Annotated in this window: 61 protein-coding genes and 1 pseudogene (1 of these 62 only partly in view); 40 read left to right on the top strand and 22 right to left on the bottom strand. The window is 33.9% G+C overall.

The window, feature by feature from the left end; genetic code table 11:
* Positions 1-206: 206 nt before the first annotated feature.
* From flhA to flgA, 5 genes are all read right to left on the bottom strand, one after another.
* Positions 207-2,294 carry a flagellar biosynthesis protein FlhA gene (flhA, locus tag ACGH49_RS03710; protein WP_411588260.1) on the bottom strand — a complete coding sequence of 696 codons (2,088 nt, stop codon included), beginning with the start codon at positions 2,292-2,294 and terminating at the stop codon, positions 207-209.
* Positions 2,295-2,311: 17 nt separating this feature from the next.
* Positions 2,312-3,442: a flagellar biosynthesis protein FlhB gene (flhB, locus tag ACGH49_RS03705; RefSeq protein ID WP_065590606.1), complete on the bottom strand. Its 1,131-nt coding sequence runs from the start codon at positions 3,440-3,442 to the stop codon at positions 2,312-2,314.
* A gap of 141 nt (positions 3,443-3,583) precedes the next feature.
* Positions 3,584-4,018 (bottom strand): flagella synthesis protein FlgN, encoded by a 435-nt coding sequence (locus tag ACGH49_RS03700; protein WP_411588259.1) that lies wholly within the window; start codon positions 4,016-4,018, stop codon positions 3,584-3,586.
* A gap of 28 nt (positions 4,019-4,046) precedes the next feature.
* Complete coding sequence (flgM, locus tag ACGH49_RS03695) at positions 4,047-4,340, bottom strand: flagellar biosynthesis anti-sigma factor FlgM (RefSeq protein ID WP_296299956.1); 294 nt, start codon at positions 4,338-4,340, stop codon at positions 4,047-4,049.
* Positions 4,341-4,418: 78 nt separating this feature from the next.
* Entirely contained in the window at positions 4,419-5,078 is a 660-nt protein-coding gene (gene flgA, locus ACGH49_RS03690; protein ID WP_411588258.1) for a flagellar basal body P-ring formation chaperone FlgA, read from the bottom strand.
* Between the two features lie 152 nt (positions 5,079-5,230).
* On the opposite strand from flgA, the gene flgB reads away from it, so the two are divergent.
* Genes flgB through flgJ form a run of 9 tightly spaced genes read left to right on the top strand, consistent with a single transcriptional unit; the run spans position 5,231 to position 12,455 of the window.
* Positions 5,231-5,641 (top strand): flagellar basal body rod protein FlgB, encoded by a 411-nt coding sequence (gene flgB, locus ACGH49_RS03685; RefSeq protein WP_034909444.1) that lies wholly within the window; start codon positions 5,231-5,233, stop codon positions 5,639-5,641.
* Between the two features lie 2 nt (positions 5,642-5,643).
* The gene (flgC, locus tag ACGH49_RS03680; protein WP_411588257.1) at positions 5,644-6,051 is read left to right on the top strand and encodes a flagellar basal body rod protein FlgC; all 408 of its coding nucleotides are present in this window, start codon (positions 5,644-5,646) and stop codon (positions 6,049-6,051) included.
* A gap of 13 nt (positions 6,052-6,064) precedes the next feature.
* Positions 6,065-6,784, top strand: coding sequence for a flagellar hook assembly protein FlgD (locus tag ACGH49_RS03675; RefSeq protein WP_034909450.1), 720 nt, complete (start codon positions 6,065-6,067; stop codon positions 6,782-6,784).
* Between the two features lie 16 nt (positions 6,785-6,800).
* The gene (flgE, locus tag ACGH49_RS03670) at positions 6,801-8,012 is read left to right on the top strand and encodes a flagellar hook protein FlgE (protein ID WP_411588256.1); all 1,212 of its coding nucleotides are present in this window, start codon (positions 6,801-6,803) and stop codon (positions 8,010-8,012) included.
* A 14-nt stretch (positions 8,013-8,026) separates the two neighbouring features.
* A complete protein-coding gene (locus ACGH49_RS03665) occupies positions 8,027-8,782 on the top strand; it encodes a flagellar basal body rod protein FlgF (RefSeq protein WP_296207774.1) in 756 nt (251 codons plus the stop codon).
* 29 nt (positions 8,783-8,811) lie between these two features.
* The gene (gene flgG, locus ACGH49_RS03660; RefSeq protein ID WP_065605857.1) at positions 8,812-9,594 is read left to right on the top strand and encodes a flagellar basal-body rod protein FlgG; all 783 of its coding nucleotides are present in this window, start codon (positions 8,812-8,814) and stop codon (positions 9,592-9,594) included.
* Between the two features lie 22 nt (positions 9,595-9,616).
* Positions 9,617-10,294, top strand: coding sequence for a flagellar basal body L-ring protein FlgH (locus ACGH49_RS03655; protein WP_411588254.1), 678 nt, complete (start codon positions 9,617-9,619; stop codon positions 10,292-10,294).
* Between the two features lie 11 nt (positions 10,295-10,305).
* Positions 10,306-11,415: a flagellar basal body P-ring protein FlgI gene (locus tag ACGH49_RS03650; protein ID WP_065590614.1), complete on the top strand. Its 1,110-nt coding sequence runs from the start codon at positions 10,306-10,308 to the stop codon at positions 11,413-11,415.
* A gap of 11 nt (positions 11,416-11,426) precedes the next feature.
* On the top strand, positions 11,427-12,455 hold the full coding sequence (gene flgJ, locus ACGH49_RS03645; RefSeq protein WP_411588253.1) for a flagellar assembly peptidoglycan hydrolase FlgJ: 1,029 nt from the start codon (positions 11,427-11,429) through the stop codon (positions 12,453-12,455).
* A 330-nt stretch (positions 12,456-12,785) separates the two neighbouring features.
* Here flgJ and flgL read toward each other — a convergent pair whose 3' ends face one another.
* The 8 genes from flgL to ACGH49_RS03605 form a co-directional block, all read right to left on the bottom strand.
* Complete coding sequence (gene flgL, locus ACGH49_RS03640) at positions 12,786-13,742, bottom strand: flagellar hook-associated protein FlgL (protein ID WP_065609910.1); 957 nt, start codon at positions 13,740-13,742, stop codon at positions 12,786-12,788.
* A 14-nt stretch (positions 13,743-13,756) separates the two neighbouring features.
* Positions 13,757-15,400 (bottom strand): flagellar hook-associated protein FlgK, encoded by a 1,644-nt coding sequence (gene flgK, locus ACGH49_RS03635; protein ID WP_411588252.1) that lies wholly within the window; start codon positions 15,398-15,400, stop codon positions 13,757-13,759.
* A gap of 142 nt (positions 15,401-15,542) precedes the next feature.
* Positions 15,543-16,436, bottom strand: a complete 894-nt coding sequence (gene motB / locus ACGH49_RS03630; protein ID WP_065590618.1) for a flagellar motor protein MotB — start codon at positions 16,434-16,436, stop codon at positions 15,543-15,545.
* Positions 16,436-17,323, bottom strand: a complete 888-nt coding sequence (motA, locus tag ACGH49_RS03625; protein ID WP_065605867.1) for a flagellar motor stator protein MotA — start codon at positions 17,321-17,323, stop codon at positions 16,436-16,438. The genes motB and motA overlap by 1 nt, the downstream gene beginning before the upstream one ends.
* A 51-nt stretch (positions 17,324-17,374) precedes the next feature.
* Positions 17,375-17,983: a flagellar transcriptional regulator FlhC gene (gene flhC / locus ACGH49_RS03620; protein ID WP_065605870.1), complete on the bottom strand. Its 609-nt coding sequence runs from the start codon at positions 17,981-17,983 to the stop codon at positions 17,375-17,377.
* A 13-nt stretch (positions 17,984-17,996) separates the two neighbouring features.
* A complete protein-coding gene (gene flhD / locus ACGH49_RS03615; protein WP_065605872.1) occupies positions 17,997-18,326 on the bottom strand; it encodes a flagellar transcriptional regulator FlhD in 330 nt (109 codons plus the stop codon).
* Between the two features lie 181 nt (positions 18,327-18,507).
* The gene (locus ACGH49_RS03610) at positions 18,508-19,257 is read right to left on the bottom strand and encodes an RNA polymerase sigma factor FliA (RefSeq protein ID WP_411588251.1); all 750 of its coding nucleotides are present in this window, start codon (positions 19,255-19,257) and stop codon (positions 18,508-18,510) included.
* A 142-nt stretch (positions 19,258-19,399) separates the two neighbouring features.
* A complete protein-coding gene (locus tag ACGH49_RS03605) occupies positions 19,400-20,212 on the bottom strand; it encodes a flagellin (protein WP_065605875.1) in 813 nt (270 codons plus the stop codon).
* A 329-nt stretch (positions 20,213-20,541) separates the two neighbouring features.
* Between ACGH49_RS03605 and fliD the strand changes: the two genes are divergently transcribed.
* The 3 genes from fliD to ACGH49_RS03590 are packed head-to-tail and all read left to right on the top strand — an operon-like array spanning position 20,542 to position 22,725.
* Positions 20,542-21,975: a flagellar filament capping protein FliD gene (fliD, locus tag ACGH49_RS03600; protein WP_411588250.1), complete on the top strand. Its 1,434-nt coding sequence runs from the start codon at positions 20,542-20,544 to the stop codon at positions 21,973-21,975.
* A 9-nt stretch (positions 21,976-21,984) separates the two neighbouring features.
* Entirely contained in the window at positions 21,985-22,365 is a 381-nt protein-coding gene (gene fliS, locus ACGH49_RS03595; RefSeq protein WP_065561657.1) for a flagellar export chaperone FliS, read from the top strand.
* 12 nt (positions 22,366-22,377) lie between these two features.
* Positions 22,378-22,725, top strand: coding sequence for a hypothetical protein (locus ACGH49_RS03590; protein ID WP_411588249.1), 348 nt, complete (start codon positions 22,378-22,380; stop codon positions 22,723-22,725).
* Positions 22,726-22,889: 164 nt separating this feature from the next.
* Here the strand turns inward: ACGH49_RS03590 and fliE are convergent, their stop codons facing one another.
* Entirely contained in the window at positions 22,890-23,183 is a 294-nt protein-coding gene (gene fliE, locus ACGH49_RS03585; RefSeq protein WP_411588248.1) for a flagellar hook-basal body complex protein FliE, read from the bottom strand.
* A gap of 190 nt (positions 23,184-23,373) precedes the next feature.
* Between fliE and fliF the strand changes: the two genes are divergently transcribed.
* From fliF to fliR, 13 genes and pseudogenes are all read left to right on the top strand, one after another.
* A complete protein-coding gene (gene fliF, locus ACGH49_RS03580) occupies positions 23,374-25,122 on the top strand; it encodes a flagellar basal-body MS-ring/collar protein FliF (RefSeq protein WP_411588247.1) in 1,749 nt (582 codons plus the stop codon).
* Complete coding sequence (fliG, locus tag ACGH49_RS03575) at positions 25,119-26,117, top strand: flagellar motor switch protein FliG (protein ID WP_065605885.1); 999 nt, start codon at positions 25,119-25,121, stop codon at positions 26,115-26,117. Before fliF ends, fliG begins: the two co-directional genes overlap by 4 nt.
* Positions 26,110-26,880, top strand: a complete 771-nt coding sequence (locus tag ACGH49_RS03570) for a flagellar assembly protein FliH (protein ID WP_411588246.1) — start codon at positions 26,110-26,112, stop codon at positions 26,878-26,880. Before fliG ends, ACGH49_RS03570 begins: the two co-directional genes overlap by 8 nt.
* A complete protein-coding gene (gene fliI, locus ACGH49_RS03565) occupies positions 26,876-28,255 on the top strand; it encodes a flagellar protein export ATPase FliI (RefSeq protein WP_411588279.1) in 1,380 nt (459 codons plus the stop codon). Before ACGH49_RS03570 ends, fliI begins: the two co-directional genes overlap by 5 nt.
* A 12-nt stretch (positions 28,256-28,267) precedes the next feature.
* Complete coding sequence (gene fliJ, locus ACGH49_RS03560; RefSeq protein WP_051634102.1) at positions 28,268-28,729, top strand: flagellar export protein FliJ; 462 nt, start codon at positions 28,268-28,270, stop codon at positions 28,727-28,729.
* Positions 28,719-29,747 (top strand): flagellar hook-length control protein FliK, encoded by a 1,029-nt coding sequence (locus tag ACGH49_RS03555; protein ID WP_411588245.1) that lies wholly within the window; start codon positions 28,719-28,721, stop codon positions 29,745-29,747. Before fliJ ends, ACGH49_RS03555 begins: the two co-directional genes overlap by 11 nt.
* A gap of 179 nt (positions 29,748-29,926) precedes the next feature.
* A complete protein-coding gene (locus ACGH49_RS03550; protein WP_411588244.1) occupies positions 29,927-30,394 on the top strand; it encodes a flagellar basal body-associated FliL family protein in 468 nt (155 codons plus the stop codon).
* Between the two features lie 5 nt (positions 30,395-30,399).
* Positions 30,400-31,449: a flagellar motor switch protein FliM gene (gene fliM, locus ACGH49_RS03545; RefSeq protein ID WP_411588243.1), complete on the top strand. Its 1,050-nt coding sequence runs from the start codon at positions 30,400-30,402 to the stop codon at positions 31,447-31,449.
* 70 nt (positions 31,450-31,519) lie between these two features.
* A pseudogene (gene fliN / locus ACGH49_RS03540) lies at positions 31,520-31,822 on the top strand (flagellar motor switch protein FliN); the annotation flags it as partial.
* Positions 31,822-32,259 (top strand): flagellar biosynthetic protein FliO, encoded by a 438-nt coding sequence (gene fliO / locus ACGH49_RS03535; protein WP_065609284.1) that lies wholly within the window; start codon positions 31,822-31,824, stop codon positions 32,257-32,259. The pseudogene fliN and the gene fliO, both read left to right, overlap by 1 nt.
* A 6-nt stretch (positions 32,260-32,265) precedes the next feature.
* On the top strand, positions 32,266-33,003 hold the full coding sequence (gene fliP / locus ACGH49_RS03530; protein WP_411588242.1) for a flagellar type III secretion system pore protein FliP: 738 nt from the start codon (positions 32,266-32,268) through the stop codon (positions 33,001-33,003).
* A gap of 8 nt (positions 33,004-33,011) precedes the next feature.
* Positions 33,012-33,281 carry a flagellar biosynthesis protein FliQ gene (gene fliQ / locus ACGH49_RS03525; protein ID WP_034909516.1) on the top strand — a complete coding sequence of 90 codons (270 nt, stop codon included), beginning with the start codon at positions 33,012-33,014 and terminating at the stop codon, positions 33,279-33,281.
* Between the two features lie 5 nt (positions 33,282-33,286).
* Positions 33,287-34,081, top strand: coding sequence for a flagellar biosynthetic protein FliR (gene fliR / locus ACGH49_RS03520; protein ID WP_411588241.1), 795 nt, complete (start codon positions 33,287-33,289; stop codon positions 34,079-34,081).
* Between the two features lie 242 nt (positions 34,082-34,323).
* On the opposite strand, the gene ACGH49_RS03515 is transcribed toward fliR, so the two are convergent.
* Positions 34,324-34,659, bottom strand: a complete 336-nt coding sequence (locus ACGH49_RS03515) for a zinc ribbon domain-containing protein YjdM (RefSeq protein WP_065605905.1) — start codon at positions 34,657-34,659, stop codon at positions 34,324-34,326.
* Positions 34,660-34,908: 249 nt separating this feature from the next.
* Positions 34,909-35,625, bottom strand: coding sequence for a GntR family transcriptional regulator (locus tag ACGH49_RS03510; protein WP_411588240.1), 717 nt, complete (start codon positions 35,623-35,625; stop codon positions 34,909-34,911).
* Between the two features lie 255 nt (positions 35,626-35,880).
* On the opposite strand from ACGH49_RS03510, the gene ACGH49_RS03505 reads away from it, so the two are divergent.
* The 4 genes from ACGH49_RS03505 to ACGH49_RS03490 all read left to right on the top strand — a co-directional run bounded on the left by ACGH49_RS03505 (position 35,881) and on the right by ACGH49_RS03490 (position 42,313).
* The gene (locus ACGH49_RS03505; RefSeq protein WP_411588239.1) at positions 35,881-37,209 is read left to right on the top strand and encodes a 6-phospho-alpha-glucosidase; all 1,329 of its coding nucleotides are present in this window, start codon (positions 35,881-35,883) and stop codon (positions 37,207-37,209) included.
* A 124-nt stretch (positions 37,210-37,333) separates the two neighbouring features.
* Positions 37,334-38,911, top strand: a complete 1,578-nt coding sequence (locus ACGH49_RS03500) for an alpha-glucoside-specific PTS transporter subunit IIBC (RefSeq protein WP_411588238.1) — start codon at positions 37,334-37,336, stop codon at positions 38,909-38,911.
* A gap of 285 nt (positions 38,912-39,196) precedes the next feature.
* Positions 39,197-40,000 carry an inositol-1-monophosphatase gene (gene suhB, locus ACGH49_RS03495; RefSeq protein ID WP_297225763.1) on the top strand — a complete coding sequence of 268 codons (804 nt, stop codon included), beginning with the start codon at positions 39,197-39,199 and terminating at the stop codon, positions 39,998-40,000.
* Between the two features lie 132 nt (positions 40,001-40,132).
* Positions 40,133-42,313 carry a heavy metal translocating P-type ATPase gene (locus tag ACGH49_RS03490; protein ID WP_411588237.1) on the top strand — a complete coding sequence of 727 codons (2,181 nt, stop codon included), beginning with the start codon at positions 40,133-40,135 and terminating at the stop codon, positions 42,311-42,313.
* A gap of 67 nt (positions 42,314-42,380) precedes the next feature.
* Here the strand turns inward: ACGH49_RS03490 and tilS are convergent, their stop codons facing one another.
* Positions 42,381-43,691 carry a tRNA lysidine(34) synthetase TilS gene (tilS, locus tag ACGH49_RS03485; protein WP_065605916.1) on the bottom strand — a complete coding sequence of 437 codons (1,311 nt, stop codon included), beginning with the start codon at positions 43,689-43,691 and terminating at the stop codon, positions 42,381-42,383.
* A 62-nt stretch (positions 43,692-43,753) separates the two neighbouring features.
* Positions 43,754-44,935 carry a cystathionine beta-lyase gene (gene metC / locus ACGH49_RS03480; protein WP_411588236.1) on the bottom strand — a complete coding sequence of 394 codons (1,182 nt, stop codon included), beginning with the start codon at positions 44,933-44,935 and terminating at the stop codon, positions 43,754-43,756.
* Positions 44,936-45,055: 120 nt separating this feature from the next.
* Here metC and ACGH49_RS03475 point away from each other — a divergent pair, with 120 nt between their 5' ends.
* Complete coding sequence (locus tag ACGH49_RS03475; RefSeq protein ID WP_065605920.1) at positions 45,056-45,673, top strand: 4'-phosphopantetheinyl transferase family protein; 618 nt, start codon at positions 45,056-45,058, stop codon at positions 45,671-45,673.
* Positions 45,674-45,723: 50 nt separating this feature from the next.
* Here ACGH49_RS03475 and ACGH49_RS03470 read toward each other — a convergent pair whose 3' ends face one another.
* Positions 45,724-46,497 (bottom strand): tyrosine-protein phosphatase, encoded by a 774-nt coding sequence (locus ACGH49_RS03470; RefSeq protein WP_065605922.1) that lies wholly within the window; start codon positions 46,495-46,497, stop codon positions 45,724-45,726.
* Between the two features lie 103 nt (positions 46,498-46,600).
* On the opposite strand from ACGH49_RS03470, the gene pepB reads away from it, so the two are divergent.
* Positions 46,601-47,881: an aminopeptidase PepB gene (pepB, locus tag ACGH49_RS03465; protein ID WP_065561032.1), complete on the top strand. Its 1,281-nt coding sequence runs from the start codon at positions 46,601-46,603 to the stop codon at positions 47,879-47,881.
* A gap of 48 nt (positions 47,882-47,929) precedes the next feature.
* On the opposite strand, the gene ACGH49_RS03460 is transcribed toward pepB, so the two are convergent.
* Entirely contained in the window at positions 47,930-48,496 is a 567-nt protein-coding gene (locus tag ACGH49_RS03460; RefSeq protein ID WP_411588235.1) for a peptidylprolyl isomerase, read from the bottom strand.
* Between the two features lie 314 nt (positions 48,497-48,810).
* Between ACGH49_RS03460 and ACGH49_RS03455 the strand changes: the two genes are divergently transcribed.
* The 3 genes from ACGH49_RS03455 to robA all read left to right on the top strand — a co-directional run bounded on the left by ACGH49_RS03455 (position 48,811) and on the right by robA (position 51,168).
* A complete protein-coding gene (locus ACGH49_RS03455) occupies positions 48,811-49,461 on the top strand; it encodes a phosphoribosyltransferase family protein (RefSeq protein WP_411588234.1) in 651 nt (216 codons plus the stop codon).
* A gap of 117 nt (positions 49,462-49,578) precedes the next feature.
* Entirely contained in the window at positions 49,579-50,154 is a 576-nt protein-coding gene (gene nfuA / locus ACGH49_RS03450) for an NfuA family Fe-S biogenesis protein (protein ID WP_411588278.1), read from the top strand.
* Between the two features lie 96 nt (positions 50,155-50,250).
* Complete coding sequence (gene robA, locus ACGH49_RS03445) at positions 50,251-51,168, top strand: MDR efflux pump AcrAB transcriptional activator RobA (protein WP_411588233.1); 918 nt, start codon at positions 50,251-50,253, stop codon at positions 51,166-51,168.
* 56 nt (positions 51,169-51,224) lie between these two features.
* On the opposite strand, the gene trpR is transcribed toward robA, so the two are convergent.
* Complete coding sequence (gene trpR, locus ACGH49_RS03440; protein ID WP_411588232.1) at positions 51,225-51,515, bottom strand: trp operon repressor; 291 nt, start codon at positions 51,513-51,515, stop codon at positions 51,225-51,227.
* An 11-nt stretch (positions 51,516-51,526) separates the two neighbouring features.
* Positions 51,527-53,464 (bottom strand): murein transglycosylase, encoded by a 1,938-nt coding sequence (sltY, locus tag ACGH49_RS03435; protein ID WP_411588231.1) that lies wholly within the window; start codon positions 53,462-53,464, stop codon positions 51,527-51,529.
* 161 nt (positions 53,465-53,625) lie between these two features.
* Here sltY and iscR point away from each other — a divergent pair, with 161 nt between their 5' ends.
* The 6 genes in view from iscR to hscA are tightly spaced (at most 38 nt apart) and all read left to right on the top strand, a layout consistent with a single transcriptional unit that may run on beyond the window.
* A complete protein-coding gene (gene iscR, locus ACGH49_RS03430; protein WP_065561026.1) occupies positions 53,626-54,081 on the top strand; it encodes a Fe-S cluster assembly transcriptional regulator IscR in 456 nt (151 codons plus the stop codon).
* A 38-nt stretch (positions 54,082-54,119) separates the two neighbouring features.
* Positions 54,120-55,334 carry an IscS subfamily cysteine desulfurase gene (locus ACGH49_RS03425; RefSeq protein WP_065561025.1) on the top strand — a complete coding sequence of 405 codons (1,215 nt, stop codon included), beginning with the start codon at positions 54,120-54,122 and terminating at the stop codon, positions 55,332-55,334.
* 15 nt (positions 55,335-55,349) lie between these two features.
* Entirely contained in the window at positions 55,350-55,736 is a 387-nt protein-coding gene (gene iscU, locus ACGH49_RS03420; protein WP_034911174.1) for a Fe-S cluster assembly scaffold IscU, read from the top strand.
* Positions 55,736-56,059, top strand: a complete 324-nt coding sequence (iscA, locus tag ACGH49_RS03415; protein WP_065561024.1) for an iron-sulfur cluster assembly protein IscA — start codon at positions 55,736-55,738, stop codon at positions 56,057-56,059. Before iscU ends, iscA begins: the two co-directional genes overlap by 1 nt.
* 15 nt (positions 56,060-56,074) lie before the next feature.
* Complete coding sequence (gene hscB, locus ACGH49_RS03410) at positions 56,075-56,593, top strand: Fe-S protein assembly co-chaperone HscB (RefSeq protein WP_296207934.1); 519 nt, start codon at positions 56,075-56,077, stop codon at positions 56,591-56,593.
* A 36-nt stretch (positions 56,594-56,629) separates the two neighbouring features.
* A protein-coding gene (hscA, locus tag ACGH49_RS03405; protein ID WP_065605934.1) for a Fe-S protein assembly chaperone HscA crosses the window boundary here: on the top strand, positions 56,630-57,671 show its 5' portion. Its footprint extends 818 nt past the window's final position; 1,042 of the gene's 1,860 nt are visible here — the first part of the coding sequence; its start codon is at positions 56,630-56,632; the stop codon falls past the right edge of the window.

Here is a 57,671-nt window from a genome sequence, read left to right as displayed (position 1 = left end):
TTTGAGGATGATTTTAACATATTGATTATTATTGATATTGAAATAGACTCAAAAAAAGGGTAAAAATTGGGAAAAGCGCAGTATGCTCTTTTACAATAAGGCACTATTGAGATAAAATTCTACTTCAATGTCGTATAGGCAGTTTAGAAATGAGTGTTTCTAGTTTTTATTAACTGAAACACTTCATTATTAGTATTATAAAGTAACTATTCTGCCCCAATTTGTGTACTCATTTTTATCTCTCGATTATCGGTGATTTCTAAATTTGACAACACCACTAATTGAGGAAAGTTTGGTCTTAGAAATTGTGAAAGCATAGGTCTTAATGAATGGTTCACTAATAACACTGGTGGTGCACCGATAGCTTCTTGTTGATGAATGGCTTGTTTAATTTGCTCGACAATGTGTTCGGCTAGCCCTGGTTCAACATTGCTGGTATTTTGGAGTGCTTGTAATAACAAACGTTCTAAATTGATATTTAATCCTATTACATTGATTGGCTCAGATCCAGGAAACCATTGTTGTGTGATGACTCTTCCTAAAGCAATTCTTACCATACTTAGTAGCTGATAAGCATCATTTTGGGTTGGTGCGTACTCACAGATGGTTTCAATAATGGTACGCATATCACGGATTGACACTTTTTCAGCGATCAAGTTTTGCAATATTTTATGAAATGTGGTTAGTGTAACAACACCAGGAATAAAGTCCTCCACTAATTTCGGCATATCTTGTTTTATTCTGTCGAGCAGTTCTTGAGTTTCTAAACGTCCTAATAAGTCGCTAGCAAATTGCTGTAATAAATGATTAAAATGAGTAGCAATCATGGTGCTTGTATCAACAACGGTATACCCCAATATTTGTGCATTTTCTTTATTACTTTCATCTATCCATATCGCTGGTAATCCAAAGGCAGGTTCGGTTGTTGGAATGCCCTCAATGGTTTCAGTTACATTACCGGGATTGATCGCTAACCATTTATTATTAACAATTTCACCTTTGCCAATTTCACCACCTTTTATAAATATCTTATATTGATAAGGTGCTAATGAAAGATTATCTCTTATATGAACTTGAGGTGGTAAAAAACCCTGTGTTTGAGCAAATTTTTTGCGTAAACTACGAATTCGCCCTAACAACTCACCATTTTGAGTTTGATCTACCATGGGAATTAACCCATAACCAACTTCCATTGCCAATATATCTTCAATATTAACATCTGACCATGTTGCTTCTATATTAGCTGGCGTGGTTGCTTGTACATTAGCTTGTTTGGGTGCTACTTTTTGTTCAGTCTTTTTCTGTTTAGTTAGCCACCAAGATATGATTGATAAAATAACAGTAAAGAGTAGAAAAACTAAATTTGGCATACCCGGAATTAGTCCAAGTAAACCAATGACGACAGCTGTTAAAATCAATACTTGTGGATTATTAAAAAGCTGTGTAATCATTTGATCACTGATGTTATCTTGTGATGTGACTCGAGTAACAATAACGCCAGCTGCGGTTGAAATAATGAGTGATGGTATTTGTGCTACCAAACCATCACCAATAGTTAGTAAAACGTAGGTTTCGCTAGCATCAGAAAAAGCCATACCGTGTTGAACAACTCCAACTAATAACCCCCCAATAATGGTTATACCCATTATTAATAATCCCGCAATCGCATCACCGCGTACAAATTTACTGGCACCATCCATTGACCCATAAAAATCGGCTTCTTGAGAAACTTCGGCTCGGCGGGCTTTAGCTTCATCTTCACCAATTAAACCCGCATTCAGATCGGCATCAATAGCCATTTGTTTTCCGGGCATGCCATCTAACGCAAAGCGTGCGCCCACTTCAGCTATTCTACCTGCTCCTTTGGTGATGACCATAAAGTTGATAATGACTAAAATAATAAATACCACAATACCAATAGCAAAATTACCACCAACTAAAAAGTGTCCAAAAGCTTCAATAACCCGCCCAGCAGCAGCACTACCGGTGTGTCCTTTTAATAAAACGACTCGCGTAGAAGCAACGTTTAACGATAATCTTAATAAAGTTGCAAATAATAAAACGGTCGGGAATGCTGCAAAATCAAGCACTCTTTTAGTAAACAATGCTACTATCAAGATGATAATTGATAATGTAATATTAAAAGTAAAAAACAGATCCAAAATAAATGCAGGTAGTGGTAATACCATCATCGAAAGAATCAATAAAATTAGCAATGGTCCAGCTAAGACTTGATAATGCCCATTTTTTAATGTATTGGTTGATAATAAATTAAGTAGTTTAGATTTAATCATAAGACTAGTTATTACCTTTATTTATTTACGGATAATGACTCAGGTATGGGTAAATTATTTGGCGCTATTGGTTTATCGCCACCATATTTATACCAATGTTTCAATTGATAAACCCACGCTAGAATTTGGGCAACCGCGGTATATAATTCGGTTGGTATTGTTTCGCCTATTTCACCATGACGGTATAAAGCACGGGCAAGTGGTGGCGCTTCTAACTGGGGGATATTATGTTCATTAGCAATTTCTTTGATGCGTAACGCAATTTTATTTGTTCCTTTCGCTAATAATTTTGGAGCAATCATTGTTTTTTCATCATATTGCAGAGCGACGGCATAATGCGTTGGGTTGGTAATAATCACATTGGCTTTAGGTACATCTTTCATCATACGGCGTCTAGCAATAGTCTGTTGCATTTGACGAATGCGCCCTTTGATTTGTGGGTTTCCCTCTTGTTCTTTAAATTCATCTTTAATTTCTTGTTTTGACATTTTCAGTTTCTTTAAATTACTCCATATTTGATAGAAAATATCAAAACCAACCATGGGTATTAAAGATATAACACTAAAAATTCCACAAAGAATCACTAGCTGTATTGCTTTAGTTAATGCGCTATTTAAATGCATATTGGGTAAAGAAAGCATGTGGGGAAAATGGTGCATTACAAACAATGTTGAAGCTATAGAAATAAAAATAACTTTAAGTATGCTTTTTAGTAATTCAGAAAAAACTCTAATACTAAATATTCTACCAAATCCAGATATCGGATTTAGTTTTTGAAAATTAGGCTTAATTGATTGAAGGCTAAATAGTAAACCGCCGACACAAAGTGGTGCAAATATAGCAACGATAACTAGACCAAAAAAAATGGGTACAATTGCCCAAAAACCATCGGTTAATAAGTTAACTAAATTGAAGACGATTAACTTATCATCCTCTATTTTATACGAAAACTTCATTGCTGTTTTAATGATCGTAGTTAACTGGTTAACTAAGTGTGATCCCATTAATCCAAATAAAATAATACCTATTAACAAAATTAATAACGAAGTTAATTCACGAGAACGAGGGATCTGCCCTTTTTCTCTAGCTTTTTTTATTTTGCTATCGGTGGGGTGTTCGCTTTTATCTAGATCACTATCGTCAGCCATGATGAAGTTAAATAAAACGCTATAGTTTAATAAAGATTTACAATACTAACAGTATGAACTAATTACTACTGGGTTGTTGGCTTAATAAGAGGGCATTTTAGGGGGTATTTATGGCGTTTACCGTCAATAAATATTAATTATTTAAACTTTGGCTCGTTTTGACGAAATAATTTCAGTTTGTTGATAGCCACTATTAGTATAAACAGCAGGACTTTTAATACTTTTAAGATAGTTGATTGATTGCTGGGTTAGATTTATGCGGTTTTGAATGATTAGCCCATTATGACGATTTATATCTGCTAATAATTTTGTTGTATCAGTAATTGATAGCCAAAGAGCTTCGATTGTAGGATTTTCTTTATAGGGTGGTTGAATATTAAATTGTTCACTTAGTTTTATGCGTTCTTCATCCAGTAGCTTTAGTTGAATTAGTAATTGGCTTTTTTTGTTAATAGTTTCACTTAACTGGTTTGTTGAACTATTTTCAATTAATATTTTTTGCTCTGATTGTAGAATTTCTGAAATTGTTTGTAACATCTCAGCTATTTTATTTAGGATGCCATTAAGTGCTAACATTTTTTATCCTTATAATTCTGTCTTATTTTTAAAAATCTTCTAGTAATTGTTTAATTAATTTATCTGCAATTTTATGTGTATCAATAACCAATGTTCCGTTGGATATGGACTGTTTTATTTTTTCAATTTTTTCTACATCGATATCTTTGTTGGTTGAATGTAAAAGGTGTATTGAATTTTGATTTATACTCACGTTAGTACTTACATTAGTACTGTTTTTAGTTTGTACAGATGCATTGTGAGTATTTTGTTGTTCGTTAATTACATCGCGGCTTACTAGCCCTGTTATAGCTATAACGGATTTAGTTGCATCTATAGTCATAAAATACCTTTAATCAAATTTAAGATTTAAGTGATTTGTATAATTTTATTATCGGCAATAATAAAAAAATCATTAATATTATTTATTGAAAATTATTACACCTTGGTGAGTTAACGTGCCTTCAACAATTTTATCAGAATTTAGTTTAACTTTTATTTTATCGTTTAATATAGCATTGTTAAGTGTTTTGCCATTAGTTGTTATCTCATAACCTTCTCCATTTATTATTACTTTAATTATTTGTCCTGCTTTCACCTGCCAATTTTTTTGAAGCATTGTTGTTTTTATTGGTTCACCCAAATTGATATTTCGTAAAGCTATATGATTAATTGCGTCAACTCCATTCAAAATAACAGTCGAAGGTAGTTTATCCAACCAACCTGATTGTATCTGTATATAATCTTCGTTGATTACCGTCCCTGCACTTATTGCTTGTTTAGCTACAATATAGTTCCCTTTGACAGCAACATTAATCTGGATAAATTTTTTTTTATTATTGCATTGGGCACTGATAGTCATGTTGCCCCACTGTTTTTTTTTATTTAATAAAGAGAGTGTTGGAGTCTTACAATTTAATTGTGGTTTAGCAGTAAGATAAGTAATTAAAATGTCGTCCGCTTTATGACCAAATTGCTGTGATATTAAATTGTTAATCTGTTTATCAAGCGAATTTGCTAAAACATTATTCCAACTAAATAGTATAAAAATAGCGAGTATCAATTTTGCGATTTTAATCATGCTTATTTATTCTAAATTATTCATAAGCTGATTTTACTTTATGATTGCAAGAAATGAATCTTGAAATAAGGGCAATTTTTATCGTTATTTGCGCAATAACTTTTTTTTTATTCGCTTAAAATTCTAATTATCAAAAAAAATGAGATGATTTTATGTTTGATAAATTAGATACATGGGTTAATTTTCATCAGCAAGCATTAAATATACGTGAAATACGACAAAATATATTAGCTGCAAATATTGCAAATAGCGATACGCCTAACTATCAGGCTCGAGATATTGATTTTAATGCTGAGTTAAGCAAAGCACTTAACAATCAGAATAAGATTAATAACGTTGGGCTTAATATCACTTCAAATCATCATATTCAGATAAAAGCACCAATCATGACAAATCATGATGTACTTTATCGTATACCTTATCAGGCTGCGGCAGATGGTAATACGGTCGAGATGGATCAAGAACGTACAGCTTTTATTGATAATAGTATTCACTACCAAAGTAATTTAACGTTTTTAGGTGAAAAATTTAAAAATATTATGGCGGTATTACAGCAAGGATAATCATGATGAGTTTTTCTATTTTTGCAATTTCAGGCTCGGCATTATTGGCACAAACACAACGAATGAATGTAAGTGCTAGTAATTTAGCTAACGCAGACAGTATTACCAGTACTTCAGGCAAAGCTTATCGAGCTAAGCAGGTTATTTTTCAAGTGGATGATAATGGTGAACTTAATCCAATTGCTGGGGTTAAAGTGTCGCAAGTTATTGAAGATCCTTCACCGATGAATTTGGTTTATGAACCTAATCATCCATTGGCCGATGCTAAAGGATATATTCAAAAACCTAATGTTGATGTAGTTGCCGAAATGGTTAATACCATTTCAGCATCACGAAATTATCAAGCAAATATAGAAGTAATTAATACCGCCAAAAATTTAATGTTAAAAACACTGGCATTAGGGCAATAAAAAGGAGTGGTTGATGGGTATAGCTAATGTTCTTGTTTCAGAATCATCGGGGATAACAAAACCTCAAACGACACAAAAAACGGCATCTGATGGTAACTCAAGTAAAGAATTACAAGATAATTTCTTAACGTTATTAATTGCACAAATGAAGAACCAAGATCCAACTAATCCAATGGATAATAGTCAGCTAACATCACAGCTGGCTCAAATCAATACGTTAGCAGGTATAGAACGTCTTAATACAACGTTAGGAATGGTTTCTGGTCAGATTGATGATAGTTTATCAGTCAATGCCAGTAATATGATTGGCAAGGGAGTGATGGTTCCTGGCAATAAAATTTTAGTTGCAACCTCAGAATCTGAAAGTTCAGACTCAAAAGAAGAAACCGTTACCACACCATTTGGTTTTGAGCTGGTACATGAAGCTGACTCAGTAATTATTACTATTCAAGATGAAAATGGCAATGTAGTTCGTGAAGTTGATTTAGGCGCAATTCCAGCAGGCGTTAGTTCTTTCACTTGGGATGGTGTGCTAAATGATGGGACGAATGCACTAGATGGTAGTTATACTTTTTCAGTTAATGCAAGTTATGACGGGAAAAAAGTATCATCAACATCATTATCTTATTCAGTAGTATATGGTGTTATCAATAGTAAAGTTAATAATAAAGTATTACTTGATTTAGGAATACTTGGTTCAATTAGTATTGACGAAGTACGTCAAATTCTTTAAAGGAGATAAAGTTCAGATGGGATTTTCTCAAGCAGTGAGTGGTATGAATGCTGCATCAAAGCAATTAGATGTTATTGGGAATAATATTGCCAATTCAGCAACAGTAGGATTTAAGAGTGCTAGTATCTCATTTGCTGATATCTATGCTGGCTCAAAAGTTGGTATGGGGGTTAAAGTGGCTGCGATTATGCAAAACTTTAATGATGGGATAGCTACAACAACCAACAATAGTTTAGATGTGGCTATTTCTGGCAATGGATTTTTCCGTTTAGTGGATAGTAATGGGCAAGCCTATTATACCCGCAATGGACAGTTTCAATTAGATTCCGAACGAAATATTATTTCTGCTGATGGTCTTTATCTGACTGGCTATCTTGCAACCGGAACTCCACCTCAAGTGCAGCAAGGTGCAGCTCCAGGTACATTAAAAATTTCGCAAGAAATGCTAAATGCATCAGCGACAACCAAGGCTTCTTTGCAAACAAACTTAAATTCCAATAGTAAAGTTCCGGCAAAACAACCTGTCAATGCTCTTGATGCTGATACATTTAATTATTCTACGACCATTACTACTTATGACTCGCTTGGTAATCAACGCAATATTCAGCTCTTTTACGTTAAAACCGCTGATAACCAATGGGATGTTCATTATCTTGACAGCAGTGATCCTAATGGAAGTTTGCAAAAAGCGGGAGAAATGGAGTTTGATTCTTCTGGTAAATTGATTAGTGATCCCGAAATGACCATCGATATTAATGGGATAAATGGATCTGCTGATAATAGCTTTACTTTATCATTAGCCAAAAGTTCTCAACAAAATATGGGAAAAGAATTAGGTAGCATTAAAACACCTGTTGTGAATGGATATGCTCCTGGAGATTTGGTTGGGTATAGTATTAATGATGATGGTTCTATTTATGGTGTCTATTCTAACCAACAAACAATGTTATTAGGTCAGATAGCAATGGCTGATTTTGCCAATGTTAATGGGCTAGAACCTGCTGGCAACAATAACTGGAGGACAACTATTAATTCTGGTATAGAAGTATTGGGCAGTGCAAATTCTGGTACTTTTGGTTCGTTAGCGAGCGGTGCACTAGAGTCGTCAAATGTTGATATGAGTCAGGAATTAGTGAATATGATTGTTGCTCAGCGCAATTACCAGTCTAATTCACAAACAATTAAAACGCAGGATCAAATTCTAAATACATTAGTCAATTTGCGTTAATTTAAAGGTTATTTATGGATCGTGTTATTTATACAGCAATGTCAGCAGCTAGCCAGACATTAAATCGGCAATCAATTACTACTAATAACTTAGCTAATGTATCCACAGTGGGGTTTCGTGCACAGTTAACGACGATGAAGGCAGTTCCTGTTGTGGGGCATGATACACCTACACGAACCATGGTAACAGCAACAACTCCCACTTTTGATTCAACAATGGGGGCATTTAATTACACAGGCCGAAACTTGGATGTTGCTTTAACTGAGGATCACTGGCTAGCTGTACAATTAGTTGATGGTAGCGAAGCTTATACGAGAAATGGAGCAATTCAAATTGATGAAAATGGTACTCTTAACATACAAGGTAATCCATTAATTGGTGATAATGGTGTTTTGACGGTGCCTCAACGATCTCAAATCAGTATTAGTAGTGATGGAACACTTTCCGCATTAGGTGCAGGTGATAAACCAACGACCATTGCTCAAGTAGGTAAAATAAAGAAAGTCCATCTTGAGCATAATGAAATTATACGTGGTGATGATGGTTTTTTTCGACTAACGGAAGAAACACGTAATGAACGTGGTGAGAATATGCCAGACAATCCAAAAGCTAAGCTTATGTCAGGTGTATTAGAAGGGAGTAATGTGAACCCTGTTACGGCTATGGTTGATTTAATTAGTCATGCTCGCCAGTTTGAAATGCAAATGAAAGAAATTATTACTGCTGATGAAAATGCACAAAAAGCAAACCAAATTTTATCTCTAACATAAATTTATTAATACATTAGATAGGAATAACAATGATTAAATCATTATGGATTGCCAAAACAGGCTTAACGGCACAACAAATGAATATGGATATTATTTCCAATAATTTAGCCAATGTTAGTACCAGTGGTTTTAAAAAACAAAGAGCGGTGTTTGAAGACTTATTATACCAAACTGTTCGCCAACCTGGAGCACAATCATCTGAGCAAACAACATTACCTTCTGGGTTACAGATTGGTACAGGAGTTCGCCCTGTTGCGACAGAACGAATTTATAGCCAAGGTAATTTAGAGGCAACTGATAACAGTAGTGATATTGCTATTAATGGGCAAGGTTTTTTCCAAGTTTTATTACCCGATGGTACACAAGCTTATACTCGTAGTGGTGCTTTTCAAGTCAATCAAAATGGTCAATTGGTGACTGCAGCAGGATACGAAATTCAACCAACAATTAGTATTCCATCCAATGCAATTAAAATGACGGTAGCGCGCGATGGTGTAGTAAATGTGACATTAGCTAATCAATCAACACAAGTCCAAGTTGGGCAACTAACTTTACATACTTTCATTAATGATGCTGGACTTGAAAGTATGGGGGAAAATCTTTACTTAGAAACCGAAAGTTCAGGTGCGCCAACGGAAAATACGCCAGGGCTAAACGGTGCAGGGCTTTTATATCAAGGTTATACCGAAACGTCTAATGTTAATGTTGCTGAAGAACTAGTGAATATGATTCAAGTTCAACGTGCTTACGAAATTAATAGCAAAGCGATATCAACCTCTGATCAAATGCTACAACGTTTAAATCAACTGTAAAGTTAACAATATGCTAAAGGTAATGAGATATTTTTATATTTTAATAGCATTTTTTATCAGTGGCTGTGCACAATTGCCTAAAAAGCCTTTAGTTGAAGGTGAAACAAGTGTTGTCCCCAAATTGCCAGACAATGTAAATACGACAGGTTCAATTTATCAAGCTGCTCAGCCTAGTAGCTATGGTTACCAACCAATGTTTGAAGATCGTCGCCCGCGTAATGTTGGCGATGTATTAACCATTGTTTTACAAGAAAATGTGAGTGCTAGTAAAAGTTCATCGATTAATGCAGGACGAAATGGTTCGGTGGATCTAGGGGTAAAAACAATACCTAAATTTCTTGATGGGTTAGTCGGTCGAGGTAAAGCTAATACTGAAATGTCTGGAAATAATGATTTTAAGGGATCAGGCGGGGCTAACGCTAAAAATACCTTTAATGGCACAATCACCGTCACGGTTCAGGATGTCATGATCAATGGTAATTTAAAAGTGATTGGTGAAAAACAGATTGCGATTAATCAAGGTACCGAGTTTATCCGTTTTTTTGGAGTAGTTAATCCAAGAACAATTAGTGGAAATAACACTGTTATCTCAACGCAAGTTGCTGACGCTCGAATTGAGTATGTTGGTAATGGATATATTGATGAAGCCCAAACGATGGGTTGGTTACAGCGCCTATTTTTAAATCTTTCCCCTTTTTAACGAGTATCATTATGTTAAAAAAATTGCGTATTTTTGTTTATTTTGTCTTTATGATGGTATTAGTGATACCAGCGAGCCATGCTGAACGTATCCGCGATTTAGTCACCATTCAAGGTGTAAGAGAAAATGCCTTGGTTGGATATGGTATTGTTGTCGGTCTTGATGGTACAGGTGATCAAACATCACAAACACCTTTTACCATTCAAAGTATTACTAACATGTTATCTCAATTAGGTATTACCGTACCGTCTGGAAGCAATATGCAATTAAAAAATGTTGCTGCTGTTATGGTTACGGCTAAATTACCTTCTTATTCTCGAGTAGGGCAACAAATTGATGTGGTGGTATCCTCACTCGGTAATGCAAAAAGTTTGCGTGGAGGTACATTGATTATGACACCACTAAAAGGTGTCGATAATCAAGTATATGCTATTGCGCAAGGTAACCTTTTTGTAGGTGGAATGGGTGCAAGTAGTAAAGGTAGCAGTGTAAGTGTGAATCAAACTGCTGGGGCAACCATACCTAATGGTGCAACCATAGAAAGAGAGCTTGCAACTCGTTTAGATGAACAAAATATTATCCATTTACACCTTAATCAATTTGATTTCACTCAAGCATTGAAAATATCTAATGCAATTAACAGGTTACAAAAAAATACTGCAGTAGCATTAGATGGTACAACGATTGCATTACATATGCCAAAAGAAAGTAGTGCACGAGTACAACTACTTTCACGAATACAAAATCTTGAAATTAGCGCTACGCCAGTTTCAGCAAAAGTTGTTATAAATACTAGAACCGGTGTTGTAGTTATGAATCAAAAGGTTAAATTAGATAATTGTGCGGTTGCACATGGTAATTTATCTGTTGTGGTAAATAACAAATTAAAGGTAAGTCAACCAAATACCCCATTAGCAGGCGGCACAACAACCGTTACACCAGATAATCAAGTTAGCGTTGCGCAAGAAGGAGGGGCTTTACACAATATATCCTCTAGTGCTGATTTAAATCATGTTATTAATTCGCTAAATGTATTAGGTGCTAATCCTACAGAATTAATGTCAATACTTGAAGCGCTAAAAACAGCTGGTTGTTTACATGCTTCCTTAGAAACTATCTAAAAAAAGACTTTATGAATAATAAAATTGGACAATCTTTGAATCGCTTCGCTTATGATTTTTCGGATATTAATCAATTAAAGCGAAATGCAGTTAATGGCTCTGCTGAAGGTATCAAACAAGTTGCTCAGCAGTTTGAGTCATTATTTATTAATATGATGATGCAAAGTATGCGAAAGGCTGTACCTGAAAGTGGTTTATTTAGTCAGTCTGCTACACAACTATTTACTTCAATGTTTGACCAACAAATTACACAGCAAGCAGCGGGTAAAGGGTTTGGATTAGCAGATATGCTTATTAAACAGTTAACTAATAAAGTTTCACCATCAATTAATGTTAACCTACAATCTAATACCAACAATAATACTCAGCAAAATCTCCAATTAGCTCAATCCTTATTTAGTAATGCATCGCCTAATTTATCGCCTGAAGCACTAGGGCAAATACTATATCGTAACCATAATGCTAACAAAGCAGCTGAAATTAAATATAACGAAGCAATATTAAAAACACAACTTGATAATGTAAACGAAGATTATATCACAAAATTTGTTATGGAATGGCTAGAGCCAGCTAGGCAAGCTGCTAAAAAATCTGGTATTCCGTATGAGGTTATTATTGCGCAAGCAGCACTAGAGACTGGGTGGGGGCAAAAGCAAATTAAAACCGCTAATAATCAATCAAGCCACAATTATTTTGGTGTCAAAGCAACATCGTCATGGAATGGCAATTCAACTCGTTTAACCACACATGAATTTGTTAATAATAAAATGATGAAAATTGAAGATAATTTTAGAGTCTATAATAGTAAACATCATGCATTAACCGACTATCTCAATTTATTAACTAAAAGTCCCCGTTATCATGCAGTTATTAAAGCCCCTGATGCCAGAACAGCTGCTAAAGAATTACAAGCTGCACATTACGCAACTGATCCAAATTATAGTGATAAGCTTATTCAAATCATTGGTCGTATTGAAAAAATTGCAAAAAATAATCAGTTAACAACTGTATCAGGATTTAGGAAAATTGCATTTAATTAATAATAGAATTACTCGGTTTGAATACAATGCTCAATACTTTGTTAGTAAAAATATTATAAAATTAATTTTAAAAACAAATAATTATGAATTAAATAAGAAATCAATCAATAAAAAAACGTTCAGGTAGAGTATTGATTTTATTCAGTTTTTATAATTAAGCGTCTCTCGCTTAAACTGATGGTTTATATTGCATAATGACATTGTTTTTGAAACTTTTTAGTTAAAATAAAAAAGGAGGTGGTAAACCTCCTTTGAGTGGGATGAATAGTTTGAGTCGATTCACAACTTAGGGTAAAAAACATTGCTTAAATAAAATTAGGTTACAAAACTTTATTTCATTTGAAACAGTGACATACTTTGCATAGTCATAAAGGTATATTGTGCAGCTTGTAAATTAGCTTGTAGCATTACATATTCTGAAATGGCTTCGTACCAATCGACGTCTTCAAGTTGGCTGATTTGAGTTTGAAATTCAATATCTAATGTTTTCCCCAATGTGGTTAATCTGTCAATTTCGGATAATACCGAGCCACCTTCTGCTCTAAGTGTCGAAATATTATTAAAAGAATTGTCTACTCCATGACGAGCTTTTGACAATCCAGATCTAAATTGTTCAAGGGTATCATCATTATCATAATCTAGATCTATTTTTAATGCCTCAATTGCATAATCAATACTTGCAAATATGTTACTTTCTGCTGGTGAACCATCAGATTCTTTAACATTTGAGCCAGTCATAAATACTTGAATACCTGTAAAACTTAGCGATACTTCTCGCGAGTCATCGATTAATACATTGATAGAAGTTGTACCGCCTACGTAACTCACTTCACCTGATTCATTCATTACAAAAGGAGGTGTATCGTTTTTCTTACCAGCAAAAAGATAGTTACCATTAGTGTCTTTTGCATTAGCTAATGATAAAAGTTGATCTTTTAAACTTTGTAATTTATTAGCAAGATCGAGTCTATTTTCTTCATTTAAGGTTTCATTTGATGCATAGACCAATGTTTCCTGAATTGCTTGGATAACAGTATTGGCTTCCGATAAGATCGTATCTTGGCGACTAAGTGATTTATCGGCATTTTCGCGTGTTGCTTGAAACTGTTCATTTTGTGCTTGCGCTTGCTTTATTATTAATGATTGTGAAGCTCCCATTGGATCATCAGAAGGAGTTAAAATCTTTTTACCTGTTGCCAAATGCAACCCTGATTTTTGCCATTTGCTGTTGGTGTTTAAAATACTGTTTAAGTTTTTTTGATAAATTGAGTTTGTGCTAAGGCGCATTTTTTATCCTTTAATCATTTAGTTAAACCTAAAATGGTATCAAATAGTGTTGTTGCCGCATCAATTACTTTGGCATTCGCTTGGTAATACTGCATATAAACCTGCATAGAGATATACTCTTCTTCAATATTAACCCCTGAAATCGATTGATTTTGCTCATAAATTTGCTGAGTTATATTTTTACTTGATTGAGCAGAAATTTTTGCTGTTTGAGTTTCACTACCAATATAGTTAGTTAAGCGGGTATAAGCACTTTTTAATGTTGTTGTACCATTAACAAGTTTTTCATGTTGGATTTCTAATAATTTGGTTACATTGCGATTATCACCAGCACCATTTTCTTCATCGTTAATACCTGTTGCTAGTTTATTTACATCTTTCACTAGCAGTTGTAATGACGAAGCAATATCGGCAACAGGTTTTATGATAAACGAATCTCCATTAACCGCATTACCACTTATCTCAATAGTCAGTCCATCAAAAAACAATTTACCATCTTTGATTTCAGGAGTAATGAGCTGATGATCAGATAATCTTGTGGCGATCCAATTATTACCATCAAATTCTATTTTATAATCAGAAGCTTTTACTTCATTCAAAGCATTAAACTCAATTTTGGCTGAAGCATTACCTTGGTTTTTAGTATTCGTGACACAACTAGGATGATTGTAATCAAACAACTTTTCACCTTGATTACCATTAATATCAATACCCGACATATGCACTTCATTAAAACGTTCTGCTAAATTTAATGCAATTAAGCCTAGTTGATTGCGGGCCTCGGTTAATGGTCCATCACGAAAGGTTAATAAGCCGTGTAATGTACCTGATGTAATGTTTTGGCTTGTCAATTCTTGTGTTGCACCTGAAGGGTGAGTATAAATAATAGTATTTAAAGAAGGATCATCTGTTGAAGGTTGTACCGATAATAAGTTAATAGAAGAGCCTTGAACTAAATTTAAACCATTAGCGAGCGAAAGATTATATTGTCCATTTTGTTCAGTAACGGTAATATTAATGATTTCGCTTAATTCATTGACTAACTGATCGCGTTGGTCAAGTAATGCATTAGGTTCGTTTCCGCCTCCTACCGATTGTAGTTGTGATATTTTTTGATTAAGTTCGGCAATTTGTTGAGTATAGGTATTAACTTTATCAACATTACTATTTAATTCAGTATTAACGTTGGCAATTTGGTTCTTTAAATTTGTTTCTGTTTTATTAAATTGGCTAGTTAAAGATGTCAGATCACTAATAACAGTTTGTTTTGTCGATGCATCACTAGCATTTAATGCAAGTTTATTTAAACTGGCAAAAAGATTATTGATTTGAGATGAAATACTATTGTCATTCTCTGCTAACAGATTATCTACTTTAGATAATTCATTATAATAAGCCTTGATAGAACCATTTTGTGATTGTGATTGTCGTAGTTGTCCTACAACAAAATTATTAAAGGCGCGATTAACAGATGATATACAAACACCGTTACCGACAAACCCAAAACTATGCTGAGTTCCATTTGCTTGGCGTAAAATTTGTTGTTGACGATTGTAACCAGTTGTATGAGCATTACTAATATTATTACTTATTACATTCAGCATATTTTGTGCTGCATTTAACCCACTAATACCAGTATTCATTAATGAATTCGCCATAAAATCCTCTCAATATAGTTTGAGTTCATAATATCAATTAAAATAAGTCTTTTTTATATCGGGTTAAATTCACAAAACTTTAATAATTCTTATGCGTGTTTTAAAAAAGTTTTCAAATAAATACATTTTTTCAAAAATAAATTTATTCTGATTTAGTCCGTTGTGATTGTCTTAGAAAATCGGTTCCGGTCATGTTATTTTCTTCTTCAATATACTGCTGTGCTATTTTATTCAAAATTAAGATACTGATACGACGATTAGCATCTTTACTGTAATTAGGATTGTTTAAATTCACTGTATCGGCAAGTGCAATAATTCGAATAATTTTATTTGAGTCTAATCCACCAGCTATAAGCTCCCTTCTTGATGAATTAGCTCTATCTGCAGATAGTTCCCAATTGCTATATCCTCTATCACCTGTTGTATATTGGCGTTCATCAGTATGGCCTGACAAAGTGATTTTATTTGGTAAGGAATTGATAATTGGCGCTAATGCATGCAGAATTTCTTGCATATTAGGATCAATGGTTGTACTACCAACATCAAACATGGGTTTATCATCTGAAGCTAAAATTTGAATCCGTAACCCCATTTCAGTTAATTCAATAATAAGATTAGGTGCTAATTTCTTTAGACGTTCATCAATTTCAAAAATATCATAAATTTTACGTGCCGCTTCAATCATCTGTATTTTTTCAAGTTGCTGTTTTTCAACTTCATTTTGTGATAGGGTAGAATGATAACTCTTTTCTTCACCAAGTTGTTTACTAACATCATCACCACCACCAGGAATCGGACTTTCACTATCGCTAATATTTTTACCACCATTGTAGCCAAGAATTAAAGGGGTTCTAAAGTATTCAGCAATACCTTTCAGTTCTTGAGGGGTAGATGTAGAAATTAACCACATGACTAAAAATAGTGCCATCATTGCAGTCATAAAGTCGGCATAAGCAATTTTCCACGAACCACCATGATGTCCACCACCATGCCCTGATTTTTTCTTTATAATTATTCTTACAGATTTATCTTTCATTATTTTTTATTTTCATTTGGATTAGATTTTTTGTCTTTAACTTCTTGTATGTATTTTTCTAATTCAAAGAATGATGGCCTTTCATGAGAAAATAACGTTTTTCGCCCAAATTCAATACAAATTTGTGGAGCATAATCATGCATGCTGGCAATAAGTATTACTTTGGTACATTCTAGAACTTTCACTGTATCGGCGTTTCTTTGTTTTAATAAAGCAGCTAATGGCGAAACAAAACCGTAAGCAAGCAAAATCCCTAAAAAAGTTCCTACCATAGCATGAGCGATAAGCTCACCGAGTTCACTTGCTGGTCTATCAGCTTGAGCAAGTGTATTAATTACGCCCATTACAGCAGCGACGATCCCAAATGCTGGTAGACCATCACCAATCCCTGAAATGGCATCTACAGGTTTTTCAAGTTCGTGGACAAATGTTTCAATTTCTTCACTCATCAGTGTTTCTATTTCAAATACATCCATATTGCCACTAATCATAAGACGTAAGTAATCAGTGATAAAATCACAAATTCTTGGATTAGCTAAAATAAGTGGATATTGTTTAAATAATTCACTTTCATGAGGATTATCAATATCTGATTCAATGGATAGTCCTCCATTTTGACGAATCTTCGTCAAAATGGTATACATAAAATTAATGAGTGTTAAATATAGATTCTTATTATATTTGGATGTTTTAAACAATTGACTTAAAGACTTAAGTGTGGCTTTTATTGTTTTTTGTTCATTACTAACAATAAAAGCGCCTATTGCAGCACCACCAATAATCAGTAATTCGAGTGGCTGAAATAGTACGGCTAAATAACCACCACTGAGTACATAACCAAGTAGCGCCGAAGCGATCACTACAATATATCCTATAATTATTAGCATTGACTTTTTTCTTTCTCCATAAAATAACAGCTGAATTTCTTTAATATTTATTTAAGCAGTGATCTGTTTGGCAACTGATGAATTTAAATAACTCGGTTTCGATAACACTTTCATGCATTTTTCGTCATTTTCTTTTTGTGTTTTATTATTTTTATCCGCCCTTGACGGAGGCTGACATAAACTGCAAGTAAAAGTATTTTGTGGATGATAAGCGTGTGTAATAAAACGTCCACGACATGCGTTACAACATGATTGTTGCATTATTTTCTTTTCGACAAATTTGACTAATATCCACGCTCTGGTTAATCCTAAAACAGGTTTATCCTTATGTGATGAAAATTGGCATTGCTCTAAATAAAGTTGATAGGCTTTTAAGATAGTTTGAATGCCTGATTTTAGACCATTTTTAACTAAATAATAGTATGCGTTATAAAAAATACTCGCATGGATATTAGGTTCCCATGTCATAAACCACGAGGTTGAAAACGGTAATAAACCTTTAGGTGGAGGACAACCTTGAATCTCTTTATAAAGCTTTATAAGTTTATTTCGACTTAAGTTGGTTTCACTTTCCAGCATTTGGATTCTCCCTCCTAAGGAAATCAATTTGATAGCGAGTTGAGTTTCCTCATATTTTTGAATAATACTTGTACTTGTCATCTTAGTTCCTTAGCTACTTATTGATTGAATCTAATAGCAAACTTGATAAAAGAATTCCTGTATGCATCTGTTTAATATCTCTAACGCGAGATTCTTCAGTAAGTTTTTTCATCATTTCAGCATTTTCAAATCGTAACTGAAAAGATAATTGATTTGTTTCTGATAGAATCAACATTTGAGAGGTGTTTAAACGGCTAAGTATATCTGCCGTTTCTTCATCAATACCTAATCGATACATTGCCATGACTTTGTCTTTCTCAATCATTTTCTGGCTTAATAGTAGTGTTGATAGGTTCAAATGATGTATACATTTTAGAATATCGTCATCTAATAAATTTCCCAATTTAGTCACCAATCTATATCTATTTTTATCCGCATAAAAAAACGAATAATTAGTAAAATTAAATTTATTTCATTTTTTTATGACTAAAATTACATTTTTAAACGCAAAAGGTCAATAAAAAAATAATTTCAATTATTTTTTCGTTTAATTACAATTTATTTTAATTATTTTTTTATCTTTTCTAAAAATTAACTTTACTTTGTATTCTTTTGATAGCTTGGCTATGTAATTGGCTTACTCTTGATTCGCTGATATTCATTACTTTACCAATCTCTTTTAAATTGAGATCCTCTTGGTAATAAAGTGATAAAACAAGTTTTTCTTTTTCTGGTAGTTTTTCAATTTGTTGAATAATTGTATTACGAGTTTCCTCATCTATTATTGCTAAAAAAGGATTATTATCTTCATCATTTTTAATAATGGTATCAATGCTGTCACCCAGTTTTTTATGGATTTCATCATATGAACATATTTGGCTATTATTTGAATCTAATAAAATTTTTCGGTATTCACTAATAGGCAATTTTAAATATTTGGCAATTTGATAATCGCTAGGAGTTTTACCTAACTTCTGTTCTAATTCATTAATTGCTGTTGTAACATCTCTAATTTTTTTACGGGTTTGTCTTGGCAACCAATCACGACTACGTAGTTCATCAAGCATTGCACCTTTAATTCTCGGTATGGCAAATGTAGCAAAAGTACTTCCTTGAGATGTATCATAACGTTTTATTGTGTCTAATAAACCGATATAGCCAACTTGTAACAAATCATCTAGTTCGACTGTTGCAGGTAAACGAACTGCTAATTTTAAAGCTTCATTACGCACCAAATGAATATATTGTTGCCAATCGATTTTGTGTATTACACCGCGTGAGTTATATAAGCTATCATCCATTTTTGAACCAATGTTAAAAAAAATGTCTAACATTATTATGACGATGGTTAGCAAATTTAATGGGTTGAATAAAGGGCTAAAAAATAGCTAATTATCATTATTAGTCATAACAGCATTATAAAATGCTGTTATGACTATATGACAAAGTTAGGATAATCAGAAATGAGATTCAGAATTATTGTAATAAAGAAAGTACAGATTGAGGTACTTGGTTAGCTTGTGCTAATACTGAAGTACCTGCTTGTTGTAAAATTTGACCTCGAGTCATGTTTGATACTTCTGTTGCATAATCAGCATCTTCAATACGGCTACGTGCAGAACTTAAATTATTGACAGTATTATTGATATTAGTTACAGTTGATTCGAAACGGTTTTGTACCGCACCTAGTTGCCCTCTTAATGCATCAATTTTTGATAATGCAGAATCAATTGTTTTTAATGGATCTTCTGTTGGTGAATCAGATACGTTAAATCCATTTAAACCAAGTTCAGTGCTATCAATTTTTTTCAAATTGATTTCAATAGTTTCGCCGTCATTTGCACCTACTTGAATTTTAAGTGTTTTATCTTCAGATAATACTTTAGAACCATTGAAATCAGTTTGGTTAGAAACACGATCAATCTCATCTAGACGTTGAGCAATTTCATTTTGAATTGATACTAAATCACTTTCAGAGTTGGTACCATTTGCCGCTTGAACAGTTAATTCACGAATACGTTGTACGTTGTTGTTGATTTCGTTTAATGCACCTTCAGTAGTTTGTGCAAGTGAAATCCCATCATTTGCATTACGAGCAGCTTGTGTTAATCCTTTGATGTTTGATGAAAAACGGTTAGCAATTGCTTGACCTGCTGCATCATCTTTTGCGCTATTAATACGCATACCTGATGAAAGGCGCTCAATAGAAGTACTAAGAACGCTTTGAGAATTGTTAAGGTTATTTTTTGCCATTAAAGACATTGTATTTGTATTAATTACTTGTGCCATTTTTATCTCCAATAATATAAATATTAAAATCAACAAGATATTTAAATTTAATTCAATATTCTTGCTGACAAATAACTTATCGGTAACAAAACAGGGAACTTTAATATTTTTGATGATTATTTTTTTATAGTAGCAGTTTAGTTGCAAATTAAAATAATATTATTTAATAAATCAAAGTGTTATTTTTTTAGAAAATTTCCCAATGATTTTTTATTCAAAAAAATAGATTGTTATCAATTTATTAAATAAATATTTAAAAGAAGACTAAATTTTTTTAATTGTCAGCCGATATAAACAATATTGAATAATTGTTATAGGTAGATTAAATCATGGCAATGAGCGCATTAGGCATTGGTTCTGGAATCGATCTTAATGGTATTTTAGATCAACTAGAAGTGGCTGAAAAAACACGTTTAACACCAATTACAACTCAGCAAAAAGCAATTAATGCGAAAATTAGTGGTTTTGGTAAATTAAAAAGTGCATTAACAACATTTAATACTGCAACGGAAAAACTTCAAAAAAAAGAGCTTTTTCAAAGCCGAATAGCAACAGGAAATGACAATTATTTTTCGGTAAAAGCAAATAGCAAAGCAGCATTAGGTAATTATACAGTGACAGTTGATCAATTAGCGACATCTCATGGTATTGCTACATCGACGATCAATGATAAAAATGCTAAGTTAGGTAATGATAACCAAACGCGAACTATTACTATTGAACAAGCGAATGGTCAAAAACTTGATGTAACCTTATCTCAGGATGAGACATCTTTGCAATCAATAGCAAATGCCATTAATAATGCCAAAGTTACTAATGAAGATGGAACAACCTGCCCTTCAACAATGAATGCTGCCATTATTCGTTCTGGAGCAGATGGTTATCAATTAGTCATCACATCTAAAGAAACAGGTGAACAGCAAAGCATTACGTCTATTTCATCAGATGACGAAATGTTAAATAATGTTATTGGATTTGATATTAATCAACCCAGCAATAGTTATATGACTGAAGTTGCAAAAGCGCAAGATGCTAAATTTTCGTTTAATGGTATTGCCATAACCAGTAATTCTAATACTGTTAAAGATGTAGTTCAAGGTGTGGATATTACATTAAAACAGACCACAACAATTAGTCAGAACCTTGCTATAACAGCGGATAATGAAAAAGTGGAAGAAGCCATTAAAGAATGGGTCGAGGCATTTAATCAATTACAAACAACAATATCAACGTTAACAAAATTCACCACAGAAGAGACAAATTCAAAAGAACTAAATAGCAATAATGGTCCGCTTATTGGGGATTCAACATTACGTAATATTGATCAAAGTATTCGCTCAATATTTGCCAAAGGGCAAGACGGAGAATTTTCTGTTTTAGCTCAAATCGGCATTAACATGGACAAAAATGGCATGTTAACGATTAAAGAAAGCGAGCTACAAAAAGCGCTCAGTGAAAACAGTGAAGCGGTGGCAATATTATTTACTGGTGATGGCAAAACAACGGGTATTGCTAATGAAATTTTTTCTAAAGTGAGTGGATTTATTGATAGTGATGGCATGATTGATTCAGCAACCAATGGCTTAAATTCTACATTAAAATCATTAGATAAACGGCATGAACAAGTAAGCAGTTCTATTGAGCAAACTATTGAGCGTTACCGAGTTCAATTTACCAAATTGGATATTTTAATCAACTCATTAGATAGTATGAGTAATTATTTAACTACCCAATTTGATATGATGGCAAATTCAAAAAAATAGAGAATAGTAATGTATAAAATGGGCTCTCATGCTTACGAGCAAGTGAATTTAGAAACACGTATTAGTCAAGCGTCGCCCCATCAATTGATTGTCTTATTATTTGATGGTGCACTTAACGCAATTAAATTGGCTAGCTTGTATATTCAAAAAGGCAATATTGTCGGTAAAGGTAACGCAATTTCTAAAGCGATTAATATTGTTGATAATGGTCTTAAAAGCTGTCTAGATTTAGAAAAAGGCGGTGAAATTGCCGAAAATTTAGATCGTTTATATCACTATATTAGCCAACAATTGTTATTAGCTAATTTACATAATGATCAAGAAAAACTGCAAACTTGTTACGATTTACTTAACAATATTGCTGAGTCGTGGCGTGAGATTGCTAAGTAAAAAAGGATGGTTATGCAAGGAAATAACTTATTAGAGCAATATGAACAAGTTAGCTATATTGTTGAACAAATGTTGATTAGTGGACTGGATGAAAACTGGGATTTATTGTTGAGTTGGCAAACGAAATATCTTCAATTATCAGAAAATATTATGTTAGTCGATGATTTTGCTGCCATTGAAAATATGCCTTTACAATACCAAGGCATTGTTCGCATGTATATTAAGAATATACTTAGTTATCAACAACAACTAACTCAATTGATAATTGCTCGTCATACTCAGCTTAGAGGTTTAATAGGTAAACATATTGATTATCATAACAAAGTAGGAAACTACCAAAAAATTGCGAGTTTAGTATAAATTTTAGAAGCGTTTGGTTCGGGCCTTATTTTTCATAATAAGGCCATAAAAATCTATTACTGTGTTGATTAAATATATTATTTTATGCCAGAATAAATAATCATACATAAAACAACCACACAAAAAATATCTCTTTTTATTTATTATCTAATAGAGGCTATGAATTAAACATTCATATTCATAATTTCTTGATAAGCAGCAACCAGTTTATTGCGTACTTGAATACCAAACTGCAATGAAACCGATGATTTTTGCATATTAACCATGACCTCATTCAATGAAATATTTGCATCTCCCATTTCAAAAGCTTTAGCTTCATTATTTGTTTGTATTTGTAGTTGACTGATGTTATCTAAAGCGGTTTTTAATTCTGAAACAAAGTTTTTATCTGCAAAATTCGTTTTTGAGGAAATTGACGTTGATTCATTTAAATTATCAAGTTTAAATAAATTTAACATGTTGATTGTATTCATTTATTGTGTTTATTTTTCTGTTTTTTGTTAATGTGTCGCTAAATTTATCATAAAAACTAAAAAACAAAGGGTCTAAGTAAGGGAAAAAGTGCACGCTTTTCTTGCCATTGAATTTTTTAAATGCATGGATAATAGCGAACAGAGTTAATCTAAATAATTTAGAGTCAGGGTGCCAATGGCTAGTCAAACAGTCAATAATAAAGGTGAATCAATATTAAATAAGTTGCCTTTTATAAATCAACTAAAACAAAACACCAAAATGGCATTGTTAATTGCTGTTGTAATTATAATAGCCATTATTAGTTTTATTTATTTATGGGCTAAAGATGAGTCTTATGCAGTTTTATTCAGTAATTTAAATGATAAAGATGGTGGTGAAATTATTAGCCAGCTTGATAAGATGAATATTCCTTATCAATTTTCGTCTTCTGGTTCCACAATCTTAATTCCACAAGATAAAGTTTACGATACCCGATTACGTATTGCTCAGCAGGGTTTACCAAAAGGTGGGGCGGTTGGTTTTGAATTGCTCGACAAAGAAAGTTTTGGTATGAGCCAATTCAATGAACAAATAAATTATCAACGAGCTTTAGAAGGCGAATTATCCCGAACAATATCCATCATCAGTAGTATTGATGATGCTAGAGTGCATTTAGCGATGCCTAAACCTTCTTTATTTGTCAGGGAAAGGAAATCTCCTTCTGCATCGGTGGCGTTAACGTTATTTCCTGGGCGATCGTTATCACAAGGTCAAATTGATGCCATTATCCATTTAATTTCCAGTAGTGTGCCAGAATTACAAGCAGATAAAGTAACCATTATCGATCAGCGTGGTCACCTGTTAACTGGTGAAGGTTATCGTGATAGAAACACAAATGTTGCTCAACTCGAATTTGGTGAGCGAATTGAAAATAATATTCGTGAACGAGTAGAAAAAATCATCATCCCAATTTTGGGTAAAAATAATGTCAAGGTACAAGTGAATGCTGATATTGATTTTAGTCGACAAGAATCAACATCAGAAACTTATGATCCTAATAGTGATATTGCTAATCAAACTATTCGCAGTAAGCAACAAGTAGAAAATCGTCAATCAGCTAAAAGCTATAGTGTAGGTGGTGTGCCAGGAGCGTTGTCTAATCAACCTGTACCTGCATCTAGCGCGCCAATCGATGAACAAGATGAAAAAGAACCGACTGAAAAACACGATAAGCAAGGAAATTACAGCTTGCAATCAAATAATACCGTTAATTTTGAAGTAAATAGAAAGGTTATACACAGTCAAATACCTGAAGGTCGTATTAAGCGTTTATCAGTTGCTGTTTTGGTGAATTATAGATTCGTTACAACCGAGCCAGATAATGTTAAATCTGAAGATGTTGACAGTGATAATGACAATGACAATGACAATGACAATGACAAGTCATCTTCCATAACTGAACAATGGGTAAAACTAGATAGTGATGAACTGAAAAATATTGAGGCATTAGCCCGTCAGGCAATGGGGTTTTCTGATTTACGTGGTGATAGCTTGACTGTTGCAAATTTGAAATTTACCGATCAAACACTTGATGACAACGATAATATGGCATTTTGGAAAACTCCTGAATTTTATGATTCTGCTAAAACAGTAATTAAATATCTAATTTATATTATTATTTTATGGTTTGCGTGGCGTAAGGTTTTACGTTCGGTATGGATAAAATTACAACGTAAATTCCTTATTGATAATGGAGAATCATTAGTTTCTCAATCTACCGTAGACGATAAGTTAGATTATAAAGCTCACAGTAAACAACAGCAAAAAATATTTGAAGATAATACGCAACAACAACAGCATATACGGAAAATTGTTGAAAAAGAACCGCGTGTAATGGCACTAATTATTCGTAATTGGATAAATAAGGAGGACACTGAGCAATGATATTAAGTGAATCTCAAAAAGTAGCTGCGATTTTAATGGTGTTAGGTGAAGGGTTAGCGGCACAAGTTATGCAACATCTTAACCATAAAGAAGTGCAACAAATTAGTAGTGCGATGATGTCATTACCTCAATTTTCTCAAGAACAGTTGAAAGGTATACTTAATGAGTGTCAAGTTGCTCTTGAAGAATGCGCTGTTTTAAATACCGATCCAGATGGTTACTTACGTTCAATATTGGGTCGATCTCTTGGTAGTGAAAAAGCCGAACGTTTACTGGATGAATTATTAGATACAGGAAAAGAAGAAGCAACCGATGGTCTTGAAATGCTTAACTATGTCGATGCTACAAGAGCAGTTGATTTGGTCAAAAAAGAACATCCACAAATTATTGCAACTATTTTAGTTCATCTAAATCGTGATTTAGCGGCAGAAATTCTAAATCTATTTGATGATGAATTACGAAATGATGTCATGTTACGTATTGCAACTTTTGGAGGAGTAGAGCCTTCTGCGCTTCAATTACTCTCAACTTCATTATCGACTTTACTACATGGTCAAAATATCAAACTTAATAATCTTGGTGGTATACGTACTGCAGCAGAAATTATTAACTTAATGAAAACACAGCAAGAAGAGCAAGTTATTAATGCATTGCGTGATTATGATGGAGAGTTAACCCAAAAAATTATTGATGAAATGTTCTTGTTTGAAAATCTTGTTGAAGTGGATGATAGAAGTATTCAACGCTTACTTAAAGAGGTCGATAATGAAATATTAATAATTGCGTTGAAAGGTGCATCAGTTGAATTACGAGAAAAACTATTGAGTAACATGTCACAGCGAGCGGCATCTATCTTACGTGAAGATTTAGAAAATCGACCTCCTGTGCGTTTATCTCAAGTTGAAACCGAACAGAAAAAAATATTGGCTATTGCTCGTCGATTAGCAGAAAGTGGTGAAGTGATCCTAAGTAGCGGTGATGATGAATATGTGTAATCGGCCCGATAGATTAAATTGGGAACCATTAAGTTTTCAAGATTTCTCTTTATCCGAATTACCGAAATTAAGTAAAAATGAAGTTGCTATAAACGTTGAAACTGATGTTCCTGAAACAGAACTAACTACTACTGAGATAGATAATGTTGTAATTGAACCAGAGTTAAATCAGGCACAACAGTTAGAGCAGTTAAAAGAAGATGTAAAAAAACAGGCTTATCAGGACGGTTTTAATTTAGGTCAACAAGAAGGTTTCAATGCAGGTAAGCAAACTGGTTATGATGAAGGATATCAAATTGGCGAGCAAGAGGGGCGCCAGTTCATTGAACAACAACTTAATGAAGAAAAATTAAATGCCGTTCAAGCTATAGCTAATTTAATAACCAATTTTCAAAATTCGATTAACGAAATTGATGAATTAATTGTTCCTAAATTGTTTGATTTAGCATTGATTGCTGCGCAAAAAACAGTAGGCACGATACCCAAAGCTAAGCAAAAACAGCTTATTTATACCATAAAAACATTAGTTGAACAGTGTTCAGTCTTGCCTGAACCTATTGCATTGCATCTGAATCCGGCTGATTTACTGTGGTTAGAACCCATACTGAATGATGAAATCAGTCAACATCATTGGCAACTTATTGCCGATTCTAACGTAGAACAGGGTGGATGCAAGATATTTACCGAAACTAATGAAATTGATACAAATATCGATCAACACTGGCAAATAATCTCTGATAGCCTAAAAGAGGACAATCATTAACGTGAGATATTCTGCACAATGGCTAAATAAAATTGACCAAGCTATACAACAACTTGAATCTCTATCACTAATCCGCAAATATGGAAGATTGATCAAAGCATCGGGACTTGTGCTAGAAGCTATTGGACTAAAGTTACCTTTGGGATCTAACTGCTTGGTTGAACGACAAACCGACGGTCGAATTGAGCCCGTTGAGTGTGAGGTAGTTGGATTTAGTGATAAAACACTTTACTTAATGCCATTTGAATCAACTGACGGTATTTTATTAGGGGCACGAGTCTATACTAAGCAATATGATCTAACACATTTTAACCATAAAGTATTACCTATGGGAATGGGATTATTAGGTCGAGTGGTTGATGCTATGGGAACCCCCTTGGATGACAAACCATTTCCTGAGCATATTGAGTATGCTGGATTAGCCAATAAATCCCTCAATCCACTACAACGTACTCCTGTTCATCAGGTTCTTGATGTTGGTGTCAGAGCTATAAATGCCTTGCTAACCGTTGGCAAAGGGCAACGAATGGGCTTATTTGCTGGATCAGGCGTTGGTAAAAGTGTCTTACTAGGCATGATGGCTCGTTATACGCAAGCGGACATTATTGTTGTCGGTTTGATTGGTGAACGAGGTCGAGAAGTTAAAGACTTTATCGAAAATATTTTAGGCGAAGAAGGATTGGCACGAGCCGTTGTTGTAGCAGCACCAGCGGATGTTTCGCCATTATTACGCTTACAAGGAGCGGCATATGCAACAAAAATTGCAGAAAACTTTCGTGATAAAGGCTTTAACGTTTTATTGATTATGGACTCTTTAACTCGTTATGCTATGGCACAACGAGAAATTGCTTTAGCAATTGGTGAACCCCCAGCAACTAAAGGTTATCCTCCATCAGTCTTTGCAAAGTTACCCGCATTAGTTGAAAGAGCTGGCAATGATGAAGAAGGGAAAGGCTCAATTACTGCATTTTATACGGTATTAACCGAAGGTGATGATCAACAAGATCCGATTGCAGATTCGGCCCGAGCAATTTTAGATGGACACATTGTTTTATCTCGATCTCTTGCTGAATCAGGGCATTATCCAGCTATTGATATTGAGGCTTCAATCAGTCGCGTAATGACAGATCTTACTGCCCCTGAAGATGAAAAAAAATCTAGATTATTTAAACAATTATTTTCAAGTTTTCAACGAAACCGTGATTTGATTAATGTTGGTGCTTATGTATCCGGCACAGATCCATTATTAGACAGAGCAATAACGCTATATCCTGCCATGCAAAAATTTTTACAACAAGGTATTAATGAACATTGCTGTTATCAAGATGCCTATCAACAATTAGCGGCCATTGTTGAGCCACCATTAGCTCGTTAGGGAAATATCATAATGAATAAAAATCCTTCACAACTTGCATTTTCAACATTAAAAAAATTGGCGCAAAAGTCGGTAGACGATAACTTGATAAAACTAAAAAAAGCAAATGAAAATCATCAAAATGCACAATCACAGCTAAATGTTTTAAATAATTATTATGTTGAATATCAACAAAAATTAAATAATGCCTTATTTGAAGGTATTAAAGGTAGCGAGTTAAACAATTTTAAATCGTTTATTGCTTCAATTGAACAAGGTATTGAGCAACAAAAAAAACTATTGTTATCGTTAGATATTAAACAAAAGCAAATTACAAATCAGCTTAATCAATCACAAAAAAGCTTAAACACATATACCACACTATTAAATAAGCAGTATAACCAATATTTGCAACGACAAAATCGGTTACAGCAAAAACTGACAGATGAATTTGCACAGTTACAATTAGCAAGGAGAGTATTAAATGAATGTTAATCTTATTAATGATGTGAACCTTACTACCTCTCATCAATCAGAGCTAGTTGAAAAGGATTCAACGAATAAAAATAATGATTGTTTTCAACAATTATTAAGGTTAAGTGAAAATCAAGTCGAACAAAATAAAAAAACAATTAATGCCAAGTTAAATGTTATCGATGATGTGCAGGAAGATAATGATGTTGAAATGTTAATTACCGCCATTTATCCTTTTAATATACAAATTCTTGAGCAAGAAAAACAGACTTTTTTAAGTACAGTACAAGATGGTGATATAATAAAAAAACATCAAAATACTGAAATATTAAATGTTAATTTATTCGATAATTTACCGCCAAAAACGTTAATCAATGAGCAGGGAAAACATTTACTTACTTCTATATTGAACGATAGAAATGAAATGCAAAATGATAGTGACTTTATGCAAAAATTAGCGGTAGATCGAACTCAATTTATAACAAATAATCACGATAATGACGGGAAAATACAAACCAATCAAGAGTTATTTTTGTTAACCAATACCAATGGACAAAACCAGCTATTATCACCAACTAGTATTAGCGCAAGATCAGCGACAATAAATTTACCTACACAAAATATTATGCAGTGGCAAACTTCATTAACTGAACAAATTATTATGTTTAATCGTCAAGGAATTCAAACTGCCGAGATAAAATTACATCCACAAGAGTTAGGCTCAATGTACATTAAGTTTGCAATGAATGATGATAAAATGAATCTTCATATGATCGCTGCACATAGCGTTGTTAAAGGTATGTTAGAATCGGCCTTACCTTTTTTAAAAACATCATTAGAAGATCAAGGTATTACACTAGAGCAAACAAATATCGGTGATTTTTCAATGATGAATGATTCAAAACAATCTGATACACCGCAACAAACAAAAAGCAATCAAACCCAGAAAGTAGTATCACTTGATATAATAGACGATAGTATTGAGCAATCCCTAGTTGAAAGTCGATCAATTAAATCTAGACTTAGTATATTTGCTTAACTAATAAAATTATTATTTTTTGAGCAATTTTATGTTTTAAATCAATTGAAACGTTTAAATAGGTAATGTTTTGTTGCCTATTCTTCAAATCAATTTAAAAAATATGATTTATTATTCTTGTAACTATACCTAATTAATGGGTTATAAATCTTTTTAAATTTATAGAGACAAGAATAAATATGCCTACCACGAAAAAAAAAGTAAGTGTTTTAAATCTAATCCTTATTCTTATGACGTTGTTAGCGATAAGTGTTGCGGCTTATTTGTGGTTTCAAAATCATTCACAAAGCACAACTAGAGCGCAAGAAGAACCCGAAGTTACGTCACCGGTATTTTTAACATTAAAACCGTTTACTATTTCATTACCTGTCTCAGAAGATAATATTGAAATTAATAAAATCATTTATATTGGAATAGTTTTGCGTATCGCTGATGAAGATCAAAGAACGGTGTTATTAGATTATTTACCTGAAGTAAGAAGTGACGTGCTACTTTTAACTTCAAAACAGTATGTCAACAAACTAAAGCAAGAATCGGGAAAAGTCGATTTACAAGAACAGATAAAAAATACCTTATCAAGACAATATGATGCAAAACATTGGGTAAAAGTTGATGAAGTTCTATTTACTGATTTTATTATACGGTGATTACTATGCCCAATAAGATAGAGTCCATAACGGATTTAAATGAAAATAGTGATGCTGTACAACTATCTGATAGTTTTGTTAACGATGGTGACGATAGCAGTATTGATGCTTCTTCTTTTTCGTTACCTTCTGGTAAAAAGGTTGATGTTAAACCTTATGATTTATCGGTAAAACATCGCTTTATTCCTGAACGATTAACCGCATTAGAAATCATTAATGAACGTTTTGCTCGTCAGTTTAGAATTGGGCTATTTAATCGATTGCGTCGCAATGCCGATGTAGTTGCATCGCCTATTGAACCACAAACATTTGAGGAATTTTCTGATATTTCATCGGAAAACCATTTAAATTTAGTTCATCTTAACCCATTAAGAGGTTCAAGCTTATTTTCATTTTCACCTGAATTAGTCTTTATTATCGTTGATTCATTATTTGGGGGAGACGGGCATACAACTAAAATAAAAACACAAGGACGAGAATTTACCCACACCGAACAGCAAATCATAAAACGAGTATTAGAATTAGCATTAGTTATTTATCAAAATGCATGGGCTGATGTATACCCAATTGAAACCGAATATATTCGCTCTGAAATGCAAAGCAAATTTACCAACATTACCAGTTCACCTGATGATGTCGTGCTAACAACAAACTTCAAAGTCGAAGTGGGTCATAGCAAAGCAACATTTTGCATTTGTATCCCTTATTCTATGGTTGAACCAATCAAAGAGTTGCTAATAAAGCCACCTATCGAAGAACAGACTTATCAAGACGATAATATCTGGATGAGTTCATTAACCACTGGAATTAAACAATCATCTGTCGAATTAGTTGCCGATTTTACCCATATTCATACAACCGTTGAAAAACTGTTAGCGTTAAAAGTTGATGATATTTTAACAATTGAAAAACCAACAAATATAGATGTAACAGTTGGCGGTGTACCGGTATTAAAAGGCCATTACGGTAAAGTAAATAAACAGTATGCAATTCAAGTAGAACAGGTCATTAATCCTGTGATAGAACAACTGAATGAGGGAGTGTTCAATGACTGACATTATACCAAATAACGACGAAGACCAAGAAGAAAAAGTAATGAATGATGAACTCATCACTAAAGAGGCTATTTTTGAAACATTATCTCCGCAACAAACAAAAGATAAAAAGCAAGATATTAATCTTATATTAGATATACCTGTTGATTTAAGCGTAGAACTTGGTCGAACCAAAATAGCTATTAAAGATCTATTAAATCTAACCCAAGGTTCGGTAATTGCATTAGATGGGCTTGCAGGAGAACCATTAGATATATTAATTAACGGTTATTTAATAGCTCAAGGCGAAATTGTGGTAGTTGGCGATAACTATGGTGTGCGTATCACCGATATTATTACTCCATCAGAGCGTGTAAGAAGATTAAGCCGTTAATGACAATAAAGCAACCTAATTTGGTTCAACCTACGGTTGGTGTAACCAATACTAATACCTTATCGCCATCGTCTTCTGATTTAAATATTTATACTGAAATTGGATCGTCAATGGGATTAACGCTTATTGTGATCATCGGTTTTATTTTATTGCTAGGATGGCTCGCAAAACGAATGGGTTGGAAAAAAACGACCGAACAATGGATTGATGTCAAAGCCACATATAACATTAATCCTAAAGAACGTATTATGGTTATTCACGTTGATAACCAATTATTAGTGGTAGGTGTTACTCCTCAACAAATGACATTGTTACATACCATCAATGAAGAACGAACCAAAGTGTTGCTTTCGCAAAATGGAGCAGATAAAAATCTTACGAAAATTAACGCATTTCAACAGATATTACAATCCGCTTTAAAAGTGAAAAAGGAGTAACAACAAGTGCGGTTAAATTTAACTATTTTGCTAAGTTTATTGCTATTTAGTTTATCTAGCTATGCTGAAACTTCATCTTTAACTAACATAAATCAGCCCCTAACTGGTGGGCAAAATTGGTCGTTACCAGTTGAAACATTAGTCTTTTTAACATTGCTCACTTTTATACCAGCAATATTATTATTGATGACCAGCTTTACACGAATCATCATTGTGTTAGGTCTGTTACGTAATGCCCTAGGTACGCAATCAGCACCGCCGAATCAAGTTATTTTGGGAATTGCGCTTTTTATGACTTTTTTTATTATGTCGCCAGTTATTGATAAAATTTATCAAGAAGCGTATGTGCCATATTCACAAAATCAAATCACCATGCAAGAAGGATTAACCAAAGCAACTAAACCATTACAAGAATTTATGCTTACCCAAACGCGAGAAAATGACCTAGCATTATTTGTTAACATGTCTCATCAAAACGACATTCAAACACGTGAAGACGTTCCCCTAAAAGTATTAGTTCCTGCTTTTGTGGTGAGTGAATTAAAAACAGCGTTTCAAATTGGTTTTACAATTTTTATTCCATTCTTAGTAATTGATCTAGTGGTAGCAAGCACGCTTATGGCATTAGGAATGATGATGGTGCCACCAGCGACAGTATCATTACCATTCAAATTAATGTTATTTGTCTTGGCAGATGGTTGGCATTTATTACTTGGATCATTAGCACAAAGCTTTTTTAGTTGAGTCGCACTATGTCATCTGAATATATCAGCACGTTAGCCATACAAGCGATAAAAGTTGCGGCATCATTAGCTGGACCGTTATTATTAGCCGCATTAGTAACAGGGTTAATCATTAGTTTATTACAAGCTGCGACGCAAATTAACGAAATGACATTATCATTTATTCCCAAAATCATAGTGGTCATTGTGGTTTTAATAATATTGGGGCCATCAATGCTATCAACCATGATCGACTATATCCAAACCGTTATTACAGATATTCCTAACTTAACCCGTTAAATGTAATGGAATTTGATATCTACAATTTATTTAATATCGATTTCTTTTCTTGGATTAGGGACTATTTTTTCCCTTTTGTTCGTATCTTAGCGTTGATCATGGTAGCGCCCATTTTTGGCGAAAAAGAAACGCCTAATCGAGTTAAAATTGGCCTAGCGCTACTCACGACGATTGTACTGCCACATCCACATATTGATGACAATATAAAAATATACTCATTTATAGGAATATGGATTATTGCACAACAAATAATGATTGGAATACTTATTGGTTTTACCATGCAGTTGGCATTTATGACAGTGCGATTTTCAGGAGAATTAATTGGGATGCAAATGGGGCTAGGAATGGCGACCTTTTTTGATCCTATTGGCGGTCCATCTACATCAGTATTATCACGCTTAATTAACATCATTGCTTTATTAATATTTATCAGTCTTGATGGCCATTTATGGTTGTTATACGGCATATCAAATAGTTTTGATATTATTCCGATTGCAGTAATGCCATTACAAGCGAATGGATACTTAGCATTAATTGAAGTCAGCAAACTATTATTTATCAACGCGATCATGTTAGCGCTTCCTTTAATGACATTGCTATTAATCATCAATATATCATTAGGACTACTTAATAGAATGACGCCACAGCTATCTATATTTGTGGTTGGTTATCCAGCGACCCTATTCTTAGGGTTAATCATGCTAACTTATTTAATTACAACACTACCCGCATTTACTGAATTTATTTTTGAACAAATGTTTGAGCGAATTTCTAGTATCTTATGGTATTTAACTCAGTGATATAAATTGATCACACAGTCATATTTAATTTACCTATTCAACTTGACTTTCTTTTTGTGGCTATTGAGTGAAATTGCTATTCTATCATATTGATTTAGAAATAAATCTTCCAAAAAAACAATAAATACTTAAATAAAAACAATGATCTAACTAAGCATTTTTATTGTGTGATAGATTATATTAATTAAAACTAAAACTAAACAGATTAATGCTGATAAAATCAGCATTAATAAAATAGTTAACTAAGCTTTTTTTACAAAGCAGGCTTTAAGCATTATTTTCATACCGTCAATTTTACAATCGATTTCGTGATCGCCTTCGACTAAACGAATGCCTTTGGCTTTAGCACCTTTTTTCAGCACTGTTGAAGATCCTTTCAATTTTAGATCCTTAATCAAAATAATATCGTCGCCATCAGCAAGTAAATTACCATTGCTATCTTTTACCTGTAATCCAACATCAGAAGACACAGCCTCGTTTGGATCCCATTCGTGGGCGCATTCAGGGCAAACACAAAAGCTGCCATCATGATAAGTGTGTTCAGATTGGCAAACAGGGCAATTAGGTATAGATTTCATAGCTTATAACTCTTATAGATTAAATAAAATGGTGCTTACTATAGCAAAAAAATGTTGTTAAGTCATAGAGGATGTTTCTTAGATCATGATTAGGATCTAAATAAATCATTTTACATGGTAGGCTAATTAGTCTACATCGATATTTATTTCGCATGGATGAATAATTAGAAGTTATCATATTAAGTTTGATTACTAATCTATACCATATAGATCGATGATATTTATTTCTAGATTGCGGATTATTGGTATTTATTCTAACCCTCTGCGTGCAATATATTCAAACCTATATTGGAATCCCCTTAAATATTGAATACTATATTCAAATACTTCTCCATTAACTAATTCACTAGTTGAACGTTGGCATAATATAGGGTAATTTGTTTCGATATTTAAATGTTTAGCAACAATGCTAGTTGCTAAAACAGGCTTTAAGTCTTGCCTACTTAGCGATATTTGATAACCTTTTTGTTTTTCAATATAGTGATACTTTGATGTTTGCATTACTTTAACACTGAGATCAGGAAATAGTGAAAGAGGCATATAACTTTGCTCTAAAATTTCAGGCTCATCGTCTATTGTTCTAATACGTATTATTGAATATATTAATGTTCCAACTTCAATTTTTAGATGCTTTGCAATAACGGGTTGTGCCTGTTCTAACTGAAAATGTATTACTTTCGTACTAGCAATTCGCCCTTGTGAGGTAATGTTTTCTTCAAATCCTTTTAATTGAAAGGCATCGTGCTTGGTCGAATTGTATTTAACATAGGTACCACTTCCTTTTATTCGTACTAATAATCCTTGTTTTTCAAGTAGCTCTAGGGCTTTACGAACAGTAACACGACTAACATTATATATTTCTTGTAAAGATTGTTCTGTAGGTAATACATCTTCAACATCTAATTCGCCAGAACGAATTTTTTCTTCAAAAATTTCAGCAATTTGTCGATAAAGTGGTTTACTCACGATAACATCCTACATATTAAATTTGTATTATATTAACATTGAATAGTCAAAATAGCATTAGATGGTAAATTTATCATTATTTAATTTTTACTGTACTCACTCAAATTATCTAATACGCATTGATCAACTGCGAATAAATATTTTTTGTGATCCTTTTCACATTTGTATTTAATAAGTATTATTTTATGGTAATACTTATTTATAATATATCTATGGCAAGATTTTATTTAATAAATGTAATTTAGGAAACATATTATGAAAAAGATCAATTTAACCGTTGTTGGTGCAGGTAGTACTTATACATTAGGTATTATGAGAAGTCTTGTTACAGAAAAACAAAATTTTCCGTTAAAGCGAGTTGTTTTTTATGATATTGATGCAGCTCGTCAGGAGCTAAATGCAAAAGCAACTAAAATTATGTTTAAAGAACTCTATCCAGAAATTGAAGAATTTATCTATACAACAGATAGAAAAATCGCTTTTGAAAACTCTGATTTCTTTTTTATGCAAATCCGTACTGGTGGTTTAAAAATGCGTGAGCGTGATGAACAAATCCCCTTATCTCATCAATGTGTAGGTCAAGAAACGTGTGGTGCAGGGGGTATGGCTTACGGATTACGTTCCATAGGAGATATGATAGACCTTGTTCGCGAAATTCGTTTATATAAAAAGGATGCTTGGATCTTAAACTACACTAACCCAGCAGCGATTGTTGCAGATGCATTAAATCGAGAATTTCCTAACGATAATCGAATCTTAAATATTTGTGATATGCCTGCGGCAATCATGGTGAGTTACGCAAAATTACTTGGTTGTGAAATTTGGGATTTTGTACCGGAATACTTCGGTTTAAATCATTATGGTTGGTTTACTAAAATTAAGAATAAACAAGGCGAAGATTTAACCCAACGTATTAAAGAAATTATTTTAAAAGATGGTATTAAAGCTGTTGATTCAATTATTGCTAATGATCCTTCTTGGCAAGCAACGTTTAAAAACATGGAAACAATGTTACGAGATAACCCAGAATTCTTGCCAAATACTTATTTACAATACTATTTATATCCAGAAAAAATGGTGAGTAAAGAAGATATTAATAATACGCGTGCGCGTCAAGTTATCAATGGACGTGAAAAACAAGTATTTGAAATGTGTAAACGTATTATTGAAAAAAATTCTATTGTTGGTGAACAGCTTCATGATGATATTCATGGTCGTTATATGATCCGTGTTGCTGCGTCATTAGCTTATAACAAAGGCGATATCTATCTTGTGATTGTTCCAAACAAAGGCATTATTAGTAATATACAAGATGATGCAATGGTTGAAGTGCCATGTATGCTAACTTCTGATGGTCCTAAAGCGTTTGCTATTGGTAAGATTCCGACATTCCAAAAAGCGATGATAGAAATCCAATTAGGTTATGAAAAATTAGTTGTTGATGCTTGGTATGAAGGTTCTAAACAAAAATTAATCAATGCCTTAACGTTAAATAGAACCGTTGTTAACGTTCCAAAAGCAAAAGTAATTGTTGAAGAAATCTTAAACGAAAATAAAGACTATTTACCTCAGTTTTTTAAATAATTATTTTGTTTTACACGAATAATGCTAGCGTTTGAGTAAATGCAAACGCTTAGCGTTATTCACAAACATGTACAGAACTATTTTAAAAATAACAAAATCATTATATTAATAAAAGGTTAATGTTATGAGAAGTACAATTCAGCGCTTTGGAGCAGCAATGTTTGTTCCTGTATTACTCTTTCCTTGTGCAGGCATTTTATTGGGATTGAGCGTCGTTTTACTTAATCCACATTTGTTTCCTTTTGCTGTAGAAGGATCGACTTATGTTAAAATTGTCAGTATATTTCAAAAAGCATCCCTAGTTTTGTTTCAAAATATGCCAATGTTGTTTGCTTTAGGCTTGCCAATTGCATTAGCAAAAAAGGCATCTGGCCGAGCTGTATTAGCCGCTTTCATCTCCTATTTAACATTTAACTATTTTATAGCAGGAATACTTGATATTTGGAGTGAACAGTTAGGTATAAACTATCAAGTAGGGCAAACAGGATTAATTGAAATTAGTGGTGTATTAACATTAGATACTTCAATTGTTGGTTCAATTATGACTGCAGCCTTTACCGTTTGGATTCATAACCGTTATTTTGATTTACGTTTACCCGAATGGGCAAATGTATTTACAGGGACACCATTAATCGTTATTATCTGTTTTCCGTTAATGCTGGTACTAGCTGTATTGACGGTATTGGTTTGGCCTCCTATCCAAAATGGTATTCAAAGCCTGCAAATTTTCATTTTAAATTCTGGTGCATTTGGTGTATGGCTATTTACTTTTTTAGAGCGCATTTTAATTCCTACAGGATTACATCATTTTGTTTATGGTCCAATCTATTTTGGTCCAATTGTCACCGATGGAGGTACAGTTAACTATTGGATTTCTCATATTTCTGAATTTGCTAACAGCACAAAATCATTAACTAAATTATTTCCTCAGGGTGGTTTTATGTTAATTGGTATGGGGAAGGTATTTGGTTGCTCAGGTATTTCAATGGCTATTTATGCAACAGCAAAACCAGAAAATAAAAAAATGGTATTGGGACTATTAATTGGAGCAACAGTTACAGCTGTGTTGACTGGGATAACAGAGCCCATTGAATTTACATTCCTTTTTATTGCACCTATTTTATTTGTTGTTCACGCTTTTTTAGCAGCATCAATGGCTGCAATTATGTATATGCTTGGTGTATCAGGAAATTTTTACTCAGGTATTATAGATTTTATCTTCCAAAACTGGTTACCTCTGGGAGCAAATCATTGGATGACGTATGTTATTCAAGTTACTATTGGTTTAACTTTTACAGCAATTTACTTTTTTGTGTTTAAATTCTTAATTCTTAAATTCAATCTTATCACTCCTGGCCGTTCAGATACTAATATTAAACTATTTACTAAATCAGATTATCAAAATAGTAAAAAGAGTAAATCGTCAAATCAATATGATACTGAATTTGAAACTAACGATTTGATAATTCAACAAGCAATTGCCTTTATTGAAGGATTAGGTGGTAAAGAAAATATTATACAATTGACTAACTGTGCAACTCGATTACGTATTGAAGTAAGTAATCCTGAATTAGTTCAGAAAGTGACTTATTTTCAAAGTTATGGGGCAATAAATGTTGTATACAAGGGACAATCATTACAAATTATTGTTGGCTTAACTGTACCTCAAGTTAGAGAGGAAATGAGCATACTATTGAAGTAAATAATGTCGATATTAATGAACAATTAGTAAACTATTAATTAACTTGTTTAATCGGTTCTAAAATATAGATTGTTTATGAGTTCCGATTAAACAAACAAATCATTAAGAACATGCTTAAAAATAGGGAATCTATATTTTAGGGTAATTTTAGGTATTTACCCTATCGATCCCATATAGTCTGGCAATAAAGTTACAAAACTTATATACTATACCATAATTTTTAGTATGACTAAGTTCATTTTACTAAACCAACCCGTTCTTTAACACATCAATTGGAATAAAACTATGCATCCGATGCTGAATATTGCTATTCGTGCTGCTCGTAAAGCAGGTAATGTAGCCATCAAGGCTTATGAAAATCCTAGTTCAATCGAAATTGAAACCAAAGGCGCTAATGATTTTGCCACTAATGCCGATCGTGCGGCTGAAGCTTTGATTATTGAAACAATTAAAAAAGCTTATCCTGACCATACTATCATTGCCGAAGAAAGCGGCTTAGCTAAAGGTAATGATGCCGATACTCAGTGGATAATTGACCCAATTGATGGTACTACCAATTTTATTAAAAATATCCCTCATTTTGCAGTGTCTATCGCAGCTCGGGTTAAAGGTAAAACCGAAATTGCCGTTGTTTATAATCCAATCAGTAATGAGCTGTTTACAGCGGCTCGTGGTAAAGGCGCTCAACTTAATGGTTATCGTATTCGAGTGAGTAATGCGAAAGATTTAGACGGTAGCGTGCTGGCAATGGCTTTTCCGTTTAAAGCTAAACAATATAGCGATAGTTATTTTGGCGTGTTACAAAAATTATTTGTTAGATGTGGCGATTTTCGTCGCACTGGTTCTGCCGCTTTAGATCTTGCTTATGTTGCCGCAGGTCGTTTAGATGGCTTTTTTGAAATTGGCTTAAAACCATGGGATATTGCTGGTGGTGAGTTGATTTTGCGTGAAGCAGGTGGCGTTATTACCGATTTTGCAGGTGGCAATAATTATATGGTTTCGGGCAATGTTGTTGCGGGTAATCCTAGAATTGTTAAGGATTTATTAGTTTCTACTCAAAACGAGTGGCCCGAAAAATTACGTAACTAACGTTACCTTTTTTATTTCCTCTTATTTTGATCGCAAGTTAAATTCTTGCGATCTGTCTAGTATTTTTCTGCATTGTTATCAATTTTGAGTATATACTAATCAATAATCGTATAAAAATTAAGGCTGCATTTTATGAAGACAATACAATATCATCTTAATATTGAAGGAATGAGTTGTGCCTCTTGTGTTAGTCGTGTAGAAAAAGCAATTAAAAAAGTTGATGGTGTAATTGATGTCAGTGTTAATCTGGCAACTGAGAAAGCAACTATTAATGCAGATACTCATGTTAAGCTTGAAGCATTAATGTCTGCGGTTGATAAAGCGGGCTATCGTGCTATTAAAATTTCAGATCAACAATCAGGTGCAAAGAAAGTTAACAAACAAGCATCTATTTGGCCGATTGTGATTTCTGTTATTTTAGCCATTCCTTTTGTGTTACCTATGTTATTAGAGCCTTTTGGGTTTCATTTGATGATGCCAGCTTGGTTACAACTGGTTATTGCATCTATTGTGCAATTTGGACTTGGTGCTAAATTTTATCGAAGCGGTTTTAATGCGGCTAAAGCGTTGTCGGGTAATATGGATTTATTAGTGGCCATTGGTACTAGTGCGGCATATGGGTTATCAGTTTATCAGCTTATCATAGGCAATGATGAGCACCTTTATTTTGAATCTTCAGTTATTATTATTACCTTAATTTTGCTTGGTAAGTGGTTAGAATCAAGAGCTAAACATCAAACCACACAAGCAATTGAAGCCCTGTCTGCGCTATGCCCTGATGTTGCTTTAGTAAGGCGTGATAATCAAGAAATAAGTTTACCCATTAACCAAGTTAAAGTGGATGATATTGTTATTATTAAGCCTGGAGAGCGTATTCCAGTTGATGGCGTTGTGATTGAAGGTGCATCTAGTAGTGATGAATCAATGCTAACCGGTGAGAGCTTTCCTGTAAATAAAACCGTTAATGATGTTGTTACTGGCGGTACAATTAATGGCGAAGGGTTACTTATCGTTAAAACCACAGCGATTCAAGCGGATTCTACTTTATCCAAAATTATTGAAATGGTTGAATCTGCTCAGGCTAAGAAAGCACCAATCCAACGAATTGTTGATCGCATCAGCGCTATTTTTGTGCCAGTGATTTTATTGATTGCACTTGTTACGTTATTGGCTTGGGGGGTGATATCGCATGATTGGCAACAAGCATTACTCCATGCGGTGGCTGTGTTAGTGATTGCTTGCCCTTGTGCATTAGGCTTGGCAACACCAACAGCAATTATGGTTGGTACAGGAGTGGCGGCTAGTCATGGTATTTTAATTAAAGATGCCGAGGCATTAGAAACACTGCATAATATTAATATGGTTGCATTTGATAAAACAGGCACATTAACCATTGGTAAACCAGAATTAGTTGAAATGGATATTATGGGTAGCGAGACGCCCGATCAAATTTTATCGCTCGCAGCGTCATTACAAGCAGGTAGTGAGCATCCACTTGCTAAAGCTATTTTAAGTAAAGCTAAAGAGTATCATTATGCTCAAAATATTACTTCGGTAGCTGGTTCAGGAGTGATGGCGACCGTTGATAACACCGAATATTATTTAGGTAGTTTGCGTTGGATGAAATCATTAAATGCCTATTTTGTTGGTATGGACGATAAAATTAATCAGTTATCGAGTAAAGGTTATACCATTTCATTTTTAGCGAAACAGCAATCAGAAGGTAATGTGGTGATATTAGCGCTCTTGGGTTTTGCCGATGTAATAAAGGAGGAGGCCGAAAAAGCTATTCAAGCATTGCATCAGTTAAATGTAAAAACCGTTATGTTAACTGGCGATAATCAGAAAGCGGCTAATTATGTGGGGCAGCAGTTAAGCTTAGATAAGGTTATTGCTGAAGTATTACCGCAAGATAAAGCAAACTATATTTATCAACTACAAAAAAGTGAAGATATAACTGGCAATAAAACAGTGGCAATGGTAGGAGATGGTATTAATGATGCTCCAGCCTTGGCGGCTGCCGATATTGGTATTGCTATGGGCACAGGCACCGATGTGGCTATGCATGCAGCAAGTATTACTCTAATGCGTGGTAATCTGTTTTTGATTGCTGATGCGATCGATATTTCGCGCCGAACCTATAATAAAATTAAACAAAATCTATTTTGGGCATTTTTCTATAATTTAATCGGTATTCCGCTAGCGGCATTGGGATTTTTAAATCCAATGATAGCCAGTGCCGCTATGGCGTTAAGCAGTGTTAGCGTTGTAACCAATGCACTTTTGCTTAAACGTTGGAAGGCAAAATCGTAACTTATAATAATTGAAAATACCCTAATTAAGGTGGTGTATCAGCCACCTTATTTTGAGGAGATTAACGCTAAGTGGTGAGTTTAAAACTGATTTGTGTTCCTTTTCCTTGTTCGGTAACAAATGCGCCAACTGCGCAAATCAGTTGTTCGTTGTAGTAAATTAGAGGGATTCGAGTTCGCATCCATGGTGGAATATTATGCTCTTGCCATAGTTTTTTTATTGATCGTGAACCATGGCGATTAACAATTTGAAATTTTCCTTGAGCATGGAATCTAACGGTGATTTTTTCATCTGCTTGTGGTAAGCGGCAACATAAATCAGTTTGATAATTAACTTGTAATTCGCCAACATTATCTGGAAGTGTTAATGGCAACGCTAAATCCCAGTTTAGGATTTGCTGTTCAATATCTTGATATAATGCTAACAAATAAAGTTGATTTTGATAACGGCGAACTTGTTGGTTATTAAAGATAAATTTCGGATTGGCATCTTCTTTTGCTAATGCAACGGTTTGCCAAATTAATGTTATTTGTTGGCGTGTTGGCATATTAATATGATTGTGTTTAAACCACATGCGTAAAATTGCATTTCGTTTATACTCGGAATAGTCCATTAATGGTGCAATAGCCAGTTGATTTTGTTCGGTGATAACTTGCTTAAACTCTACCAATAATAACTCATTAATTAACGTTTCTTGTTGTTGACATAATTCCGCACTGCGTGCAACCATTTGCGAAAAATGTGGCCAGCGTTGATTAAGAATTGGTAAGACTTTTAAGCGTAAAAAATTACGGTCGTAGTGATCATCTTGGTTGCTTTCATCTTCTATCCAATTGAGTTGATGTTTATTCGCATAGGTTTCAATTTGTGATCGTGATATTGTTAATAAAGGTCGAAGATGTTGTTGATTTTCCCTTGGCATTGCGGACAATCCCGCAGGTCCACTACCACGTTTCAATGCCAAGAAGAAAGTTTCACATTGATCATCAAGATGTTGAGCTGTACATAACGTTTCATCATCTTTTATATGGCGATATATAGCTTGGTAACGTGCATTTCTAGCTTGCTCTTCAATATTACCCGCTATGGGATCAAGTCTGACTTTTTCAATAATTATTGGAACTTGCCATGTTTGGCATTGTTGCCTGCAATGCGTTGCCCAGTTGTCAGCATTGCTACTCAAACCATGATGAATATAGATCGCTCTTAGTTCTAAATTTGGTAACAATTGTTTTTTAAGCTTAACAAGCACATGCATTAATACCGTTGAGTCAACACCACCACTATATGCAACCAGTAGCGCTTTGTGGTGTTTTATATTATGAAAAACTGTTTGTTTTATTATTTCGTCACACGTGATTTGGCTATGATTATTCATCTTCTACTTAATTATGCTAAACTAAACATTCGTAATGCATTGGCTTTATATAGATTTATTTTTTATAGCTTGATTCTGTCTAAACCAGTAGCAAGATCGGCAATTAAATCATCGGGATCTTCAAGCCCTATATGAAGACGAATTAAAGTTCCTTTAAAATCAATACCAGATACAGGCCTAATTTTTGCTAGTTCTTCGGGTTGATTAGCTAAAATTAATGATTCAAAACCACCCCATGAATAAGCCATTGAGAAATAAGTTAAGTTGTCAATAAAATCAGATAATTGCTCGTCAGTTAATCGATCTTTGAGTACAAAAGAAAATAATCCACTTGCACCTGAAAAATCACGTTTAAAAAATTCATGCCCCTTACAACTTTCTAATGCTGGGTGATTGACGGTAGCAACTTTAGGATGATGAGCTAACCATTTTGCTACTTTTATGCCATTTTCGTGGTGTTGCTTTAATCGTATTGCTAATGTTCGCAATCCTCGTGCGGCTATATAAGCGGTATCAGCATCGCACATTTGTCCCATTAAGTAAGAACGTTCGCGTAATTTTTCCCAACAACGCTGGTTAGCAACAGCGGTGCCTATCATGGCATCAGAATGACCGATTAGGTATTTAGTACCTGCTTGTATTGAGATATCAATATCATGATCTAATGCTTTAAATAATACGCCGGCGCTCCATGTATTATCGATCATAATAATAATTTCTGGATTGGTGCTGCGAATTGCTTTAACCATTGAAGGAATATCATGAATTTCCATCGTAATGGAACTTGGTGATTCTAAAAATATGACTTTGGTATTGGGTTTAATTTGATTTGTAATATTGTGCCCCACTAATGGCGTAAAGTAATCTGTTTCAACACCAAAATTTTTTAAAATTTGCTGACAAAATTCTTGAGTAGGTTCGTAAGCGGCTTCAGACACTAATATATGATCGCCAGCTTGAACAAAAGCTAAAATAGCATTAGCGACGGCAGCTGCGCCACAAGGGTATAGATAGCAACCAGCTCCACCTTCGATTTCAACCATCGCATCTTGTAGCGCAAAATGAGTTAATGTACCACGGCGTCCATAAAATAATGCACCATTAGCACGGTTTTTGGTTGCTTCTTTTTTTGTTTCAATTGAATCAAAAACCAATGATGATGCACGTTGAATAACCGAATTAACAGCGCCTTGTGTATAACGCTTTTTACGTCCTGCATGAACTAATTTTGTTGGTAATGACATAATGATACACCCTTGCTACTATTTATTAAGGTTGATATTTTTATTAATTTTGATAACAGTTAGCATAGCATGCTGTTAAAATAGTAAAAAATAAATTTTATTAATATTTTCTTGCCAATTATGCTAATTGTTCAACTTGCTTGTCTTAAGGATGCTGACATTGATTTTTCACTGTTGCCTCAAACGCTTCTTGATGAAGCGAATAATTTAAGTGGCCAACGTAAAAAACAGTTTTTAGTTTGCCGATCAATTTTGGCTCATTTGCTTAAACAATACTGTGATATTTCGATGTTACCTGTTATTAAGGTTGGAGATAATGGTCGTCCCTCTTTTTTAGAGCCACACTTACCAGATTTTAATATTAGTCATAGCCAAGATTGGGTAGCAGTTGCGATTTCGTTAGTAGGTAAGGTTGGTTTAGATATCGAAGTAGCACGTCCACGAAAAAATTATTTGAAAGTAGCTAAAAATTTTTTTGCTGATGACGAATATCAATGGATGACTAAACAAGATGATACATTAAGAGCCTTTTGGCAACTATGGACATTAAAAGAGTCTGCATTAAAGCTTTATGCTAAAGGTGTTTGGCAAATAAAATCGGTTAACGTCGATTTAAAACAGCAGATGATTATGGCACCTTTTGCACAAGAATTTTATTATCAATATCGACAAGTGGATAATGTTCATCTGTCGGTGAACAGCAATCAACCAATCTCTAAATTAATTTTGTTGTCTTAATACAATTTTTTTCCATTATTTATTATGGCGCAATAATGGTTTGTTATTTATTAAATCAGATAGATATCTTGAATTCTTTTTCTATTAGTTTCGTTTAATTGATATTCCTGTGATAACCAATTGTCAATTGTACCGTGACGCGTTTTAATTGCATTCAGTGCCGCAGTTAGATACTCTTTTTTGGCGGCAAAAATTAATTTGCGTTTTTCAAACTCATCAGGCGTCATTTTATGTTGATATTGGCTTAATATATTTTCACGATAATCTGACAATAGCTGTTCTGTTAGTAAATAATCTTGCATGACAGTTTCTTCACTAACACCCAAAGCAAACAATGTTAATGCAACGCCAACACCTGTACGATCTTTACCAACAGCACAATGTTGTACCAATGGTCTACCTTGTGAGTTTAGTAGGATTGAGGAAAGTTTTTGATATGCTGTGTTATTAAATGGTAGTAGCTGGTAAAGCTTAATCATAAAATCAAATGGAGCATTTTTTTTAAGTGTTTGGTGAGCATTGCCTAGATCACTTGTTAAACTTGCGGTGATCGTATTACTTAACGGATTAGCTGGTACATTAATATAATGAGTATTTTGCCATAATTTATCTGGATTTCGCTTAATTTCATCAGGATCGCGATAGTCTAAAACGTAGTGCAGATTTAGCTGATTAGCTAAAAAAGATTGCTCTTGTTGTGTAATAAGCGAGAATGCGCCTGAGCGGTATAGTAGGCCAGATCGAATTTGACGTCCATCAATTGTTTTGATTCCACCTAAATCACGAAAATTAATCCCATTTTTTATCGGTACAACTGATGCCATAACCCATCCTTATTTATTTTTAACTTTACTTGCTATATTAACATGTTTCTGATTAGAATTAATTCATTGTTATGTTGTTTATCAATTTTTTGAGGTTTTTACTATGTCGATGTTATCTGTTTTACTAACTGATAAACCTGCACCAAAACAGTGGGGAAAAGATGCATTGCTGAGTTTTTCTAACGAGGCGATTACTATTCATTATAAACCGGAACATCGCTTAGGGGCGATTCAACGTGCAGGTCGAAAGTTAGATAACCAAGGAATAAATTCGGTTAAACTAAGCGGTGAAAATTGGGATATCGAAGCTTGTTGGCATTTTTGGTTAGGTTATCGTAATGCCAAAAAAAGTACAAAAGTAACTTGGTCAGAACTCAACACCAAAGACAAACAAGAATTGAAACATCGTATAGAAATTATTGATTGGTGTCGGGATATTATTAATGAACAAGCCGAAACATTAAGTCCTGTTGAGTTAGCCACACGAGCAGCTAAGTTAATTAGCACTTACTCATCAGCTGTGACTTACAACATCATTTCAGGTGAAGCTTTAAGAGAGCAAGGTTATATGGGCATTTATACGGTTGGAAAAGGTTCGGATCGGCCAGCGGCTTTGCTTGAACTAGATTATAACCCAACCCAAAACCCTAATTCACCGATAACAGCCTGTTTAGTTGGTAAAGGTATTACCTTTGATTCAGGAGGATATAGTTTAAAACCAAGTAATTTTATGGAGTCAATGCGCTCAGATATGGGTGGGGCTGCGTTAGTAACAAGTGCATTAGCATTAGCCATTGCGCGTGGTTTAAATCAACGTATTAAGCTTTATCTATGTTGTGCGGATAATTTAGTGAGTGGCAATGCGTTTAAGTTAGGCGATATTATTCATTACCGTAACGGTAAAACGGTTGAAGTTGATAACACTGATGCAGAAGGGCGACTAGTTTTGGCTGATGGTTTAATTTGTGCTGATAATGATCAGCCTCATTATATTATTGATTGTGCAACACTGACTGGAGCGGCTAAGATTGCGGTGGGGAATGATTATCAGTCATTACTTTCGTTTGATGATAACTTTGCTAGCCAATTGTTAGCTAGTAGCGATATTGAGCATGAAGCTTTTTGGCGATTACCATTAGCCGAGTTTCACCGTTCGCAATTCCCATCATCATTTGCTGATATAGCAAATTCAGGTATACCTAATACTGCTGGAGCAAGTACTGCTGCGGCTTTCTTATCGCATTTTATTAAAAATTATCAAAAAAATTGGCTACATATTGATTGTTCTGCAACATTCCGTAAAAGCGCCACAGCTTTATGGGCAACAGGGGCAACAGGTATTGGAGTGAGGACAATTGCTAATTTACTTAGTCAGCTTAAATAAAACAAAAAACCACTTTTTAAAAGTGGTTTTTGTTAACAAAGTGCAATTTTAATCATTTTTAATAACAATTGCCTTTTTGATATAAATAGGCTCAACCGGCACATTTTGATGTGGTCCCACGCGTTTAGTTGAGACACTAACAATTTTATCAACTATATCCATCCCTTTAGTTACTTTACCAAATACAGCATAACCATATTGTTCTGGTGATTTGTAATTAAGGAAATCATTGTTTACTACATTGATAAAAAATTGACTGGTTGCACTGTTTATTTCACTTGTTCTTGCCATTGCAATGGTACCACGATCATTTTTTAAACCATTGTCTGCTTCATTTTTAATTGGTGGGTTATTGTCTTTGAATTTTAGTTGATCATCAGCGCCACCACCTTGAATCATAAATCCAGGAATTACGCGGTGGAAAGTTAAATTTTCATAAAAACCATTGTTAACATAATCAAGAAAGTTTTTAGTGGTAATTGGCGCGTGTTCGCTGTCTAGTTCAATCTCAATATCCCCCATACTGGTTTGTAATAAGACTTGAGGAGTAGCTGAGACGACAGTTGAAAAAATTGTTAGTAATAATGTTAAAATTAATAGTTTGATTTTTTTCATATAATAAAGCCTCCTTCCATTTGGATTGGCTGATTATACCGAATATTAAGCTAATTTAAATAGCAATTATGCAAAACCAGATAATTTTTTGTGCTGTATATCGTATAACTATTTAATTATATGCAATTACAAAACGGGTTGGTCTATTTTATTGATGTTAGCTTAGTTTTATACACTAAAAAGTTATAGGCGATAAAAAATGTTTTTTATTGCTACTTTTTTTTATACTGAACCATTTTTATACTTAAACATATTATTATCGGAAACTTTTTTACAAATAAATTTATTATGTTATGCGATGTATTTTGTGTGATATGCCTTTATTTTTATCTCATCATGGTATTTGTAGCCAATGTGTTGAAAATATACCTAAATTTAATAAGGTTTGCCATCAATGCTGTTTACCACATTCTTTATCGACTGATATATGTTATCGGTGTCGCGCAAAGAAACCTTATTGGGATGAGCTTATTGCTGTTTCTGAGTATGTTAATCCTTTAAAAAAATTGATTCATCAACTAAAGTTCTACAACAAAATTGAATTGAGTACTGCATTAGCAAGATTGATGTTTTTGGCTTGGTATCAACGGCGAGAAATTGATGCGTTAATTAAGCCTGATTTGGTCACTTGTGTGCCATTACATCATTTTCGTTATTGGTCTCGTGGTTTTAATCAAGCTGAGTTATTGGCAAAACCGATTGCTAGATGGTTAAATCGTGGATTTTATCCTTATTTGTTATCTCGAAGGTCAAATGCGCAAGATCAAAAAAATTTATCTCTTACAGATCGAATCGCTAATGTTGAAAAGCTTTTTATGTGCTATCAAAATCTTTCACATAAATCGGTAATGCTTATTGATGATATCGTTACAACAGGTAATACGATTAATGCAATTAGTCAGCAACTAAAAAATTGTGGAGCAACGAGTGTTTATGTTGTTTGTTTATGCCGTACAGTATTGTAAAATCCTAAACAACCCCTATAATAACCAAGAAAGTTAGTCAACTATTATTATCAATATACTATAAATGATGTTAGGTTTGTTTATTACCTAATTACATTAAAGTGAGGGGTTATGTCTATTATCACTATTTCTGAATCAGCTCAACAGCACTTTAAAAAATTGCTTGCTAATCAACCCGGTGGAACACAAATTCGAGTGTTTGTTATTAACCCTGGTACTCCAAGTGCGGAATGCGGTGTTTCGTATTGCCCTGCTGATACTATAGAAGATAGCGATATAGAAGAACGGTATGCTGATTTTTCAGTTTATATTGATGAAATTAGTGCGCCATTTTTAGAAGAAGCTGTCATTGATTATGTGACTGATGAATTAGGTTCGCAGTTAACATTAAAAGCACCAAATTCAAAAATGAAAAAAGTAGCTGATGATGCACCTCTTATTGAGCGTGTTAATTACGCAATTCAAGCGCAGGTCAATCCGCAATTAGCTAGCCATGGAGGACATGTTAGTTTAGTGGAGTTAACCGAAGATAATTATGTTGTTTTACAATTTGGTGGGGGGTGTAATGGTTGTTCAATGGTCGATTATACTTTGAAAGAAGGTATTGAGAAACAATTAATGGCAGAGTTTCCTGAACTCGTTGGTGTAAAAGATATTACAGAACACCAAGCTGGGGCTCATTCTTTTTGCTAATAATGGCAGAAAATAATTTTTATTTAAATCTTGCTTATTGCTGGGATTGAGTCATAATCGGATGACGTTTGCCATTTGACATTCTGATGGGGTGTTATGAATCAAGTTAGTATTATTTCAGATCTTATCGTTTGGATTGAAAAAAATTTGGAACAACCATTATCTATTGATCATGTTGCACAAAAATCAGGTTATTCAAAGTGGCATTTACAACGTATGTTTAAAGAGGTAACTGGTCAAGTTCTTGGTACTTATATTCGACATCGTCGTTTAACTTATGCCGCGCTTGCTTTACGCATGACAAGTAAACCTATTTTAGATATTGCGATGCAATATCGTTTTGATTCTCAACAAACATTTACTCGTTCTTTTAAAAAGCAATTCAATGAAACACCAGCAAGTTACCGACGAGGAGATATTTGGGATCCTACAGGATTAACTCCTGCTATTGAGCTTAATAAAAACCGGTTTTCATTGCCTGAGCCAAAATTTGTTAATATGCCTCAAAAAACGTTTTGGGGTATCACCTTTAAAAATAATTGCAATTTGAGTCAATTATTAGATGAAGAAAATAAACTAAGATCACAATTTTTTCATAATTATATATCTCGTTGTGGCAATACATGTGAAAACTTGCCAGATAAAATTTATGCTTTTAGCCGTATATTGAAAAGCAAAGATAATGCTAATGAACAAGAGCTTTTTTATACAATTGCTTTAGATCAGAATAATAATTTAGAGCATATTGAGCAGATAGTTAATGAAGGAGGATTGTATCTTTGCTTTAGATATATTGGTTCTCCTGATGAGTTTGGCGATTTTATTTCACAAGTGCATTTAGCTGCTATGCCAGCATTAAAGGTACGCTTACGTTGCTCTAGCTGTATAATTGAGATTCATCATAATCTTCGCGATGACTCTGTCGAATCGTTTAAGGATATTAAGCATATGGAGTGTGATTATTGTGTGCCGGTTGTTGCTGATAGTGATGTCAATATCCAATCAAGTTTATAGTTAATCATAGTTATAATATGATATAAAAATCTGCTATTAGATATTGACTAAGCCATTTAATTATCCGAGTTTAATAAAACCTTTTCTAACCAATTTTTAAATTCTGGAGTTGCTTCTTTTAGGCTATTAGAGCCTCTTGTTACTGTTGCAATACCAATTTTTAGTTGCTCTTTAAGTTGGCGTTGATTGATTGAACCATCAAGTAATGAATGTACGATTTTAACTCGAGTAATTAAAGCGTCTCGCTCATCGGCTGTCATTAGTAATTTTAATATATCCAGTGAATAACCATCGTTAAATGCTTGGTGTAATAATTCAACTGTTTGTTTCCATTCGTTAGTTTTCATTATAATCACCATTAATATTGTTTATTAAATTCATTTGAACTAAGAAAATTGACATTTTTTTGCCCTAAGATTACTTGATAAATATAATCATATACCAATACGTTTTTGACGTAATTACGTGTTTCAGTAAACGGTATACTATCGATAAATGCTACTGCATCAAGTTTTCCGTTACTCTTTTCTAGCCAGCGCTTAACATTATTTGGACCAGCATTATAAGAGGCTGAAGATAATATACGATTTTTATCATTTTGTAGATAAGCAGTGTTTAAATAGGTAGTGCCTAACTGTATATTTGTTTGAGGATCAAATAATTGTGCTGATGAAATATAAGTTACTGAATTAACATTTTTAGCTGTTTCTTTTGCTGTGGCTGGCATTAATTGCATTAATCCACTGGCGCCGACAGGTGATTGGGAGGTAGTATCAAGTGCACTTTCTTGACGAGAAATAGCTAAAGCATAAGATAACCCAATAGTTTTATCTTTTAATGCATTGTTGTATAAATCTTTGTACATAATTGGTAAACGTTCTGTCCAGTTATCCCAAAGTTTGCCAGCAATGGTTGCTTGAATACTAAGATCACCCCATCCTTTTTGTAAAGCATATTGAGCTAATGCTAAGTATTCATTTTTGTTTTTTTGATTATTTAGCATATATCGCCATTCGTAATTTGATTCTGGCAGCATTCCCAAATAACGTAATTCGTTAATTCTTTTTACATAAGGTTGATTATTGTATTTGCTTTTTAACGTTGATATTTCTGATTGTGTAATCTTTGGAGATTGGTTATTGATCGAATAAGGTTGATTAAGTGTTTGTGCACTTATCATGCCATAAAACCCACGTTTGTTTGTGAGTGTTTGCAAAATTTTGTCAGCTTCACTTTTCTTATTATTATTTAATAAAACTCTAGCTTGCCAATATTGCCAGTCTTCTTTTTGTTGATCTTCTGGTGATAGTTGTGCTATCCAATAAGCGATGTCTGAGAAGTTATAGTCATCAATAGCAAGGCGGATACGCTTTTCAACTAAAGTTGTATCATGATATTTCGCTATATAGTTATCGCGCCATTTTATTTGTTCGTCAGTTGCAGAATCTTTGAAGTAACTGTTAGCCAAACTTTTTTGTAATGCCACTTGCTCTGTTTTGTTTAACGTCTGCTGTTTAACTAATTTTGGTAATAATGTTGCAGCTAAATTCATATCAGCTTTTACTAAGCGAGGGTATGATGCTAATACAATTTTTTTAGTGAAAGAGCTAGCTTTAATATTTTTTGAAAAATCTTCTAATTTTTTAGGATTATTAAGAACTGCTAGTAAATTGATTTTGGTTGTTTTGTAGTTGTCATCAAGTAAGTTAGCTAGATGCTTAGCTAATTTTAAATTATTTGCTTCAATAGCAAGTTCGATACGCAATAGTATTAAATTAGCTGTCCGTTTACCTGCTTGAGCCCAAGCATCAAGTAATGGATCGCATGCAGAAGGAAGTTCTTTGCCTGTCATCCAAAGTGATTTAACAGTGCTAAAAGCAACCTCGTTATTTCCTTGTTGTAGTAATGCATATTGATAACGACAATTAGATAGTATGGAGTTATCTTTTGGGAATGAAATGATTGAATTCCAATCTTGGCGATTGCTTAATTCGGTTAAATAAGATTGTGTCAATGAAGCTGTTAGCAGAAAATCATTATATTGATTGACAAAATTGCTTACCATTTGTGGTGAAACGATTTTAATATTACTCTGAAAAAACTGTACAGCAGCATAAGGATATAATGGGTAATCTTTTATGGTAGAGAGCAATGTTTGCTGTTCTTCAAAGTTAAGTGATTGATATGAATTAAGCCATTTTTGATAATTTTCTCGTCCTTTTAGAGAACTATCTGCATAAATGTTACTTGTCAACAGTAGGTTAATTATCAAAAAATAGCGTAATAGTAATTTCATCCTTTAACTCCCATGTGAATTTAGTTTATTAGATTAGCATATTAAGCTATGATTCGTCGATAAGAGCCATAACTTAATTCCTACTAAAATACTCAACTAAATACTTGACTAAATAGAAAGGATATATACAATAAGCATACACACATATAAAGGAATGCTCAATGAAACTGACATCAAAAGGGCGATACGCGGTGACAGCAATGCTTGATGTTGCTTTACATGCAGATTCAGGACCGGTATCACTAGCTGATATTTCAGAACGTCAAGAAATTTCACTTTCTTATCTTGAACAATTGTTTGCTCGGTTACGAAAAAATGGTTTGGTGCGCAGTGTTAGAGGCCCTGGTGGCGGTTATATACTGAGTCGTTCTATGGATCAAATTGCTATTAGTTCAATTGTTAAAGCGGTCGATGAAACAGTACATGCGACAAAATGCCACGGGCAAGATGGATGCCAAGGTGGTGTTAGGTGCTTAACCCATACACTGTGGAATGATTTAAGTGAACGAATTGAGGATTTTTTAACTAGCATTACATTGAGTGAATTGGTCAATAATAAAGAAGTTAAAGCTGTTGCTAGTCGACAAAGTAATATACATCACGTTCAAATTAATTAATAAAAATAGAATACAGAATTTTTCATTGGGAGTAATTAATGAAACTACCTATTTATATGGATTATGCAGCGACAACGCCTGTAGATCCTAGAGTTGCTGAAAAAATGATGCAGTATTTAACACCAGACGGTATATTTGGTAATCCAGCATCTCGTTCCCATAAATTTGGCTGGCAAGCTGAAGAAGCCGTTGATATTGCCCGTAATCAAATTGCCGATCTTATTGGTGCTGATTCACGCGAAATTGTCTTTACGTCAGGGGCAACTGAAGCTGATAATTTAGCAATTAAAGGTGCCGCTCATTTTAATCAAGCCAAAGGTAAGCACATTATTACTTGTAAAACTGAGCACAAGGCTGTGCTTGATACTTGTCGCCAACTTGAGCGAGAAGGTTATGAAGTAACTTATTTAACGCCAGAATCCGATGGGATCCTTGATCTTGATAAACTTGCAACGGCTATGCGTAGTGATACAACCGTTGTATCAATTATGCATGTCAACAATGAAACGGGTGTAATACAAGACATCGAAAAAATTGGTGAGATGTGCCGTGAAAGAGGTATTGTTTTTCATGTTGATGCAACCCAGTCTGTTGGTAAATTACCAATTGATGTAGCTAACTTAAAAGTTGATTTAATGTCATTTTCTGGTCATAAAATTTATGGACCAAAAGGTATTGGTGGGCTTTATGTAAGGCGTAAACCGCGTGTTCGTATTGAAGCTCAAATACATGGCGGTGGTCATGAACGAGGCATGCGCTCTGGTACTTTACCTGTGCATCAAATTGTGGGCATGGGTGAAGCGTATCATATAGCTAAACAAGAGATGGTTACTGAAATGCCTCGTTTATTGGCTTTAAAAAATCGTTTATGGGATGGTTTAAAAGACATTGAAGAGGTTTATTTAAATGGTTCTTTGGAGCACAGTGTGCCAAATATCTTAAATGTGAGTTTTGCTTACATTGAAGGCGAATCGTTGATGATGGCTTTAAAAGATTTAGCTGTTTCCTCTGGTTCTGCATGCACATCTGCGAGTTTAGAGCCGTCTTATGTATTACGAGCATTAGGGCTTAATGATGAGCTGGCTCATAGTTCAATTCGATTTTCTATTGGTCGTTTTACCACAGAAGAAGAAATTGATTATGTCATTAAATTAATCAGAGAATCTATTGGGAAATTAAGGGATTTATCGCCTCTTTGGGAAATGTTTAAAGATGGCGTTGATTTAACAAAGATTAAATGGTCAGCACATTAAAATTGGGAGTAAATTATGGCATATAGTGAAAAAGTTGTTGATCATTACGAAAACCCACGTAATGTTGGTTCGTTTGATCAAAATGATCCTAATGTTGGTAGTGGTATGGTTGGCGCACCAGCGTGTGGTGATGTGATGCGTCTACAAATCAAAGTGAATGACAACGGTATTATTGAAGATGCTAAGTTTAAAACTTATGGTTGTGGTAGTGCAATTGCATCAAGTTCTTTGGTTACAGAATGGATAAAAGGTAAATCATTAGACGAAGCAGAAGCTATCAAAAATACGGATATTGCTAAAGAACTTGCTTTACCTCCGGTTAAAATTCACTGTTCAATTCTAGCGGAAGATGCAATTAAAGCTGCTATTGATGACTACAAAACCAAAAAAGGACAACGTTAATGGCAATCACATTGACTAATAGCGCAGCTGATCGTGTTCAAGCTTTTTTGGCTAATCGCGGAAAGGGTGTTGGGTTACGATTAGGTGTTAAAACATCTGGTTGTTCTGGTATGGCTTATGTTTTAGAGTTTGCCGATGTGATTAATGATGATGATAGTGTCTTTGAAGATAAACATGTCAAAGTTATCGTGGATAAAAAAAGCTTAGTTTATATTGATGGTACTGAACTTGATTTTGTTAAAGAAGGATTAAATGAAGGTTTCAAGTTTAATAATCCTAATACGAAGCACGAATGTGGCTGTGGCGAAAGCTTTAATGTGTAATCGGGCACAATAATTATGGTTAATTACTTCGAGCTATTTAGTTTGCCAGCTCAATTGCCGGTGGATGTCGCTCAACTAACAACTCATTATCAGCAATTGCAAAAGCAATATCATCCAGATAATTTTGCTGTTGGAAACGATATTGATAAAGTGGCAATTGTTCAAAAGTCAGCAATCATTAATGATGGTTATGATACGTTAAAAAATCCAATTAAAGCCGCTGAGTATTTTTTATCTCTACAAGGTTTTGACGTAGCAACTGAACAAAGTATTATTCATGATACTGATTTTTTAATGGAGCAATTTGTTTTACGTGAAAGACTTGATGATATCGAACGTAAAGATAATTTTGAATTATTAGATGATTTTTATGCTGAGATTGTTGCTTGTCAAAAGATAGTTTATAACGAATTATTACAATTTATTACTAATCAAGATTGGTCAAAAGCACTTAATCAGATCTATAAAATTCGCTATCTTGCCAGATTGATTGAACAAATCGAAAAGTTACAAGAAAAGCAATTTGATTTATAATTTAAGATAAGTAACATATCGATAGAGATAGATTAAATGGTATTATTACAGATCAGCGAACCAGGACAAACTCCACTACCACATCAGCGCCGCCTTGCTGTAGGAATTGATCTTGGTACAACTAATTCATTAGTAGCAACGGTACGAAGTGGACAAGCAGAGGTATTGCCTGATTTAGAAGGTAATCCGCTATTGCCATCCGTTGTGCATTATGGCATCGATCATGATGATAACTTTGTTATCACGATTGGAAAAAATGCCAAAGATAATGCTGTAAATGATCCGCAAAATACAGTTAGCTCTATTAAGAGATTAATGGGGCGAAGTTTATCTGATATAGATTTATCACAATTTCCTTATACTTTTTCACAAACTGAAAATGGTGTTCCTTTATTAAATTTGCCTAATGAGCAAGTAAATCCAATACAAGTTTCATCAGAAATTTTGACAGCGTTAGCTGAGCGAGCAAAAGAGAGTTTACAAGGTGAAATTGATGGTGTGGTTATTACTGTGCCAGCTTATTTTGATGATGCACAACGGCAAGCAACAAAAGATGCTGCCAAATTAGCTGGTTTGCATGTATTGCGCCTACTTAATGAACCTACAGCCGCTGCGATTGCGTACGGTTTAGATTCAGGGAAGGAAGGTATAATCGCTGTTTATGATTTAGGTGGCGGTACTTTTGATATTTCTATTTTACGCTTAAATAAAGGTGTTTTTGAGGTTCTAGCAACTAGCGGTGACTCAGCTCTTGGTGGTGATGATTTTGATCGGCTACTTGTTGACCATATAAAAGAGAAATTAGGATTAACTAATAATATAGATCCTTATATTAATCAAAAAATCAGTAGCCAAGCTACCGAAATAAAGATTTTATTAAGTGAGCAAGATTTAGCTGTATTTTCTCTGGATAATCAATCTTTGACTATTACTCGCCAGCAATTTCAACAATTAATTGAGCCATTGGTTAAACGCACTTTAGCTGTTTGTCGCCGTGCATTAAAAGATGCCGAGATTAATATGGATGAAGTAGTTGAAGTTGTTATGGTTGGCGGCTCTACTCGTGTGCCATTAGTGC

The sequence above is a fragment of the Gilliamella sp. BG7 genome (assembly GCF_046635565.1).
In the GTDB taxonomy this organism is placed as follows: Bacteria; Pseudomonadota; Gammaproteobacteria; order Enterobacterales; family Orbaceae; genus Gilliamella; species Gilliamella apicola_P.
This window is presented reverse-complemented; position numbering and strand designations above follow the sequence as displayed.

Excerpts from the sequence above, each read along its gene's own strand:
- iscU (WP_034911174.1), top strand. The coding sequence starts at position 55,350 with ATGGCATATAGTGAAAAAGTTGTTGATCATTACGAAAACCCACGTAAT.
- pepB (WP_065561032.1), top strand. The coding sequence starts at position 46,601 with ATGTCGATGTTATCTGTTTTACTAACTGATAAACCTGCACCAAAACAG.
- ACGH49_RS03500 (WP_411588238.1), top strand. The coding sequence starts at position 37,334 with ATGAGAAGTACAATTCAGCGCTTTGGAGCAGCAATGTTTGTTCCTGTA.
- robA (WP_411588233.1), top strand. The coding sequence starts at position 50,251 with ATGAATCAAGTTAGTATTATTTCAGATCTTATCGTTTGGATTGAAAAA.
- trpR (WP_411588232.1), bottom strand. The coding sequence starts at position 51,515 with ATGAAAACTAACGAATGGAAACAAACAGTTGAATTATTACACCAAGCA.
- ACGH49_RS03590 (WP_411588249.1), top strand. The coding sequence starts at position 22,378 with ATGCAAGGAAATAACTTATTAGAGCAATATGAACAAGTTAGCTATATT.
- motA (WP_065605867.1), bottom strand. The coding sequence starts at position 17,323 with ATGCTAATAATTATAGGATATATTGTAGTGATCGCTTCGGCGCTACTT.
- motB (WP_065590618.1), bottom strand. The coding sequence starts at position 16,436 with ATGAAAGATAAATCTGTAAGAATAATTATAAAGAAAAAATCAGGGCAT.
- metC (WP_411588236.1), bottom strand. The coding sequence starts at position 44,935 with ATGTCATTACCAACAAAATTAGTTCATGCAGGACGTAAAAAGCGTTAT.
- ACGH49_RS03610 (WP_411588251.1), bottom strand. The coding sequence starts at position 19,257 with ATGTTAGACATTTTTTTTAACATTGGTTCAAAAATGGATGATAGCTTA.
- fliJ (WP_051634102.1), top strand. The coding sequence starts at position 28,268 with ATGAATAAAAATCCTTCACAACTTGCATTTTCAACATTAAAAAAATTG.
- flgG (WP_065605857.1), top strand. The coding sequence starts at position 8,812 with ATGATTAAATCATTATGGATTGCCAAAACAGGCTTAACGGCACAACAA.
- flgL (WP_065609910.1), bottom strand. The coding sequence starts at position 13,742 with ATGCGCCTTAGCACAAACTCAATTTATCAAAAAAACTTAAACAGTATT.
- ACGH49_RS03675 (WP_034909450.1), top strand. The coding sequence starts at position 6,065 with ATGGGTATAGCTAATGTTCTTGTTTCAGAATCATCGGGGATAACAAAA.
- fliQ (WP_034909516.1), top strand. The coding sequence starts at position 33,012 with ATGTCATCTGAATATATCAGCACGTTAGCCATACAAGCGATAAAAGTT.
- flgK (WP_411588252.1), bottom strand. The coding sequence starts at position 15,400 with ATGGCGAATTCATTAATGAATACTGGTATTAGTGGGTTAAATGCAGCA.
- sltY (WP_411588231.1), bottom strand. The coding sequence starts at position 53,464 with ATGAAATTACTATTACGCTATTTTTTGATAATTAACCTACTGTTGACA.
- flhC (WP_065605870.1), bottom strand. The coding sequence starts at position 17,983 with ATGACAAGTACAAGTATTATTCAAAAATATGAGGAAACTCAACTCGCT.
- flhA (WP_411588260.1), bottom strand. The coding sequence starts at position 2,294 with ATGATTAAATCTAAACTACTTAATTTATTATCAACCAATACATTAAAA.
- hscB (WP_296207934.1), top strand. The coding sequence starts at position 56,075 with ATGGTTAATTACTTCGAGCTATTTAGTTTGCCAGCTCAATTGCCGGTG.
- fliG (WP_065605885.1), top strand. The coding sequence starts at position 25,119 with ATGATATTAAGTGAATCTCAAAAAGTAGCTGCGATTTTAATGGTGTTA.
- ACGH49_RS03490 (WP_411588237.1), top strand. The coding sequence starts at position 40,133 with ATGAAGACAATACAATATCATCTTAATATTGAAGGAATGAGTTGTGCC.
- flgE (WP_411588256.1), top strand. The coding sequence starts at position 6,801 with ATGGGATTTTCTCAAGCAGTGAGTGGTATGAATGCTGCATCAAAGCAA.
- ACGH49_RS03570 (WP_411588246.1), top strand. The coding sequence starts at position 26,110 with ATGTGTAATCGGCCCGATAGATTAAATTGGGAACCATTAAGTTTTCAA.
- ACGH49_RS03655 (WP_411588254.1), top strand. The coding sequence starts at position 9,617 with ATGAGATATTTTTATATTTTAATAGCATTTTTTATCAGTGGCTGTGCA.
- fliF (WP_411588247.1), top strand. The coding sequence starts at position 23,374 with ATGGCTAGTCAAACAGTCAATAATAAAGGTGAATCAATATTAAATAAG.
- ACGH49_RS03650 (WP_065590614.1), top strand. The coding sequence starts at position 10,306 with ATGTTAAAAAAATTGCGTATTTTTGTTTATTTTGTCTTTATGATGGTA.
- ACGH49_RS03425 (WP_065561025.1), top strand. The coding sequence starts at position 54,120 with ATGAAACTACCTATTTATATGGATTATGCAGCGACAACGCCTGTAGAT.
- ACGH49_RS03470 (WP_065605922.1), bottom strand. The coding sequence starts at position 46,497 with ATGGCATCAGTTGTACCGATAAAAAATGGGATTAATTTTCGTGATTTA.
- fliR (WP_411588241.1), top strand. The coding sequence starts at position 33,287 with ATGGAATTTGATATCTACAATTTATTTAATATCGATTTCTTTTCTTGG.
- ACGH49_RS03550 (WP_411588244.1), top strand. The coding sequence starts at position 29,927 with ATGCCTACCACGAAAAAAAAAGTAAGTGTTTTAAATCTAATCCTTATT.
- ACGH49_RS03700 (WP_411588259.1), bottom strand. The coding sequence starts at position 4,018 with ATGTTAGCACTTAATGGCATCCTAAATAAAATAGCTGAGATGTTACAA.
- ACGH49_RS03475 (WP_065605920.1), top strand. The coding sequence starts at position 45,056 with ATGCTAATTGTTCAACTTGCTTGTCTTAAGGATGCTGACATTGATTTT.
- ACGH49_RS03605 (WP_065605875.1), bottom strand. The coding sequence starts at position 20,212 with ATGGCACAAGTAATTAATACAAATACAATGTCTTTAATGGCAAAAAAT.
- flgM (WP_296299956.1), bottom strand. The coding sequence starts at position 4,340 with ATGACTATAGATGCAACTAAATCCGTTATAGCTATAACAGGGCTAGTA.
- tilS (WP_065605916.1), bottom strand. The coding sequence starts at position 43,691 with ATGAATAATCATAGCCAAATCACGTGTGACGAAATAATAAAACAAACA.
- suhB (WP_297225763.1), top strand. The coding sequence starts at position 39,197 with ATGCATCCGATGCTGAATATTGCTATTCGTGCTGCTCGTAAAGCAGGT.
- ACGH49_RS03515 (WP_065605905.1), bottom strand. The coding sequence starts at position 34,659 with ATGAAATCTATACCTAATTGCCCTGTTTGCCAATCTGAACACACTTAT.
- flhB (WP_065590606.1), bottom strand. The coding sequence starts at position 3,442 with ATGGCTGACGATAGTGATCTAGATAAAAGCGAACACCCCACCGATAGC.
- fliS (WP_065561657.1), top strand. The coding sequence starts at position 21,985 with ATGTATAAAATGGGCTCTCATGCTTACGAGCAAGTGAATTTAGAAACA.
- ACGH49_RS03665 (WP_296207774.1), top strand. The coding sequence starts at position 8,027 with ATGGATCGTGTTATTTATACAGCAATGTCAGCAGCTAGCCAGACATTA.
- ACGH49_RS03505 (WP_411588239.1), top strand. The coding sequence starts at position 35,881 with ATGAAAAAGATCAATTTAACCGTTGTTGGTGCAGGTAGTACTTATACA.
- flgA (WP_411588258.1), bottom strand. The coding sequence starts at position 5,078 with ATGATTAAAATCGCAAAATTGATACTCGCTATTTTTATACTATTTAGT.
- ACGH49_RS03460 (WP_411588235.1), bottom strand. The coding sequence starts at position 48,496 with ATGAAAAAAATCAAACTATTAATTTTAACATTATTACTAACAATTTTT.
- fliO (WP_065609284.1), top strand. The coding sequence starts at position 31,822 with ATGACAATAAAGCAACCTAATTTGGTTCAACCTACGGTTGGTGTAACC.
- fliE (WP_411588248.1), bottom strand. The coding sequence starts at position 23,183 with ATGTTAAATTTATTTAAACTTGATAATTTAAATGAATCAACGTCAATT.
- flgB (WP_034909444.1), top strand. The coding sequence starts at position 5,231 with ATGTTTGATAAATTAGATACATGGGTTAATTTTCATCAGCAAGCATTA.
- ACGH49_RS03555 (WP_411588245.1), top strand. The coding sequence starts at position 28,719 with ATGAATGTTAATCTTATTAATGATGTGAACCTTACTACCTCTCATCAA.
- iscA (WP_065561024.1), top strand. The coding sequence starts at position 55,736 with ATGGCAATCACATTGACTAATAGCGCAGCTGATCGTGTTCAAGCTTTT.
- fliM (WP_411588243.1), top strand. The coding sequence starts at position 30,400 with ATGCCCAATAAGATAGAGTCCATAACGGATTTAAATGAAAATAGTGAT.
- fliD (WP_411588250.1), top strand. The coding sequence starts at position 20,542 with ATGGCAATGAGCGCATTAGGCATTGGTTCTGGAATCGATCTTAATGGT.
- iscR (WP_065561026.1), top strand. The coding sequence starts at position 53,626 with ATGAAACTGACATCAAAAGGGCGATACGCGGTGACAGCAATGCTTGAT.
- flgJ (WP_411588253.1), top strand. The coding sequence starts at position 11,427 with ATGAATAATAAAATTGGACAATCTTTGAATCGCTTCGCTTATGATTTT.
- flgC (WP_411588257.1), top strand. The coding sequence starts at position 5,644 with ATGATGAGTTTTTCTATTTTTGCAATTTCAGGCTCGGCATTATTGGCA.
- ACGH49_RS03455 (WP_411588234.1), top strand. The coding sequence starts at position 48,811 with ATGCCTTTATTTTTATCTCATCATGGTATTTGTAGCCAATGTGTTGAA.